Annotated in this window: 49 protein-coding genes (2 of these 49 cut by a window edge); 22 read left to right on the plus strand and 27 right to left on the minus strand. The window is 65.3% G+C overall.

The genetic code is table 11. The annotated features are described in order from the left end of the window. A protein-coding gene (locus ABY42_RS15740; protein ID WP_004972114.1) for an Lrp/AsnC family transcriptional regulator crosses the window boundary here: on the plus strand, positions 1-168 show its final stretch. The gene continues 327 nt to the left of window position 1, outside the view; the window shows 168 of its 495 coding nt (coding positions 328-495); its start codon lies beyond the left edge, outside the window; the stop codon is at positions 166-168. 28 nt (positions 169-196) lie between these two features. Here ABY42_RS15740 and ABY42_RS15745 read toward each other — a convergent pair whose 3' ends face one another. Both ABY42_RS15745 and ABY42_RS15750 read right to left on the minus strand, forming a co-directional pair. Next, positions 197-1609 carry an APC family permease gene (locus ABY42_RS15745; protein WP_004972113.1) on the minus strand — a complete coding sequence of 471 codons (1413 nt, stop codon included), beginning with the start codon at positions 1607-1609 and terminating at the stop codon, positions 197-199. 250 nt (positions 1610-1859) lie between these two features. Next, positions 1860-3239, minus strand: a complete 1380-nt coding sequence (locus ABY42_RS15750) for an NAD-dependent succinate-semialdehyde dehydrogenase (RefSeq protein WP_050460070.1) — start codon at positions 3237-3239, stop codon at positions 1860-1862. 259 nt (positions 3240-3498) lie between these two features. On the opposite strand from ABY42_RS15750, the gene ABY42_RS15755 reads away from it, so the two are divergent. Continuing rightward, on the plus strand, positions 3499-4809 hold the full coding sequence (locus ABY42_RS15755) for an aspartate aminotransferase family protein (RefSeq protein ID WP_050460071.1): 1311 nt from the start codon (positions 3499-3501) through the stop codon (positions 4807-4809). Between the two features lie 33 nt (positions 4810-4842). Here ABY42_RS15755 and ABY42_RS15760 read toward each other — a convergent pair whose 3' ends face one another. From ABY42_RS15760 to ABY42_RS15805, 10 genes are all read right to left on the minus strand, one after another. Continuing rightward, the gene (locus tag ABY42_RS15760; protein WP_004972105.1) at positions 4843-5373 is read right to left on the minus strand and encodes an Lrp/AsnC family transcriptional regulator; all 531 of its coding nucleotides are present in this window, start codon (positions 5371-5373) and stop codon (positions 4843-4845) included. 205 nt (positions 5374-5578) lie between these two features. Continuing rightward, the gene (locus tag ABY42_RS15765; protein ID WP_050460072.1) at positions 5579-6694 is read right to left on the minus strand and encodes a DUF917 domain-containing protein; all 1116 of its coding nucleotides are present in this window, start codon (positions 6692-6694) and stop codon (positions 5579-5581) included. Further along, the gene (locus tag ABY42_RS15770; RefSeq protein WP_050460073.1) at positions 6691-7779 is read right to left on the minus strand and encodes a DUF917 domain-containing protein; all 1089 of its coding nucleotides are present in this window, start codon (positions 7777-7779) and stop codon (positions 6691-6693) included. Before ABY42_RS15770 ends, ABY42_RS15765 begins: the two co-directional genes overlap by 4 nt. Then, positions 7779-9323 (minus strand): hydantoinase/oxoprolinase N-terminal domain-containing protein, encoded by a 1545-nt coding sequence (locus ABY42_RS15775; protein ID WP_050460074.1) that lies wholly within the window; start codon positions 9321-9323, stop codon positions 7779-7781. Before ABY42_RS15775 ends, ABY42_RS15770 begins: the two co-directional genes overlap by 1 nt. Next, positions 9316-10407 (minus strand): DUF917 domain-containing protein, encoded by a 1092-nt coding sequence (locus ABY42_RS15780; protein ID WP_004972097.1) that lies wholly within the window; start codon positions 10405-10407, stop codon positions 9316-9318. The genes ABY42_RS15775 and ABY42_RS15780 overlap by 8 nt, the downstream gene beginning before the upstream one ends. Further along, the gene (locus tag ABY42_RS15785) at positions 10404-11477 is read right to left on the minus strand and encodes an ABC transporter ATP-binding protein (RefSeq protein WP_004972095.1); all 1074 of its coding nucleotides are present in this window, start codon (positions 11475-11477) and stop codon (positions 10404-10406) included. Before ABY42_RS15785 ends, ABY42_RS15780 begins: the two co-directional genes overlap by 4 nt. Further along, positions 11470-12582 (minus strand): ABC transporter ATP-binding protein, encoded by a 1113-nt coding sequence (locus tag ABY42_RS15790; protein WP_050460075.1) that lies wholly within the window; start codon positions 12580-12582, stop codon positions 11470-11472. Before ABY42_RS15790 ends, ABY42_RS15785 begins: the two co-directional genes overlap by 8 nt. Continuing rightward, complete coding sequence (locus ABY42_RS15795; RefSeq protein ID WP_004972091.1) at positions 12579-13478, minus strand: ABC transporter permease; 900 nt, start codon at positions 13476-13478, stop codon at positions 12579-12581. Before ABY42_RS15795 ends, ABY42_RS15790 begins: the two co-directional genes overlap by 4 nt. After that, on the minus strand, positions 13475-14506 hold the full coding sequence (locus ABY42_RS15800; RefSeq protein WP_004972089.1) for an ABC transporter permease: 1032 nt from the start codon (positions 14504-14506) through the stop codon (positions 13475-13477). The genes ABY42_RS15795 and ABY42_RS15800 overlap by 4 nt, the downstream gene beginning before the upstream one ends. Next, entirely contained in the window at positions 14503-16248 is a 1746-nt protein-coding gene (locus tag ABY42_RS15805) for an ABC transporter substrate-binding protein (protein ID WP_004972087.1), read from the minus strand. Before ABY42_RS15805 ends, ABY42_RS15800 begins: the two co-directional genes overlap by 4 nt. Positions 16249-16995: 747 nt before the next feature. Between ABY42_RS15805 and ABY42_RS15810 the strand changes: the two genes are divergently transcribed. Further along, positions 16996-17859: an SMP-30/gluconolactonase/LRE family protein gene (locus ABY42_RS15810; RefSeq protein ID WP_050460076.1), complete on the plus strand. Its 864-nt coding sequence runs from the start codon at positions 16996-16998 to the stop codon at positions 17857-17859. 84 nt (positions 17860-17943) lie between these two features. On the opposite strand, the gene ABY42_RS15815 is transcribed toward ABY42_RS15810, so the two are convergent. Next, on the minus strand, positions 17944-18360 hold the full coding sequence (locus ABY42_RS15815) for a GlcG/HbpS family heme-binding protein (protein ID WP_004972082.1): 417 nt from the start codon (positions 18358-18360) through the stop codon (positions 17944-17946). 169 nt (positions 18361-18529) lie between these two features. Next, positions 18530-20146: a glycosyl hydrolase family 28 protein gene (locus ABY42_RS15820; RefSeq protein WP_331458232.1), complete on the minus strand. Its 1617-nt coding sequence runs from the start codon at positions 20144-20146 to the stop codon at positions 18530-18532. Between the two features lie 89 nt (positions 20147-20235). On the opposite strand from ABY42_RS15820, the gene ABY42_RS15825 reads away from it, so the two are divergent. After that, positions 20236-21630, plus strand: a complete 1395-nt coding sequence (locus ABY42_RS15825; RefSeq protein WP_050460077.1) for a sulfatase family protein — start codon at positions 20236-20238, stop codon at positions 21628-21630. A gap of 131 nt (positions 21631-21761) precedes the next feature. Beyond that, the gene (locus ABY42_RS15830) at positions 21762-22892 is read left to right on the plus strand and encodes an enolase C-terminal domain-like protein (RefSeq protein ID WP_004972077.1); all 1131 of its coding nucleotides are present in this window, start codon (positions 21762-21764) and stop codon (positions 22890-22892) included. A gap of 153 nt (positions 22893-23045) precedes the next feature. On the opposite strand, the gene ABY42_RS15835 is transcribed toward ABY42_RS15830, so the two are convergent. The 7 genes from ABY42_RS15835 to ABY42_RS15865 form a co-directional block, all read right to left on the minus strand. Continuing rightward, positions 23046-23264: a hypothetical protein gene (locus ABY42_RS15835; RefSeq protein ID WP_049904912.1), complete on the minus strand. Its 219-nt coding sequence runs from the start codon at positions 23262-23264 to the stop codon at positions 23046-23048. A gap of 138 nt (positions 23265-23402) precedes the next feature. Continuing rightward, positions 23403-24464, minus strand: coding sequence for an ABC transporter ATP-binding protein (locus ABY42_RS15840; RefSeq protein WP_004972073.1), 1062 nt, complete (start codon positions 24462-24464; stop codon positions 23403-23405). Next, the gene (locus ABY42_RS15845) at positions 24461-25531 is read right to left on the minus strand and encodes an ABC transporter ATP-binding protein (RefSeq protein ID WP_004972071.1); all 1071 of its coding nucleotides are present in this window, start codon (positions 25529-25531) and stop codon (positions 24461-24463) included. Before ABY42_RS15845 ends, ABY42_RS15840 begins: the two co-directional genes overlap by 4 nt. Before the next feature lie 45 nt (positions 25532-25576). Beyond that, positions 25577-26602, minus strand: a complete 1026-nt coding sequence (locus ABY42_RS15850) for an ABC transporter permease (protein ID WP_004972068.1) — start codon at positions 26600-26602, stop codon at positions 25577-25579. 2 nt (positions 26603-26604) lie between these two features. Next, the gene (locus ABY42_RS15855; RefSeq protein WP_004972065.1) at positions 26605-27549 is read right to left on the minus strand and encodes an ABC transporter permease; all 945 of its coding nucleotides are present in this window, start codon (positions 27547-27549) and stop codon (positions 26605-26607) included. 133 nt (positions 27550-27682) lie between these two features. After that, positions 27683-29539: an ABC transporter substrate-binding protein gene (locus ABY42_RS15860; protein WP_050460078.1), complete on the minus strand. Its 1857-nt coding sequence runs from the start codon at positions 29537-29539 to the stop codon at positions 27683-27685. A 123-nt stretch (positions 29540-29662) separates the two neighbouring features. Continuing rightward, the gene (locus tag ABY42_RS15865) at positions 29663-29884 is read right to left on the minus strand and encodes a hypothetical protein (protein ID WP_004041061.1); all 222 of its coding nucleotides are present in this window, start codon (positions 29882-29884) and stop codon (positions 29663-29665) included. A gap of 172 nt (positions 29885-30056) precedes the next feature. On the opposite strand from ABY42_RS15865, the gene ABY42_RS15870 reads away from it, so the two are divergent. Next, positions 30057-30518: a universal stress protein gene (locus tag ABY42_RS15870; RefSeq protein ID WP_004972061.1), complete on the plus strand. Its 462-nt coding sequence runs from the start codon at positions 30057-30059 to the stop codon at positions 30516-30518. Positions 30519-30656: 138 nt separating this feature from the next. Here the strand turns inward: ABY42_RS15870 and ABY42_RS15875 are convergent, their stop codons facing one another. After that, positions 30657-32309, minus strand: a complete 1653-nt coding sequence (locus tag ABY42_RS15875) for a right-handed parallel beta-helix repeat-containing protein (RefSeq protein WP_050460079.1) — start codon at positions 32307-32309, stop codon at positions 30657-30659. 141 nt (positions 32310-32450) lie between these two features. Continuing rightward, on the minus strand, positions 32451-33290 hold the full coding sequence (locus tag ABY42_RS15880; RefSeq protein ID WP_004972056.1) for an NAD-dependent epimerase/dehydratase family protein: 840 nt from the start codon (positions 33288-33290) through the stop codon (positions 32451-32453). Positions 33291-33516: 226 nt separating this feature from the next. On the opposite strand from ABY42_RS15880, the gene ABY42_RS15885 reads away from it, so the two are divergent. The 4 genes from ABY42_RS15885 (at position 33517) to xacF (ending at position 38723) form a co-directional block, all read left to right on the plus strand. Next, a complete protein-coding gene (locus tag ABY42_RS15885; protein WP_081605174.1) occupies positions 33517-34455 on the plus strand; it encodes a dihydrodipicolinate synthase family protein in 939 nt (312 codons plus the stop codon). A gap of 639 nt (positions 34456-35094) precedes the next feature. Beyond that, positions 35095-36129, plus strand: coding sequence for an SGNH/GDSL hydrolase family protein (locus ABY42_RS15890; protein WP_050460080.1), 1035 nt, complete (start codon positions 35095-35097; stop codon positions 36127-36129). A gap of 98 nt (positions 36130-36227) precedes the next feature. After that, positions 36228-37136 (plus strand): AEC family transporter, encoded by a 909-nt coding sequence (locus ABY42_RS15895; RefSeq protein WP_004972049.1) that lies wholly within the window; start codon positions 36228-36230, stop codon positions 37134-37136. A gap of 135 nt (positions 37137-37271) precedes the next feature. Continuing rightward, positions 37272-38723 (plus strand): 2,5-dioxovalerate dehydrogenase, encoded by a 1452-nt coding sequence (gene xacF, locus ABY42_RS15900; protein ID WP_004972046.1) that lies wholly within the window; start codon positions 37272-37274, stop codon positions 38721-38723. 19 nt (positions 38724-38742) lie between these two features. On the opposite strand, the gene ABY42_RS15905 is transcribed toward xacF, so the two are convergent. Then, positions 38743-39516: an IclR family transcriptional regulator gene (locus tag ABY42_RS15905; RefSeq protein WP_004972043.1), complete on the minus strand. Its 774-nt coding sequence runs from the start codon at positions 39514-39516 to the stop codon at positions 38743-38745. Between the two features lie 188 nt (positions 39517-39704). Between ABY42_RS15905 and ABY42_RS15910 the strand changes: the two genes are divergently transcribed. Continuing rightward, complete coding sequence (locus ABY42_RS15910; RefSeq protein WP_050460081.1) at positions 39705-40772, plus strand: glycoside hydrolase family 88/105 protein; 1068 nt, start codon at positions 39705-39707, stop codon at positions 40770-40772. Between the two features lie 102 nt (positions 40773-40874). Next, positions 40875-41972 carry a Gfo/Idh/MocA family protein gene (locus ABY42_RS15915; RefSeq protein ID WP_004972036.1) on the plus strand — a complete coding sequence of 366 codons (1098 nt, stop codon included), beginning with the start codon at positions 40875-40877 and terminating at the stop codon, positions 41970-41972. Positions 41973-42513: 541 nt separating this feature from the next. Here ABY42_RS15915 and ABY42_RS15920 read toward each other — a convergent pair. Beyond that, positions 42514-42816, minus strand: coding sequence for an L-rhamnose mutarotase (locus ABY42_RS15920; RefSeq protein WP_004972034.1), 303 nt, complete (start codon positions 42814-42816; stop codon positions 42514-42516). 79 nt (positions 42817-42895) lie between these two features. Between ABY42_RS15920 and rhcC the strand changes: the two genes are divergently transcribed. The 9 genes from rhcC to ABY42_RS15965 all read left to right on the plus strand — a co-directional run bounded on the left by rhcC (position 42896) and on the right by ABY42_RS15965 (position 53665). Further along, positions 42896-43765, plus strand: coding sequence for an L-rhamnono-1,4-lactonase (gene rhcC / locus ABY42_RS15925; RefSeq protein WP_050460082.1), 870 nt, complete (start codon positions 42896-42898; stop codon positions 43763-43765). Positions 43766-43948: 183 nt separating this feature from the next. Next, positions 43949-44983, plus strand: coding sequence for a 2-keto-3-deoxy-L-rhamnonate dehydrogenase (rhcE, locus tag ABY42_RS15930; RefSeq protein ID WP_050460083.1), 1035 nt, complete (start codon positions 43949-43951; stop codon positions 44981-44983). 185 nt (positions 44984-45168) lie between these two features. Then, entirely contained in the window at positions 45169-46374 is a 1206-nt protein-coding gene (gene rhcD, locus ABY42_RS15935; protein WP_004972028.1) for an L-rhamnonate dehydratase, read from the plus strand. A 2-nt stretch (positions 46375-46376) separates the two neighbouring features. Further along, complete coding sequence (locus ABY42_RS15940) at positions 46377-47405, plus strand: TIGR03560 family F420-dependent LLM class oxidoreductase (RefSeq protein WP_004972027.1); 1029 nt, start codon at positions 46377-46379, stop codon at positions 47403-47405. A gap of 218 nt (positions 47406-47623) precedes the next feature. Beyond that, the gene (locus ABY42_RS15945; RefSeq protein WP_050460084.1) at positions 47624-48382 is read left to right on the plus strand and encodes an IclR family transcriptional regulator; all 759 of its coding nucleotides are present in this window, start codon (positions 47624-47626) and stop codon (positions 48380-48382) included. 84 nt (positions 48383-48466) lie between these two features. Beyond that, positions 48467-49318, plus strand: coding sequence for a 2,4-diketo-3-deoxy-L-rhamnonate hydrolase (gene rhcF / locus ABY42_RS15950; protein ID WP_050460085.1), 852 nt, complete (start codon positions 48467-48469; stop codon positions 49316-49318). Between the two features lie 51 nt (positions 49319-49369). Next, the gene (gene rhcB / locus ABY42_RS15955; protein WP_004972021.1) at positions 49370-50167 is read left to right on the plus strand and encodes an L-rhamnose 1-dehydrogenase; all 798 of its coding nucleotides are present in this window, start codon (positions 49370-49372) and stop codon (positions 50165-50167) included. Between the two features lie 845 nt (positions 50168-51012). Beyond that, the gene (rdfA, locus tag ABY42_RS15960; RefSeq protein ID WP_050460086.1) at positions 51013-51636 is read left to right on the plus strand and encodes a rod-determining factor RdfA; all 624 of its coding nucleotides are present in this window, start codon (positions 51013-51015) and stop codon (positions 51634-51636) included. A gap of 79 nt (positions 51637-51715) precedes the next feature. Beyond that, positions 51716-53665, plus strand: a complete 1950-nt coding sequence (locus tag ABY42_RS15965) for an archaea-specific SMC-related protein (RefSeq protein WP_049904909.1) — start codon at positions 51716-51718, stop codon at positions 53663-53665. A 133-nt stretch (positions 53666-53798) separates the two neighbouring features. Here the strand turns inward: ABY42_RS15965 and ABY42_RS15970 are convergent, their stop codons facing one another. Then, the gene (locus ABY42_RS15970; RefSeq protein WP_050460087.1) at positions 53799-54563 is read right to left on the minus strand and encodes an IclR family transcriptional regulator; all 765 of its coding nucleotides are present in this window, start codon (positions 54561-54563) and stop codon (positions 53799-53801) included. Positions 54564-54925: 362 nt separating this feature from the next. Between ABY42_RS15970 and ABY42_RS15975 the strand changes: the two genes are divergently transcribed. Further along, the gene (locus tag ABY42_RS15975) at positions 54926-56338 is read left to right on the plus strand and encodes an amidohydrolase (protein WP_050460088.1); all 1413 of its coding nucleotides are present in this window, start codon (positions 54926-54928) and stop codon (positions 56336-56338) included. A gap of 78 nt (positions 56339-56416) precedes the next feature. Here ABY42_RS15975 and ABY42_RS15980 read toward each other — a convergent pair whose 3' ends face one another. Continuing rightward, positions 56417-56827 carry the 3' portion of a creatininase family protein gene (locus ABY42_RS15980; protein ID WP_049904908.1) on the minus strand. 294 nt of this gene lie beyond the right edge of the window, so 411 of the gene's 705 nt are visible here — the last part of the coding sequence; the start codon falls outside the window, past its right edge; the stop codon is at positions 56417-56419.

Raw genomic sequence — 56827 nt, forward strand, 5'->3', positions numbered from 1 at the left:
GCCTCGCGCGGGATGGTCGAGGACCTCATCTCGGAGTTCGAGGAGATAGACGAGATTTCGCGGACGAGTTCGACGTTCGTCATCACGACCATCAAAGACGAGCCGAACCCGCTGAACGACTACGAACTCGAAGAACTGAAAGACGCGCTGCTTCCCGACGTGTCGTAACGCGGTTCTCGTCGGCTCCGCGAACGGATTAGTCTTCGAGCTGCTGGGCGCTCAGGTGCGCTTTCGCCTCCGTCCGGGTCGGGAGCCCGCCGGCGACGGCCAGCAGGACGACGCCGAGCAGACACCAGCCGCCGACCATCGCCCACTCGTAGGGCCACGCCAGCGCCGAGGGCGAACCGGGGAGGTAGAGCCCGACGAAGAACACCGTCAGCAGCAGGCCGAGCGCGCCGACCGCGTAGCCCGCCGGGAGCTTGAACGGCCGGTCGAAGTCGGGGTCGCGGTACCGGAGCACGAGGAACGAGACGACGACGAGGAGCCACGCCGTCACCATGCCGAGGCCGCCGGCGTTGACGACCCACACGAGCATCTGCTCGCCGAACAGGGGCGCGAGCGCCGCGAGGCCGCCGACGAGCACGATTGCGGTCGACGGCGTGTCGTGGTCGTCGTGAATCGTCGCGAGCGTCTCGGGGAGCATGTTCGAGTCGGCCATCGCGTAGATGGCGCGACTGGCTCCGAGGACGAAGCCGTTCCAGCTCGTGAGGATGCCCGCGAGGCCGGCCAGCGCCATGATGCGGCCGATGGTCACGCTGTCGAACGCGATTTCCATCGCCGTCGCCGCGGGGAGCGAGCTCTCGACGAGCGTCGCGCCCGTGGCGACCTGTCCGGCCGCCCAGATGACGGCGATGTAGAACGCGGCGGCACAGGCGACCGAGAGCCCGATGAGTCCGCCGAGGACCTTCGGCGACACGTCGGCCTCGCCCGCGGCCTGCGGAATCACGTCGAAGCCCACGAACATGAACGGCGTCATGATGGCGACCGTGAACACGCCGCCGATGCCGGCTCCCGCCAGCGGCGGCGACGACGGCGAGGTGCCGTTGAACAGCGCGCCGAGGAGGAGTGTCAGGCCGGACAGCGTGATGACGAGCGCGAGAATCGCCTGGAACTGCGCGGCCGGGCGGACCCCCCGGTAATTGAGGTACGTGATGACCACGGAGCCGATGACGCCCGTCGCCACCCACGTGCCGTAGACCGGCTGGCCGGCGACCGTCCAGAGTTCGAACACGTTGAAGCCGGGAACGATGTACGCGAGGGCGCTCGGGAGCGCAACCGCCTCGAACGCGACGACGCTGATGTAGCCGAAGATTATCGCCCACGTGCAGACGAACGAGCCGGCCGGCCCCAACGCCCGCATGCTGTAGACGTGTTCGCCGCCGACGAAGGGCATCGCCGAGGCGAGTTCGCCGTAGATGAGCGAGACGACGGACACCATGAACCCGCCGAGGATGAACGCCGAAATCGCGCCGGTGACCCCGCTCTGGTCGATGAAGTACCCCGTCTGTACGATCCAACCCCATCCGATCATCGCCCCGAGTGCGAGCACGAACACGTCGCGCTTCGAGAGGACGCGTGAGAGTTCTCCTGTCATGGTTATGATTGACATCACCACATTCTAACTTACCCACTATATATCTTACTGTGTTCAATTTTTAGAGGAAATAAGGAACACAGTTCAATAGAGAATCATGGTCTGGAACGACAAACTGGCCGACGATTCACCGGAAAATCGCCAAACGGCCGGCGGTTCGAACGGTAGTCAACTCGCAGAACCGAAAAAAAGCGTCCGCGCTCGATTCGCCTTCCGTGCGTCGCCGCGGGTGCCGTCGCGGCCGTCGCGCCGGGTTCCGGTTCGGTTACTCGTCGGCGGGCGCGTCCTCGACCCAGACCGTCTTCGTGTTGACGAACTCTCGAATCCCGTGTCGGGAGAGTTCCGTCCCGTAGCCCGAATCTTTCGTCCCGCTGAAGGGGACTCGCGGGTCCGACGCGACGATGTGGTTGACGGCGACGTTACCCGCGGTGAGCTTCGTCGTGAGCGCCTCGCCGCGTTCGGCGTCGGCCGTCCAGACGCTCGCGCCGAGGCCGTAGGGCGTGTCGTTCGCCACGCGAATCGCCTCCGTCTCGTCTTCGACTTCGATGACGGTGGCGACGGGGCCGAACAGTTCCTCGGTCCTCGCGGGCGCGTCGTCGGGCACGTCGGTCAGCACCGTCGGCGGGTAGTAGTGGCCGGGTCGGTCGAGCGGTTCGCCGCCGAGTCGGAGCGTCGCGCCGGCCTCGACGGACGCCGTGACCTGCTCGTGGAGCGTCTCCATGAGGTCCGCCCGCGCCTGTGGCCCCACGTCAGTTCCGGGGTCCGTCGGGTCGCCGACGGTCAGCGCGCGCATCTCCTCGGTGAAGCGTTCGACGAACTCGTCGTAGACTCCCTCGTGGACGAGAAAGCGCTTCGCGGCGATACACGACTGGCCGTTGTTCTGCGTTCGCGCCCGCGCGGCCTGCTTCGCGGTCGCTTCGAGCGGCGCGTCGTCGAGGACGATGAACGGGTCGCTCCCGCCGAGTTCGAGCACCGTCGGCTTGAGTTCGCGGCCGCTCGTCTCCGCGACGGCCCGTCCAGCGCGGGTGCTTCCGGTCAGACTCACGCCCCGAACCCGGTCGTCTTCGATGACGCCGGCGACGCGCTCGGCGGGAATCTGCAGCGAGGTGAACACGTCGTCGGGATAGCCCGCCCGCTCGAAGACGGTGGCGATGGCGTCGGCACAGCCGAAGACGTTCGGCGCGTGCTTGAGCACGGCGACGTTGCCGGCGGTGATGTGCGGGGCCGCGAACCGGAACACCTGCCAGAACGGGAAGTTCCACGGCATCACCGCGAGCACCGGGCCGATGGGCTCGTAGGAGACGTACGTCTTCGACCCCGGCACGGTGCCGATGTGCTCGTCCTGCAGGAACTCCGAGGCGTGTTCGGCGTAGTAGTCGCAGACCCACGCGCACTTTTCGACCTCGGAGACCGCCTGCTCTATGGGCTTGCCCATCTCTTCTGTCATCAGGCTCGCGTACTCCTCGCTGTGCTCGCGCAGCACGTCGGCCGCGGACGCGAGCAACTTCTCGCGCCGCGAAATCGGGGTCTCGCGCCACGATTCGAACCGGTCCCACGCGGCGTCCAAGCGCGCGTCGACCGTCGCCTCGTCGTGTTCCTCGTGCGTCTCGATGACTTCCTCGGTTGCGGGGTTGATGGATTTCATGGTCGGCTCTCGGGAGCGCGGCGGTCGCTCGCGACTCCCGCTTGCCCCGACTGTCGTCCCAGATGTTGATAAATGTTCCAGTAGAGTGAGATTATTTGGACTGTGTTCAACGCGCCATCGGTGGCGAACGGAGTCGAGTACGAGGTATCCAGCCACGTTCGAGTTCCGTGTGACCGTTTTGCGACCGAAGATGATGGCTAAATTTGGACTTTGTCCTACACAGTATAATTTATTAGGATTCAGTTTAGAGCTTGTGTTCATGAGAGAACGGACGACGAACTCGTCGGTCGAGGCGGCGTACGACGACTACCTCATGCCGATTTGGAAATCGCTGAACGTCCCGGTCGAACGGGCGTCCGGTTGCACCCTCGAGGACTTCGACGGCAACGAGTACCTCGACGTGTTCTCCGGCATCTCGGTGACGAACGTCGGACACAACAACGAGGCCGTCGTCGAGGCCGCGACCGAGCAGTTGGAGGAGTTCGTCCACGGCTGTTCGTACGTCCACCCCAACCGGCCGGTAGCCGACCTCGCCGAGACCATCGCCGAGGTGACGCCGGGCGACCTCCAGAAGTCCTTCTTCTGTAACTCCGGCACCGAGGCGGTCGAGGGGGCCATCAAGCTCGCCCGGAAGTACACCGGCTCCAAGGAGGTCATCTCGCTGGAGATGGGCTTCCACGGCCGCACCCTCGGAAGCCTCGCGCTCACCGGCAACAGGGCCTACAAGCAGGACATGGCCCCGACGATTAACGACGTGGCTCACACCGCGCCGCCGTACGCTTACCGCTGTCCCCGCTGCGACGGCGACACCTGCGGCGCGGACTGCGCTGACGCGCTCGAACGGGTCATCGGCTCGCACACCAGCGGCGACCTCGCGGCGGTCGTCGTCGAACCCGTCATGGGCGAGGCCGGCATCGTCGTCCCCTCGGAGGCGTGGCTCAAGCGCGTCCGGGACATCGCCCACGACCACGGCGCGCTCCTCATCGCCGACGAGGTCCAGACCGGCTACGGCCGCACCGGCGAACTGTTCGCCAGCGAGCACTTCGGCGTCGAACCGGACATCCTGACGCAGGCGAAGGGCATCGCCAACGGCCTGCCCCTCGGCGCGTTCACGGCCCCCGCGGAAATCGCCGACGCGTTCGGCTCCGGCGACCACCTCTCGACGTTCGGCGGCAACCCCGTCGCCTGCGCGGCCGCACTGGCGACTATTGAGGAACTGCAGAACGGTATCATCGACAACGCCCGCGAGAACGGCGAGTGGCTCTCGGCCGAACTCGCCACGCTCGAATCAGACTACGACGTGGTCGGTGAGGCCCGCGGCCTCGGACTGATGCAGGGAATCGAACTCGTCGACCCGGGGACGACCGGCCCGCAGCACGTCGCCCCCACGCCCGACAAGGAACTCGCGGCCGCGGTCGGCGAGCACCTCCGCGAGGAGTCCAACGTCGTCATGGGCGTCGGCGGCTACTACAAGAACGTCATGCGCTTCCAGCCGCCGCTGACGATTTCGCAGGCGCAACTCGGCGAGGCCGTCGACGCGCTCCGAGTCGCGCTGGACGACCTGGCCTGAACAGGAGTCCTCCTTACCGCGAACTCGACCGATTCAGGGGCGGTCCAGCTCTTTGTCCCACGCCTTCCACGTCTTCAGAAGCGGGATGATGGTGTAGTCGTCGACGATTTCCTCGCCGTCAAAGAGGTCCCAGATGTACTCCTTCAGCGCGTTCAGGTCGGTGTGCCACGCGCTGAAGACGAGGTCGTACTCGCCGAGACAGGAACTCGTGTTGTAGACGAGTCCCTCGTCGATGAGCATCGTGATGAACTCGGTCCGCACGTCGGAAGAGACGTGCTGATTGAACGAGACGAGCACCTGCGCGTCGGCGAGGTCGGCCTCCTGGAGGACGATGACCGCGAGGATTTCGAGCACGTCGCTCTCCTGAAGCTTCTCGCGGCGGCGACGAACCGCGGTCCGGGAGAGACCGACGCGCTCGGCGAGCTCCGTGTCTGAGATGCGGCCGTTCTCGTTGAGCGCGCGGAATATCTCGTAGTCGTGCTCGTCGAGGTAGTTTTCGAGGACCGCCTCCGGCGTGTTCGGGTCGGACGGGGCGTCGGCGGACGTGAGGTCGGGGTTTTCCATGGTCGGATGTATTCGGGGGTTCGATTTGAAACTGCTGGTGGCGTAAACGAATCAAAACGACACGTGAGTTGTGCCGAATTGGCTAGTCAACGCGTCGGGGCGGGGTGGTGGTACGAGTTGGTTCGGTCGCGGGACGCCGCGCGAAACGCGGCGTCGAGGGCGATTCAGCGGTTAGGACGGCGGTGGGACCGCGGCGACCGCGGCGTCACCATCCCGTCTCGTCCCGCGAAAGCGGGTCGTAGGGGATGTCGTAGCCGAACGCTTCGGGGCCGATGACGTCGAGCGCCTCGGGCGTCGTGAGCAGTTCGGGCGCGGGCACGCCGAGGACGCGGACGCGCTGGCCGTACCGTAGCGCGTCGGTCATGACCGGCGCGCCGGTGTCGGTGTCGACGAGGCAGATGAGGTCGGGGACGGTCGTGAGAAGCTCGCCGTCGTCGTCCCGCGCGACGAGGAACTCGTTTTGGAACTCGATTTCGAGGGTCGCGTCCTCGTCCAACCCGGTGAGGGTGACGCTCCCGAGGGCGAAACCGTCGCGGTTGCGACGGTGTACGTCCACGATTTTGCCGGCGAACAGCTCCTCGCCGCCGAGGAGTTCGCGGCCGGCGTCGACGGGGTCGGTGCCGGCGTCGCGGGCGCGTTCGACCGCCCGCCCGAGTTCGGTGGCGAGCGAGACGGTGTGGGGGACCGCGTACTCCGAGACGAACTCGCCGGTCATGAGCGGGAAGGCGTAGCCCGAGCGGCCGCCCATCTGGACGGTGATGGCCCGCGCGAGGTCTTCGAGGCGCTTGGCCGAGTCGATGTCCCGGTAGACGACCTGATTGCCGCGCTCGTCGGTCGTCGCCGCGTAGTTCACGGGCGTGCCGTAGATGAAGAACGTGTCCATCTGCAGCTCGGGGAACGCCCGACCCATGCCGTCGGCGTCGACCACGGGGAGGTCGGTCATCGCCGCCACGCACAGCGGGGCCATGCTGTTCGCGCCGCCGATTTCGCCGGGGATGAGCGCGTCGACCGTCTCGCCGGAGAGCTCCTCGATGGCCCGAAGCGACTGCACCTCCTCGTCGCCGCCGGCGAACTTCTCGACGCTGATGGTGGGCGCGCCCATCCCGCCGACGCTCGCCACGGTGGCGTCGGCCGGCAGGTCCCGCGGGTCGACCAGTTCGACCGAGTCGGGGTAGGCGTCGTCTTCGAGGAGCGTCTGGAGTCGCAGGCGGCCGAGGCGGGGGTTGCCGCCCCCGCCGGTGCCGAGGATGCCCGCGCCGGTGCCGAGCGCCTCGAGGTCGTCGAGCGTTATCTCCGTCAGGTGTGGGATGTCGAAACTCATGGGTGGTCCGCGAGTGGTTCGTAGGTCGCTTCGAGGCCGAACGACGCCGGCCCCCACACGTCGAGCGCGGCGGGCGTCCGCATTATCTCGGGCGTCCGGATGCCGAGCACGCGGACCCGCGCCCCGTACCGGAGGCTCTCGGTCGGAATCGGACCGCCCGTCTCGCGGTCGAGGACGGTGATGAGGTCGGGGACGGTCGCCACGTAGCTCCCGTCGACCGCCGCGCCGAGGTTCTCGTTTTGGAACTCGATGCGCATCGTCGAGCCCTCGTCGCCGTCGAGGCCGTCGATATCGACGTGGCCGAAGACGAACCCGCGTTCGGTGCGGCGCTGGACGTCCACGATTTTCCCCTCGAACAGCGACCGCGCCTCGCCGTAAATCGACTCGCGGGTCACCTCGCGGATGGCGCTCATCGCGTCGTCCTCGGCGAGTCGGAGCGCGCGGCCGAGGTTCTTCGCGAGCGACATCGTGCCGGGGATGGCGGTCTCCTTGATCTGCGTCCCGGTCATCGGGTAGTCCGAGACGTAGGCGACGCCGCCCATCCTGACGGTGACGCCGCGGGCCAGCCACTCCAACTGGTCGTTGTCCTCGGTCTCGATGAGGCAGGTGCTCCCCTGCTCGTCGCTGACGGCCGCGGGCGTCCCGCTGACGCCGTAGATGTTGAACGTCTCGTGTTGGAGTTCGGGGAAGGCGCGTCCCATGCCGTCGGCGTCCACCACGGGAAGCCCGCGGCGGGCCGCGACGGCGAAGGGGAACGTCGAGTTGATGCCGCCGCACTCGATCGGCATCGTCGCGTCGGCGGTCTTCCCGAGTTCGCGCTCGATTCGCTCCATCGAAGTGACGGCTTCCCGCCCGCTGGGGAGCTTCTCGACCGAGACGGTCGGTGCGCCCATCTGGGCGGTCGGGATGACGAAGTCGTCCGCGTCCAGTTTGTCCGGGGGAAGAAGTTCGACGGGGCCGAACTCCTCGATGGCCTGCTTCGCCACGAGCTTGCCGACGTGGGGGTCGCCCCCGCCGCCGGTCCCGAGGACGGTCGCGCCGAGCGCGATGTCCTCTATCTCCTCGACGCCGATTTCGACCGTCATCAGTGGTCGAGCGCCCCGGCGGCCTTCACCTTGATTCGCACCGCGTTGCCGGGCAGGTACGAAAGCGGGACCTCCTCCACGTCGACGATGTCAACGCTTTCGGGGTCCGCACCGGCCGCAAGCGCGTTGTCGGTGGCTTCGTCTTTCGCGTGCTGGATGGCCTCCTCGCGGTCCATCTCGTCGAGGCTGTAGATGCGGTCGACCTCGCCGGAGACCTGCGCGATGGCGACGCCGACGGCGTTCGCGACCTCGTAGTGGTCGGGCTTGTGGACCTCGCTCGCGCCCGCGATGTCGTCGGGGACGAGGATGCTCCCGCCGCCGACGATGACCACGGGGACCGGCTCGGCGCTCGTCTTCATTCGGTCGACCTCGCGCTCGACGCGCTCTCTGACGTACTCGCGGGCGGCCTCGACGATTTCACCGTCGACGTCCGGCGTCTCGGAGCCGATGTCGATGGTGCCCGCGGCGACTTCGAGGTCGGTCGCGGTCAGCGTCTCCCCGCCGAAACACTTCGCCTCCTCGGTCAGCTTGTAGCCGACGCTCTGGGGGCCGACGGTGACGCCGCCGTCGGTCGAGACGATGGAGCCGCCGCCGATACCGATGGCGATGATGTCGGGCATGCGGAAGTTGGTCTTCACCTCGCCGATTTCGACGGCGACGCTGCTCTCGCGGGGGAAGCCCTCGGTGACCGCGCCCACGTCGGTGGTCGTGCCGCCGACGTCGACGATGATGCCGTTTTCGACCGCCGAAAGGTACGCCGCGCCGCGAACCGAGTTCGAGGGGCCGCTGGCGACCGTGAAGATGGGGTAGCGGATGGCGTAGTCGACGCTCATCAGCGTCCCGTCGTTCTGGCCGAAGTAGAGGTTCGCGTCGATGCCGCGTTCGTCCATCGCGTCGACGAAGGCGTTCGCGGCCTCCGAGGCGACGCTGGTGAGCGCGGCGTTGAGCGCCGTCGCGTTCTCGCGTTCGAGCAGGCCGACGCTCCCGATTTCGTTCGAGACGGAGATGGGCACGTCGTCGCCGACCTCCTCGCGGATGAGTTCGGCGACCCGCGTCTCGTGGTCGTCGCGGACGGGCGAGAAGACGCTCGTCACGGCGAAGGCGTCCACGTCGGCGAACTCGCGAACCTGCGCTCTGACCTGCTCCTCGTCGAGGTCGTTGAGGAGTCGGCCGTCGAACTCGTGGCCGCCGTCGAGGATGGCGACGTTGTTGCCGATTGCCTCGGCGAGGTCGTCGGGCCACTCGAGGAGCGGGCGGATGCTCTGGGTCGCGGGCGCGCCGATGCGGATGACGCCGACCTCGTTGAGGCCGCGGCGCTCCGTGATGGCGTTCGTCGCGTGGGTGGTGCCGAGCATCACGTAGTCGAGTTCGTCCTCGGAGACGCCGCTGTCGTCGAGGACCACGTCGAGGGCGTTGAGGATGCCCGACGTGATGTCTTCCGTGGTGGGGGTCTTCGTCTTCGCGAGGAGGTTGTCGTCGCCGTCCATGACGACGGCGTCCGTGTTGGTGCCGCCGACGTCGATTCCGATTCGGTAGTCAGTCATGTTTGGGTTGCTGGAGAGTTTCGATTGGTTCGTAGTCGATGCTGTAGTCGAAGTACCCCGGCCCGACGAGGTCGAGTCCCTCGTCGGTTCGCCACTTCGGCGAACACGGCATCCCGATGACCCGCACCCGGTGGCCGTAGGCGAGTCGCTCGGTGGTGACGGGGTCGCCCGTCTCGGCGTCCAGGACGGTAATCAGGTCGGGGGTGCTCGCCACGACGCCGCGCTCCGAGTCGCGGGCGACGAGGTTCTCGTTCTGGAAGTCGAGGGTGAACGTCCGGCCCTCGCAGTCGTCGATGCCGTCGAGGGTCGCCTCGCCGACCGCGAAGCCGCCTTCGGTTCGGCGCTCCACGTCGGTTATCTTCCCCGCGAACAGCTCGTAGCCGTCGGTGAGGTCGAGAACCGCCTCGACGGGGTCCTGCGAGCGGTGCTTGGCGGTGCGAATCGACTCGCCGATGTCGTGGGCGAGGGACATCGAGTCGAGAATCGCGTGCTCGCGGACCTCCGAGCCGGAGAGCGCGTAGGTGCCTATCATGCACGCGCCGCCCATCTCGATGCTCGTCACGCGGGCGAACGCCTCGGCGTACTCGTTGCTGACGGTGTTCACGAGAAGCGAGTTGCCCTTCTCGTCGGCGATGCTCATCGGGGTGGCGCTGACGCCGCCCATCGTGAGCGTCACCATCTGCACCTCGGGAAACGCCCGGCCCATGCCGTCGGCGTCCACGAGGGGGAGTCCGAGCGCGGCGGCGACGGCGATGGGGACGGTGCTGTTCAGCCCGCCCGCCTCGATGCTCATCGTCGCGTAGGCCTCCTGTCCGAGGTGCGTTTCGAGCGCCTCGAAGGCGGAAAGCGCCTCGGTTCCCTTCGGCATCTTCTCGACCATCACGGTCGGCGCGCCGAGCATCGCGCTCGGGATGACGAGCGCGTCGTCGGGCACGTCGCGCGGGTCGATGAGGTCGACGGGACCGTGCTCTTCGATTGCCTGCTGTGCCATCAGCTTCCCGATGTAGGGGTCGCCCCCGCCGCCGGTCCCGAGGACGGTCGCGCCGGTGGCGAAGTCGTCGATGTTGTCTGTGGTTATCTTCATGGTTCGTGGGTGTTCGATGCGACTGTCTCGTCGGCGACCGCCGCGACGGCCACCTCGGGCACGTCGTCGAACGCGTCGGCGTACGCCTCGTCGTAGATGTGACACCGGACGCTGGGGCCGGCGTCGACCGCGACGAACTGCGGTTCGTCGGTCGAACACGCGTCCGTCGCGTAGGGACACCGCGTGTGGAACCGACAGCCCGCGGGCACGTCCCGCGGGCTCGGAATTTCGCCCCGGAGCGGTTCGTGCCGCGGCTTGTACGCCTCTTCCTCGTCGGTCGTGACGGGAATCGCGGAGAGAAGCGCCCGCGAGTAGGGGTGTCGCGGCCGCTGGAAGACCTCCTCCGTGGGGCCGCGTTCCTGAATCTCGCCGAGGTACATCACGGCCGTCTCGTCGGCGAAGTTGCGGACCAACGAGAGGTCGTGGGTGATAAAGAGGTAGGTGAGTCCGAACTCCTCTTGGAGGTCTTCGAGGAGCGCGATAATCTTCGCCTGCACGCTCACGTCGAGGGCGCTCGTCGGCTCGTCGAGCAAGAGCAGTTCCGGCTCGACCGCGAGCGCGCGGGCGATGTTCACCCGCTGTTTCTGGCCGCCGGAGAGTTCGTGGGGGTACTTGTTCCAGTACTCGTCGTTCAACTCGACGCGTTCGAGCAGGTCGACCACGCGCTCCCGGAGGTCGGACTTCGCCACGCCGCGGGCCTTCAGCGGGACCGCGAGCGACTTGCCGATGGTCCGCCGTGGGTTCAGACTCGACGTGGGGTCCTGAAACACCATCTGGACGCGCGACCGGAGGCGAGCCAGTTGCTCGTCGGTCGCGTTCGTGATGTCCTCGCCGTCGAACCTGACGGTCCCGCCGGTCGCGCCGGTCAGACCGATAATCGTCCGCGCGACGGTGCTCTTTCCGGACCCGGACTCGCCGATGAGCGCGAGGGTTTCGCCGCGCTCGATGTCGAACGAGACGCCGTCGACCGCCTTCACGTAGTCTGACGTGCGCTTGATGATGCCGCTTTTGACGGGGAAGTACTTCTCGAGGTCGTCGACTTCGAGCAGGGGTTCGGACACGTCAGTCACCCCCCGTCTGCTTGCCCGGTCGCCGGGTCATGTGACTCCGGGTCTCTTCGACGGTCGGCCGCTCGGACGCCGGGACGGCCTCGTCGTAGAGGACGCACTCGACGCCGGTCTGCGGGCCGCGCTCGTACATCTCCGGGCGGGCCTGCTCGCACTCGGCGGTGGCGTAGGGACACCGCGGCGCGAACCGACAGCCCGGCGGCGGGTCGAGGTACTCGGGAATCGAGCCGTCGATACCGGTCGCCATCTCGTCGCCCGTCAGGCGCGGAATGGACGCGATGAGCCCCTGCGTGTAGGGGTGTTTCGGATTTTCGAACAGCTCGTCTGTCGGCGCGGTTTCGACGATGCGGCCGCCGTACATGACGTACACGCGGTCGCTCACCTGTCGGGCGACGCCGAGGTTGTGGGTGATCATCAGGACGCTCAGGTCGTGGTTCTCGATGAGGTCCTTCAGCAGGTCGAGAATCTGGTCGTGAATCGTCACGTCCAGCGCGGTGCCGATCTCGTCGGCGATGAGCAGGTCCGGCTCGTTCAGCAGGGCCTGCGCGATGAGCGCGCGCTGGCGCATCCCGCCGGACAGCTGCGACGGGTACGAGTCCATGATGTTCTCGGGGTCCGGCATCTGGACCTCGCGGAGCATCTCCAAGACGCGCTCGCGCGCCTCATCGCGCTCGCTGCTGAAGCGGCGGCGGAAGAACTCCACGACGCCCGTGTCGCTGTCGCCGCCGAACTGCGCGGTGTCGGTGAGCTGTTCCCCGATGGTGAACGTCGGGTTCAGACTCGACATCGGGTCCTGGAAGACGAGGCTCATCCGCTGGCCCTTGACGCGCTCGAACTCGCGGTCCGAAAGCGACAGCAGCTCCGTCCCGTCGAACGTGATTTCGCCGTTCACGCGGGCGGGCGGCTGGTTGAGCAGGCGGAGGATGGACTTCATCGTCACCGACTTACCGCAGCCGGTCTCGCCGGCGATGGTCACGACCTCGCCCTTGCCGATAGAGAGGTTGACGCCGTCGATGACCTCCGCGAAGCCGTCGAACGACTCGAAGCCGACTTCGAGGTTCTCGACGGTCAAAAGCGGGTTCTCGGCGACCGGCTCGTCGAGTTTCATCGGTTCACCTCCACGTCGAAGAGGTCACGCAGCCCGTCGCCGAGCATGTTGAACCCCATCACGAGGACGAAGATGGCGAGCCCGGCGAAGACGCTCACCCACCACGAATCGGGCAGGTAGGACGTTCCTTGGCTGACCATCGTGCCGAGCCCGGGCTGGGGCGGCTGGACGCCGACGCCGATGAACGACAGGCCCGCGCCGATGAGGATGACGAAGCCCGCGTCGAGGGTCACCTTGACCAGAATCGGCGACAGCGTGTTCGGGAGAATCTCCCGGAAGAGGATGTGCGGCGTGCTCGCGCCGGCGAGCTTCGCGGCCTGCACGTACTCCTCGCCGCGCTCGCTGGCGACGATGCTCTGGACGAGGCGGGCGTGCCACGTCCACCACAGCGCCGCGATGGCTATCATCGCGTTCGTCAGCGTCGGCTCTAAGGCCGAGGTGATTGCCAACGCCATCACGAGCGGCGGTAAGGCGAGCGCCGTGTCGGTCGCCCGCATGATAATCGTCTCAGTCCAGCCGCCGTAGTAGCCGGCGACGAGGCCGAGCAGCACGCCCACGGGGACGCCGAAGCCGAGGACGACGCCCACGAGCATGAGCGACAGTCGGTAGCCGAAGAGGATGCGCGAGAGCACGTCGCGGCCGACGTGGTCGGTCCCCAGCGGGTGGTCGAGGCTCGGCGGCTGGAGCGTGTTCGAGAAGTCGGTGAACTTCCCGGCGTGTTCGGGGTACGGCGCGACGACGGGTGCGAAGACGGCGAGCAAGATGATGGCGATGATGATTCCGAGACCGATGACGCTCATCGGCCTGCTCGTAAAGCGCTTCCACGACCGCTGCCAGAGTTCGCGGCGCTCGGCCGAGACGAACCGGTCGAGGACGCCCGCGGACTCGGCGCTCATGTCGCCTCCTCCATCGCCAGTCTGATGCGGGGGTCAACGCGACCCAAGAGCACGTCGACGAGGAAGTTGATGCTCACGAACGCGACCCCGATGGTCATCGTGACGCCGACGACGGCGTTGAAGTCGTTGTTCAGCACCGCGGTGACGCCGTAGGACGCGAGGCCGGGCCACGAGTAGACGAGTTCGATGAGGAACGCGTTCCCCAGAAGCGAGGCGTACAGCAGCCCCAGAATCGTGAGCGTCGGAATGAACGCGTTCTTGAGCGTGTACTTGTACGTGACGAGCCACGAGGGGAGGCCGAAGCCGCGTTCGGCCTCGACGTAGTCCTGGTCTTTCACGTCAATCATGCTCGACCGGGTGATGCGCATCACCTGTCCGATGCCGGCGAGCGAGAGCGCGAGCGCCGGGAGGATGATGTGCGCCCACGCGTCGACGTGGGCCGCGAGGTTCCCGGACAGCAGGGTGTCCACGAGCAGGAAGCCCGTGAACCGCGAGACGCCCGAGCCGAACTCCGAGCCGAGCCGCCCCGTGATGGGGAGCCACTCGAGGAGGTAGCCGAACAGCAGCTGGAACATGATTGCGATGAAGAAGCCGGGCACGCTCACGCTGAAGAACGCGACGAGTCGCGTCGCGTTGTCGGTGAGTCCGTCTTTGTTCTGCGCGGCGACGACGCCGAGCGGAATTCCGATGACGACGGTGAGGAACATCGACACCGTGATGAGTTCGAGCGTCGCCGGCAGGTAGTAGACGATGTCGGTGCTGACCGCGCGCTTGGTCTCGAGACTCGTCCCGAGGTCGCCGACGAGCAGCCCCCGCATGTAGTCGAGGTACTGCAGGGGAATCGGCTTGTTCAGTCCCATCTCGGCGGCGAGCGCCTGCACCTGTTCTTCCGACGCGAGCGCGCCGAGGGCCATCCGCGCGGGGTTCCCGGGGAGCACTCGTGACGTGGTGAAGATGATTATCGACAGGCCGATGAGACTCACGAGGATGCCCGCGAGCCGGCGCACGAGGTACTGCCAGTACTTCATTCTTGGTAGAAGTCGGGGAACCAGTAGTCGAAACTCATCGACGGCCGGAACGTGTAGCCCTTCACGTCGTCCGCGAAGGCGTGTTTCTTCGACTGGACGAAGATGAACAGGGCGGGGAACTGGTTCGCGATGCGCTCTTGGACTTCGGCGTACAGTTCGGCGCGGGCGTCGGCGTCGACCGTCGAGCGCGCCTCGTCGATGAGGGAGTCGACCGCCTCGTCTTCGAGGTGTTCCATGCTCATCCACGTCGAGGCGGCTTCAGAGTGGTACTGGTTGTAGAACACCGTGTCCGGCGAGGGATACACCGGGCCGTAGAACACCTGGTTGATGTGCGGCGTCCCCTCGACGCTCGTCGCGAGCTCGGTCATCGTCCCCCACGTCTGGGGGTTCAACTCGACGTTGATGCCGATTTCGTCCATGTTCTGCTGGAAGAGCAGGCCCATCTTCTCTTCGAGGCCGTAGTCCTTTACGTAGGTGTTCTGGACGGTGATGTCGCCCTCCTCGTAGCCGGCGTCGGCGAGAATCTGCCGCGCCTTCTCGGGGTCGTAGGTCGGCTGGACGATGTCGTCGTTGTGGACGCCGAACGAGGTCGGGAGCGGCCCCTGCGCGGGGAGCGACCCCGGCGCGATTTCGTTGCGCGCCGTCTCGTAGTCGAAGCCGTAGGCCATCGCCTCGCGGACGGCGGGGTCGTCGGTCGGGGCCTTCTGGGTGTTGATTTTGAAGTAGAACGTCGTCACCGTCGGGACCGACTCGACGCGGATGTCGTCTTCGGCCGCGAGGGCCTCGTAGGTCTCCTCGCTTTGGTACTGGCTCGACATGTCGAGTTCGCCCGTCTTCATCAGCGAGCGAACCGTCGGGTCGTTGGTGATGATCTGGACGACGACGTTGTCGTACGCGCCGTCTTTGAACGAGCCCCAGTAGTCGGCGTAGCGGCTGAACGAAATCTGCGCCTGCCGCTCGAAGCCCGCGAGCTCGTACGGGCCGGAGCCGGCGTCGTTGTCGTTGAGGAACGACTGGGCGTAGTCGCCGCGGTCGCCGAAGTCGCCGTCCTCGGCGTTGTCGAGGACCTGCTGTTTGTCGACGACGAACAGTAACACGAGCGTCGCGAGGAACGGCGAGTGGACGCGGTCGAGCGTGAACGACACGGTCCGCTCGTCCTCGACGGTCACGTTCTCCTTCGAGAGCACGTTCCCGAGCAGCGACGAGTAACCCTGGTTGATATCGAGGAACCGCTCGGCAGAGAACTGCACGTCCTCCGCCGTGACGGGGTTGCCGCTGTGGAACGTCGCGCCCTCGCGGAGCGTGAACGTGTAGGTCTGGTTGTCGTCCGAGACGGTCCAGTCCTCGGCGAGGTGTCCCTGTAGGTTCCCCTCCGTGTCGGGGAACACGAGCGGGTCGTAGAGGTTGACCAGCGCGAGCACCTGCGTGTAGTCCGTCCCCTTCGCGGGGTCGACCGTCCCGAAGCGCTGGGTCGCGCTCATGCGGAGCGTCGAACTTCCGGAGTCGCCGCCGGACGACGTCTCCGTCTCCGTCCCCTCGCCGTCGCCGCCCGAGGCCGTCGTCTGCTCTTCACCGTTGTAGCTCTCACCGCCGCCGGAACAGCCGGCGAGACCGGCGATGCCGGCCGTCCCGAGGACCTTGAGGAAGTTCCGACGACTCGCCGCGTCTCCGAACCGAGCGCGGATTGACTCCGATTTCGACCCCACCTGCGACCGCGTCTGTGTGATGTCTTTTCTCGACATACGTTACTCATTCTCACAGAGTTGCAATGGCACATAAAGATACCGTATAGTAACCTAAAACAATATTCTCGGTTCAAAGTGGAATGCTGTATGAACAATATGGAACAACGTGGTTGTGTGTCTTCTAGCACACCACTCGGTTTGCAGTGGTAATCGACCGACGCCGCCCTCCTCTACGGAACCACGTCCTGTCGCGGGTAACGACCGGGGTCGGTTTCTCCGCCGTCGACTGCTCTCTCACGCGCGCATCCGCGACTCATCCTTTGTCTCCGCGACGAGTCGCGATTCCCGGGGATACCGTTATCGGTTGGTTCTCCACGAAGATTTATCAAAATAGTATATAAAAATTCTAGTTGATATTTCTAAACGAGATATACCTAAACTAGAACAATTCCTCGAAAAACAGTACATTTAGAATCTATATCCGACTAAATATGGACAAAATTGTTCAATTAGGGTATATATTCGAGCAAAGTATTATAAAATATATTCTTCTCGGAAACTCAATATGACATCTCGAACGTTGCTTACTCAACCTATCAAAATAATTTATACTTCTTCTCGGATTCTGTTCTGTGCCAAGTCCGTAATTCGGACAGTGCTGTGTCGCTTCCGTTGGACAACGTCCCTCTCTATCTTGTTTCTAAAATTGGAATTGCAATTGACAAAACGGGGCCTCACGATCGGGCGACCGACTCCGAGCCCGTCGGACGACGTTTAAGTCCCCGTGGAAAGAACGACCACTCGATGGCATGGGAGTTCGAGCGAGTCGCGGGTCCGTTCCGGGCGACTGAGGGCCCGATTTGGACCGGCGACGCGGTTCGATTCACGGAGATAACGGAGCATCGGGTCCTCGAATACGACCCCGAGACGGGGGAGACCGGCGTCTACATCGACTCGACCGCCGGCGCGGTCGGGCTTCACGAGGGCCTCGACGGCGAGCTGTACGCCTGTGAGGCCGAGGGCCACCGCATCGCCGCGCTCACCCCGGACGAGCCCGCGTCGGTCGTCGTCGACGAGTTCGAGGGGACGCCGCTCAGCGGGCCGAACGACCTCGAAATCGACCGAGACGGCGACGTCTGGTTCACCGACCCCGACGACAAGGACCGGGGGTTGCTCGGCCACACCTCCGTCTTCCGGGCCGAGCGAGCGGACCCGAGAGACGACTGGCGACTCGTCCAGCTCACCGACGAGATGGACCGGCCGAACGGCATCCTCCTCTCGCCGGACGAGACGCGACTGTACGTCGCGGAATGCACCTACGGCCCGGACCAAGAGACGGACCTGCGAGCCTACCCGATTCGGGACGACGGGTCGCTCGGCCCCCGCGAGATACTGCACGACTTCGGCGACCACCGCGGCATCGACGGCATGACGCTCACGGAGTCGGGCGAAATCGTCGCCTGCGCCGGGTGGGAAAAGGGCGGACCGGGTCCGTCGATTTACGTCTTCTCCCCGTCGGGCGAGGTGCTGGAACGCCACCCGTTCCCCGAGAACCGCCCGACGAACTGCACGCTCGGCGGGCCGGACGGCTCGACGCTCTACGTCGCGGACATGACGGGGTGCCTCTACGCGGCCGAGACCGACCGCTCGGCGTACGTCCGCTTCTGACCGAAAAGGGACCGTGAGGACAGATACGCTGGATTGGGTGTCGTCGGAACCGAACCCGAACTCGGCGACTCCGACGCGGGCGTCTCAGCGGAGCGGTTCGAACGCCTCGAGCCCCGCCTGGGACGCTTCCATGTCCTCGGACACCGCGCCGCCGCTCGCGCCGACCGCGCCGACGACGACGCCGTCGTGTTCGACCGGGAACCCGCCGCCGAAGACGACGACGCGACCGTTGTCGGTGGTGTGGAGGCCGTACACGTCGCCGCCGGGTTCGGCTCCTTCCTTCAGTTCGTGGGTCGGCTTCTTGACCGCGGCCGCGGTGTAGGCCTTGTTCTGTGCGATGTTGCTCGCGACGAGCTTCGCGCCGTCCATCCGGCGGAACCCGAGGAGGTTCCCCTCGCTGTTCGTCACCGCGAGGTTCAGCGGGACGCCGAGTTCTTCGGCTTTCTCCTCCGCCGCGTCGAGAATCGTCTTGGCTTCGGCTAGCGTTAGCTCTTGAACCATCGACTCGACCGTCGACCGCTCGGGAGAAAAAACCACCGTTCACGGGGAGAACGGCCGTCTTAGCGGACATAGCCGGCGATACGGCTATCCGAACCGAATCGAACGCCGCGCGCTCGACTGCGCGTTTTCGCGTTCGTCTGTCGTTGTCGCGTCGGCTTGAACGTACGGGTTACCGCGGGAGGGCGTTCCCCGACCGCTCGAACGACTCCACGTCGCCGGCGTCGGCGGCGTCGATGAGGTCGTTGTTCACGAACAGGCGTTCGCCGTCCGTGTTCGAAAGCGAGAGGAACGTCCCCGTCCCCGCTGCCGCCCGGGAGTTCCGAACCGTGATGTCCGTCGTATCGACGAGCGAAATCGCCGCCGCGTCGTCGTCGCGGTGGGCCTGTCGGCCGACGAAGCCGTCGACGAGCAGGCCGTCCACGTCCTCGCAGGCCAGCCCGCTCCGGTAGTAGTCTGGCAGGTCGTCGCTGTCGTCCCACTCGACGGTCACGTCGCGCATCGTCACGTCGCGGGCGTTCTCGACGTGGACGCCGGCGATGTCGTTGGCGAAGATGGGCGTGACGACCGAACTCGGCTGGAGGTCGAAGTTGCCGCCCACCTCGTCGGCGTGCTCGCTCCCGGTGAGTTCGATGCGGACGTTGTCGAACTCCACGGTCTCGATGTCGGAGTCCTCGGAGCCGTAGACGAGCGCCCCGTTCTCGCTGCGCGCGACGATGTTCGAAAAGCGCACGTTCCGAATCCCGCCGAGGTCGGTGTCGTCGTCCCGCGGGACCGACGTGACGTAGATGGGTTCGCCCTTGCCCCACCACGGGCCGGGGAGCATGTTGGAGTTGACGACGATGTCGGTGAAAAGCACGTTCTCGACGACGCCCGAGTCGCGGTGCTGGATGCCGAGGCCGCGGTTCGACTCCTGGACGACGATGTTCTGGAACAGGCAGTCGCGAATCGTGTCGTCGGTGCCCGAGCCGAACTTGATTGCGCAGGCGCTCGACCGGAGCGTGCAGTTCGTCACGACGATGCCCTCGCAGGTCACCGGCTCGTCGGGTCGCGCGCCGAAGGTGATGCTGTCGTCGCACGACTGGATGGTGCAGTCGGAGATGTGGACGTTCTTCGTGTCGCCGAGCGCGATGCCGTCGCAGTTCGGGATGAGCAGGTGGTTGAGGATGTCGACCCCGCGGATGTCGACCTCCTCGGTCCCGTGGAACGACAGCGTCCACGCGGGCATGTCGCGGATGGTCACGTCGCGGATGCGGACGTTCGTACAGTTGTTGAACCGGAACATCGGACCGGGGCGGAAGTCGGGCTTCGCGACGGGCCAGCCCTCGGTCCCCTTCGTCCGCGAGAGGTAGGCGTCGCCCTGTCGCGCCTCGTGGGGGCCGTTCGAGATGAGCGGGTGCGACGCGCTCTCGTTGGAGTGGCCCTGAATGGGCGTGTCCATCCGCATGAACTCGGTTCCGAGGCCGTCGAACTCGCCCTCGCCGGCGATGGTGACGTTCTCGACGTCCTCGGCGAGGAAGAAGATGCGCTCGTTGTCGGGGCCGATGAACTTGTCCGTGTACTCGGCTTCGTCCTTCGCGGGGCTGACGACCGCGCCGGCCTCCAGATAGAGCGTCACGTTACTTCGGAGATGGACGGTTCCGACGGTGTACGTCCCGCTGGGGACGGTGACGGTTCCGCCGCCGGACTCCGAGCAGTCGTCGATGGCCGTCTGGAACGCCTCGGTCTGGAGGTCGTCGGTCGAGTCGGCGTAGGCTGTCACGTCGAAGGCACTCGCTGCGGGTGGCATGTACCCGTACCGTCGCGGTGGCCTATCTTTATACTACTGGTGGTCGGAGTTCGGCCGTGAGTGATGCTCGCCCAAACGTCCTGTTCGTGATGACTGACCAGCAACGGTCGGACACGATTCAGGCGCTCGGAAACAGTCGAATCCACACCCCGAACATCGACCGACTCGTCGACCGCGGCGTCTCCTTCACCAACGCCTACTCGCCCGACCCGATCTGCATCCCGGCGCGACACACCATCCGAACCGGCTGCGAGGCCGTCTCGACGGGCTACCTCGGGAACGAAAAGCGCGACGCGCGACATCTCGAAGACCGGTGCGGCCCCTTCCTCGCTCGGAGCATGCGCGAGCGTGGCTACCGGACGTTCCTCGTCGGGAAGTATCACGCCCACCCCCGCGATATCGACCTCGGCTACGACCACCACCTGAGCTTCGAGGCGTTCCGCGAGGAGACCGGCCACGAGGTCAAGACGACCGCCCGGCAGGGCGCGATGGTCCACCTCCCCCAACAGAACCGACTCCCGCCGGACGACAACTACGAGGCGTGGATGACCGACCGCGCGGTCGACCTCGTCGGCCGCGACACCGACGAGCCGTTTTTCGGCCTCGTCTCGTACGAACCGCCGCACCCGCCGTTCGCGCCGTCGCCGCCCTTCGACCGGATGTACGACCCCGAGCGGCTCGGAAACCCGGTGAAAGGCGACATCGAAACCGACCACATGGACGAGAAGATACCCGCCCAGAACCACCACTTCTGGACGACCCGCGAGGGCGGTATCGACGACACCACCGTCCGGGTCATCAAGGCGTACTACTACGGGATGATTTCGGAGGTCGACCGGCGCATCGGTCGCCTGCTCGACGCGGTCGAGGCCCGCGACGACGCCGACAACACCCTCATCTGTTTCTTTTCGGACCACGGCGAACTCCTCGGCGACCACCGCGGCTGGGAGAAGTCGTCGTTCTTCGAGTCGTCGTGTCGCGTCCCGTTCCTCGTGAGCTGGCCCGCGGAGCTTCCGGAGGGCGACCGCCGCGACGACCTCGTGGCGCTGACCGACCTGTTCGGCATCGCGACGACCGCCGCGGGCGACCAGGAGCTCCGCGACGGCGTCGACGTGCTCGGGACGATTCGGGGCGACGCGGAGCCCCGCGAGCGGCTGTTCGGCTACCACCGGACGCCGCGGCTCCCGCCGAACTTCACCGGGATGGTCCGCGAGGGCCGCTGGAAGTACGTGTTCATGCGCAACGGCGGCCGCGAACAGCTGTTCGACCTCGCGGCCGACCCGAACGAACTCGACGAGTGCGCCGCCGACAACCCCGAGGTCGTCGCCGAACTCCGCGACGCGCTGGCGGAGAAGCTGACCGACGCGGGAGCGGACGAGTTCGTCGAGAACGGGACGCTCCGGCGCGCGCCGTACCAGGAAATCGACATGGGTCGGCTCGTCCGCGAGCCGTACCCCGAGGAGCCGGCCGACGTGCTGGACTGACCGACCGGCGTCACCGGGTTCTTTCCCCCGCTCTCCCCGGGTTCTCTCCCCCGCACTCCTCGCCGTCCGGTCCCCGAAATCGCCGGTCCCGCCGTACTTTTATGAGCGTTCCGCGTAACCGACTACCACGAATGGAGATCAGCGACATCCGTACCATCCGGTTCAGCTGTGAGTCCCACATCGACCCCGACGAGAAGGGCCACGGCCACCCCGGCGAGCCGAGGGAGTCGACGCGGACCATCACGCACGTCGTCGTCGACGGCGGCCCCGACGGCTACTGCCGCGGCGGTCACGAGGCGGCCAACGAGTTCGCGAAAAAGCACCTCGTCGGCGAGAACCCGCTGTACCGCGAGAAGCTCTGGCAACTGCTCTGTCGGGCCGAGCGACTGAACAAGGGAACGCTCACAGACAAGCGCGTCGCCCCCATCGACTGCGCGCTCTGGGACGTCGCCGGCAAGGACGCCGGCCTCCCGGTCTACCAACTCATCGGCGCGGCCCGGGACTCGGTCCCGGCCTACGGCAGCACGATGGTCGGCGACGACGACCCCGACGGACTCGGCTCGCCCGAGGCGTACGCCGATTTCGCCGAGGAACTCGTCGAGGAGGGCTATCAGGCCGTCAAGCTCCACACGTGGATGCCGCCGTTCGGCGACGACCCCGAACAGGACATCGCCGCCTGCCGGGCGGTCCGCGAGCGCGTCGGCGACGACATCGACCTCATGCTCGACGCCCACCACTTCTACAGCCGAAGCGAGGCCAAGAAAATCGGGAAGGCGCTCGAAGACCTCGACTTCCGCTGGATTGAGGAGCCGATGGACGAACACTCGATGTCCTCCTACGAGTGGCTCTCGAACGAACTCGACATCGCCGTCGTCGGCCCCGAGACCGCCGAGGGTCGGATGCACACCCGAGCCGAGTGGATAAAGCGGGACATCGCCGACATCATCCGCGTCGGCGTCTACGACGTGGGCGGCATCACGCCGGCGCTGAAGGCGGTCGGCCTCTGCGAGTCGTTCAACATCGAGTGCGAGATTCACGGCCGCGACGCGCCCAACCTCCAACTGCTCGGGACGATGGCGTTCCCCGGCCGGTACTACGAGCGCGGCCTCCTGCACCCGAAACACGACTACGAGACGTACTTCCCCGGCCTCGAACACCCGCCGGACGAAATCGACGAGAACGGCGTGGTCGAACTCCCGCAGACGCCCGGCCTCGGCTACGCGTTCGACTGGGACTACATCGACGCCAACCGCGTCGAGTAACCGCGCGAGAACGCGCGGCGAAACGGAGTACGGAACAACTGACGAGGGCCGCTACGAAACAGAATCGACTGCGGTCGCTGGCGCGGCGTTGCGCGCTGCTTTTCGGTTCGGTGTGTTAGTTCGACGTTCGGTGCCGGTGACTGAGCTCCGCGGTCAATTGTACGAGCCCCAGAGTCGGAGCAGCAGGTAGCCGCCGATGCCGACGCCGACGAGCGAGATGCCCCAGACGCCGAACATGCCCGCGAGCGTCCCGCCGAGGACGAAGCGCGCGAGCAGAATCATGAAGACGCCGGAGAGCACGGTCATGATGAAGTTCCGGTTCGACGACGCGGCCTTCCGGAGCGAAGGCACGCGCGATGCGTTGACTGACATACGTACTCACACGGTAGCTCTCCGCACACAAATAGATACTGTTCGCGGGCACGTCGTTCGACCGGCTCGAACGGCTCTGCGGGTCGAAAACCGATAGTTGAAAACTGGGTCTGGGTCGCGGCGTCCCGAGCGGCTGGCTCAGTCGTCGACGATGCTCGGACTGTCCCAGTACTCGTGGGTGTCGTCGGCGCGGAAGCACCGCGCGGCGTGGCCGTCCTCGTCTTCGAACGCGCCCGGGTCGTCGGTCTCACAGACCTCACGCGCCTTCGGACAGCGGGGGTGGAAGTGACAGCCGCTCGGCCGGTTCGTCGGGTCGGGGATGTCGATTTTCCGAATCGGGAGGTCGTCGTCTCCCTCTCCCTCGTAGAGGTTCGGCGTCGCCCACTTCAGCGCCTGCGTGTAGGGGTGCTGGGGGTTGCCGATGACCTGCTCTATCGGCCCGACTTCGACGATGCGGCCGAGGTACATGACGGCGATGCGGCCGCCGGACTTCTCGGCGATGTACCGGGCGTTCGAGAGGTCGTGGCTGATGAAGACGTAGGAGGTGTTGAACAGGTCCTGCAGTTCGAGCATCAGGTCCATCATCTCCACCCGGAGGCTCACGTCGAGGGCGCTGATGGCCTCGTCGGCGAGGATGACGTCCGGGTTCAAGAGCAGCGACCGAACGAGTACGACGCGCTGTTTCTCGCCGCCCGAGAGCTGGTGGGGGAACCGCTCGACGAAGTCCTCGGCGGGCGTGAGCCCGACGCGTTCGAGGAGCGCGTAGACGCGCTTTCTGCGCTCTTCCTCGCCGAGGTTCGGGTTCCACTTCTTCAGCGGGAGCATCAGCGAGGTGAGGATGCGCTGGTTCGGGTTCAGCGCGCTGCCGGGGTCCTGGTGAATAATCTGGAGGGACCGCCGAATCTCCGAGAACGGGATGTCCGGGTCGCGGCTGTTTTTCGCCTCCCAGATGTCCTGTCCTCGGAAGGTAATCGACCCGTGAGTCGGCTCTTGTGCGCCGATGATGGTCTTGCCGAGCGTCGACTTGCCGCAGCCGGACTCGCCGATGAGCGTGACCACGTCGTTCTCGCCGATGTCGAGCGAAATGCCGTCGACGGCGCGGACCGTCTGCCGCTCGCCGAACAGGCCGAGGAAGCCGCTGCTGTCGGTGAAGTGGACCGACACGTCGTCCACCGAGAGGATGGAGTTATCGACGCTCATTCGCCCTCACCGCCCTCTTCGGCCGCTTCCATCGCGGGAATCGGGATTTCGTCGGACACGTCGTCGTGGTAGAAACACGCGGTTCGGTGGCCGTTGCCGCGGTCCGCCATCGGCGGTTCCGCCTCCGCGCAGGACTCGTCGGCCATCGGGCACCGCGGCCGGTACGAACAGCCGGGGATGTTGGTCACCGGGTCGGGCTTCGAGCCCGAAATCGACTGCATCTCCTCGATGGGCGCGTTCAGGTCCGGGGTCGCGTTGAGGAGCGACCGCGTGTACGGGTGCGCCGCGTCGTAGAGAATCTCTTCGGTCGAGCCGACCTCGACGATGTCGAACGCGTACATCACGACGAGCCGGTCCGCGAGCTTAGTGAGAAGCGGCAGGTCGTGCGTGATGAAGATGATGGTCAGGTCGTACTCCTCTTTGAGGTCCTTGAGCAGCGACACGATAGAGCGCTGCATCAGGAGGTCGAGCGCGGCGGTCGGCTCGTCCATCACGAGCACCTCCGGTTCGAGGATGAGCGCGAGCGCGACGAGCGCGCGCTGTTTCATCCCGCCGGACAGCTCGTAGGGATACGAGTCGAGGACGCGGTCGGGGTCCAAGTAGAGGTCGCCCAGAATCTGGTGAGCCCGTTCGAGCCCCGCCTCGACGTCGCGGTTGTGGTCTTCGAGGGTCTCCTTGAAGTGGCCGCGGACCTTCTTGACGGGGTTGAACGAACTCATCGCGCCCTGGAACACCATGGCGACTTCGCCCCAGCGGAACTTCCGAAGCTCCTCTTCGTCGAGTTCGAGCACGGAAATCGGCTCGCCGCCGTCGGGCGGGTAGTAGGTGACCTCACCGGAGGTCTCGCCCGGGCTGACGACCGCGTTCATCAACGCGGACGAGGTCATCGACTTCCCGCTGCCGCTTTCGCCGACCATGCCGAGCGTCTCGTTGCGGTAGATGTCGAAGTCGACGTTGCGGACGACTCTCGATTCGCCTCGGTTGGTCCCGAAGGTGACCTCCAGGTCGCGGACTTCGAACACGACGTCTTGGTCCGGGTTCGAGTCGTTCTGATTCGACGTTCGCATTGTTTGGTTGGTAGTCATCGTCTGGTAATAGGTGTTGGCACGGGGTCAGTCCCCGCCGGTCGCCTGCGATTGGTTGTTCTTCGAGGTGCCTTTCTTCTTCGAGGTTTTCGCGTGGCGTGCCCGGAGACGGACGTTGAACAGGCTGTCGAGCCCCTGCGATAGCAGGACGAGTCCGAACGACAGCAGGAAGATACAGACCATGGGCGCGACCATCCACGGGAGCATGTCCGGTCGGGTGAGTGCGTTGCCCTCGTACGCGAGGTTCATCATCACGCCCCAGTTGAACGTGGTGAAGGGCAGGATGCCGAGGAAGTACAGACCCACGGACTCGAAGATGATGCGTCGAGAGGTGAGCGCCCCGTTAATCATCACGTACGGCATGAGCTGCGAGAGGATGTCCCGCCGGAGAATCGACGACAGCGGGATGCCCATGATTTCGGACGCCTCGACGTAGGACTCCTCGCGGATGCTCAGCACCTGCGAGCGGACGGTCCGCGCCAGTCCCGGCCAGTTGTCGATGCCGAGGAACACCCCGACGATGTAGGGGTTCTCGGGCTGGAAGATGGCCGTGATGACGATGATGAGCGGCAGCCCCGGAATCGTGATGACGACGTCGGTGATGGTCATCAGGAACGAGTCGATTCGCGTGCCGTGTTCGAAGCCGGCGACGACGCCCACGAGGGCGGCGAAGCCGACGCTCACGACCGCGCCCGCGAAGATCATCTTGAACATGCCCGGCGTCGCGTGGATGAGTTGGGCGTGAATCGGCTGGCCGAACACGTCGGTGCCGAGCGGGTACGCGAGCGATTCGAACGGCGCGGCGAGGACGGGGGCGTCACCGCTTGTCGGCCGCTCGACGAGCCAGACGCCGACGGTTCCCATGAGGAGGAAGAACGCGAGAATCGCGCCGCCGACGAGCGCGCGCCAGTCGTCGACCGCGATGCGCGCGGGGGCGACGATATTCATTTCGAGGAATCGCTTTGCGCGGTCGGCCCGCGATTCCGGGTCCGGGTCGATGTCTTCGTCGTAGAGGTCCTTCAGGTCGAACGAGTCGGAATGTGCTTCGCTCATAGTTACTCCTCACCCACCGAGATGCGCGGGTCGATGAGCGTGTACGTGAGGTCGGCGATGAAGATGGCGGTCAGCGAAATCGCCGTGAACACGATGAGCGTGCCCATCAACAGCGGGTAGTCTTGCGTCTTGACCGCCTCGAACATCAGGAGACCCATGCCCGGGTACGCGAAGACCTCCTCGACGATGACGGCGCTGCTGAAGACGCCGGCGATGCCGATCATGAACTGCGTGTACATCGGGAGGATGGAGTTGTGCCCGAGGTACTGCGTGGCGATGCGGGTCTCGCGGAGCCCGCGGAGCTGCGCCACGCGGATGTAGTCCTCGCCGAGGACGCGAATCGCGTTGCCGCGCATGGCGAGCGCCCCGGAGGTCGCGAGCGCGCCCATCGAAATCGCCGGGAGCGCCGCGTGCTTCACGAGGCTGAGCATGAACTCGGGGTTGTACCCCGCCACGATTCCCGAGCCGATGCGGCCGCCCGTCGGGAAGTAGTTGTTCTGGATGGCGAGGAAGTAGATGAGCACGACGCCGACGATGTAGTACGGAATCGAGTTGAGTCCGATGATGAGAGATGACACCGTGGAGTCGAACCGCGACTTCTCGCGGTAGGCCGTCATCACGCCGAGGAAGATACTCAGCGAGTAGCCCAGCGCGAGCGCGTAGACGCTGATGAACATCGACCACGGGATGCGCTGCATGATGAGCGTCGTGACCTTCTCGTTCTTGAAGAACGAAGTGCCCAGGTCCTGCCGGAGAATCACGTCAGACGCGTAGTTGAAGTACTGTACGTGCATCGGCTGGTCCGGATTCACGTTCGTGTAGAGCTGTATCATCCTGTTCAGTCGGTCGATGTCGACGCTCCCGCCGCTCTGCGAGAGAATCACGCTCCGCATCGCCTCCGTCGGACCACCCGGCATGGCTTGGTACAGCAGAAACGAGACCGTCATCGTGACGAGAAACGTCAGTATCGCTTGCCCGAGACGTTTCAACAAATACTTTGGTGTCATTATTAATAGTTTGGCTTCTAGCGTGAGAGGGCTTAATTGTGGTGGTTAAGCCCGTTGGGGGTGCCGTCTGACCTTACTCCGAGTTCGAGCTAATCCATCCGTTCTTGAACGAGAACTCGCCCGGCCGGTTCGTGTTGAGTTCGTAGTCGTCGCCCGTCGGCATGGAGAAGTCCTGCGTGTCGCCCCAGTAGCCGGAGTCTTCCTCGACGAAGACGAAGTCCGGAAGCGCGTAGTTGAACCACTGGACGAGGTCGCGGGTCCGCTCTTTGACCTGTTCTGCCGACTCGGAGTTCGGCAGGTCGTTCATGAGCTGTGCGGGCTGGATCTCCTTGCCGCTGCCCGAAACCTCGGTCGCGCCGACCTCGCTCGGGACGGTCGTCGTGAAGGGCTTGCCCGTCGGGCCGGTCTCGTTCCCGCTGGACGGGTCGCCGACCTCGATGCCGTAGAAGTTGTTCGAGAAGTACGCCGTCGGGTGCCAAAGCGCCTTCGCGACGTGCCATATCCAGAAGATGTCCGCCTCGTACGTTTGGAGGCGCTGGTAGTAGTCGGTCGAGCTGACCGTGCTAATCTTCGTCTGGATGCCGAACGCGTTGAGCTGGTCGTTGAAGACCTTCGTCGCCTGCACCTGGGTGTTGTTGTTCTGCGTGAGGACGGTGAACGTGAAGGACTCGCCGTCGGGGTCGACCCACGTCCCGTTCTCCTTGGTGTAGCCGGCGTCTTCGAGCAGCTGCGTCGCGGTTTCGAGGTCCTTGCCGACCGGGTAGTCGATGAGCTGGTCGACGAAGTCCGAACCGAGGTACTCCTCGTGAATCGTCGAGCGCAGCGCCGTCTGGTTCTCGGCGGGCGCGCCGACGGTTCCGGCCTGCCGCATCGCGGCGACCATCGATTCGAAGTCCACCGCGTTGACGATGGCGCGTCGGACGGGGAGCCTCGCGATGTGCTCGTTCTTGAAGTTGAACGTGAACTTCTGGGTGCGGAACCAGTTGAGCCGGTAGACGTTCTCGATGTTGTCCGGGTACCGGGACTGCTGGGACTCCGACATGAGCACGTCGGGGTTCATGTCGAGTTGGTCGTTCACCGACAGCGACTCCACGTCGGAGGTCGTCTCGGGGATGATGCGGACGTTCGGGATGTCCGTGCGGCTCGCGTACGGGTGGTCTTCGAACTTCTCGAGGATGGTCTCCGAGGAGTTGAAGCCGGTGACGCGGTACAGCGCGTTGCCGAGTCCCTCGTCGATGAGCTGTTGGGTCGTGATGCTCATGTCGAGGAGGTCGCTCGTCACGCTCTCGCGCTCGCTGTCACTCGATGCTTCCTCGTAGCGCGTGAGGTATTCGCGGTAGACCGACCGCGGGGTGTTGACGAACGTCTCGGCGACGTTCGCCTTCATGAGGTTGGGCGAGACGGCCGTCTTGAACGTCCGCTCGATGGTGTAGTCGTCCACGAGCGTGTTGCTCTCGATGGGCGACTGCTCGGGCGACTGCAGGCGGTCGATTTCGAGGCCGATGTAGTAGTCCTCGGCCGTCAGGTCGTCGCCGTTCCACCACTTGAACCCCTCGGGGAACGTCAGCGTGAGGGTCCGCCCGTCGACGGTCATGTCTTCGAGCAGGTCGGGTCGGACCGTCCCGTCGGCGTAGCCGCGCGCGACTTCCTCGAACAGTTGGTCCTGCAGGGTGTGCGCGTAGTTGCCGAGACTGTAACGGTTGAACTGCACGTCCGTCGCGGGTCGGCCCGCGGGGTAGTCGAGGGTGTCGTCGGCGATGGTCGCGCCGCCCTCGGTGCTCGTACCGCCGTCCGTGCCGCCTTCGGTGCCCTCTTCCGTCGTCGTCTGCCCCGAGCTATCGAAACAGCCTGCCAGACCCGCTGTGCCAGCGACTGCCCCGTATTTGATAAGGTCTCGTCTACTCCAGTTGGTTGAACGCTTTCCAGCCATGCGGTATCATCTATCATGATACTCCCGGTTAATATAGATACTGGATTTGTCCATACTGGCCGTGCCAGAGAAAATAACTATCATAGTTGTGATTCCTGACTGTCAGGGTTCGATGAACGTCTCTCACGCGCTTCTGGCCGTCCACAGGAGGAGTCCGAGCATCAGGACCGCCAACCCGCCGAACGTCGTCAGCTGGAGGTAGACGAGCGCGTGGGTCGTCGTTCCCGGCTCGATAGACGGGAGCGAGATGAGCAGCAGGACGATAGAGGCCAGCGAGATGACGAGGACGAACTTCATCCGGGTCTCGTAGTCGCGGAGCACGTCGGCGAGACTCGTTTCGGGCATGCCTACGTAGAGTACCGCGGTGTATTTCAGTATACTGCCCCGCCGGGCGACGAGTCGCGCGTCGCACGCGAGTGAGAAGATGCGCGGTCCGGTGGGTCGCACTCCCGCCGACCCCGCCCGCGCCGTCCGTTCCTGCGGTAGACTTAGATAAGACGAGACGAAATGCAGGTGCATGGACAGAGGATTAGTACTCATCGAGAACACCGACTTACACGCGGACCTCCTCCGGGAGGCCAGAGAACACGCGCTCGGCGCGGACGCCGACCTCGTCCTCCTCGTCACGCTCACCGAAGACGAGTTCGAGGAGACTCAGGAGGTCCTCGACACCATCGGCGACGTCGAGCACACGTCGTACACGGAACAGGACGCGTTCAAGGGCGCGATGAACGACGCCGAGGAAGTCGCCCGAGAGGTCTTCGGGACCGACGACGAGGTGTCCTACGAAATCGTCCCGCGAATCGCCAGTGAGAAAGAGCGCGCCGAGACGGTCATCGAAGTCGCAGAAGAGGAGGGCGCAGACCACGTGTTCATCCTCGGTCGGAACCGCTCGCCGACCGGGAAGGCGCTGTTCGGCGACCTCGCGCAGTTCGTGATTCTCAACTTCGACGGCTACGTGACGCTTCACACCGAGTGAGCGTCGTCGCGGCGGTCTGAACCGTCACCTGTTTTTCGGACTCATCGACCCGCGCAGTCGTTCGTCATCAGCCGTCGGCAATCGTCCACGTCGGCAGTCGTCCACGTCGGCCGTCAGCCGCCGGGTGCGACGGCCGCTTCAGCGCGTCTTGTCCACGACGTAGTCGATCGGCACGTCGACGCCGGGGTCGGTGCGCCACTCGAAGACGAGGTCCCAACTCCCGGCGGAGCCGTTCCATTCCACGTAGCTCTCCCACGCGTACGTCTCCGACGACCCCGTGGTCGCGGGCTTCGCGCGGACCGAGAGCGCCGACGCCTCGAAGTCCTCCGGTTCGTCGACGCTCCCCGGGATGGTCACGTCGGGGAACTCGCTGATTCCCTCGACGCGGGCCGCGGGCGACTCGCCGGCCGAGAGCGTCACCTCGCCGTCGGCGAAGCCGCCGCCGACGTTGTCCCGAACGACCGTGGTGTTCGAGAAAATCCCGATGTTCCGGGTCGTTCCGCCGCCCCGCACGTCGTTGTTGACGATGCGGTTGTGGTTGCACGCCGGGCCGGTTTCGAGGATTCCCCACGTCTGTTTCGGCTCGTCGCGGTCGTCGTAGACCCGGAGGTTGCTGATGGAGATGCCCTCCGCGGGAAGCTGTTCACCGTCGTTCCGCGAGTCGATGCGGACGCCGTCGCCGTTCGTGTTCTTGACGACGCCGCCCTGCACGGTGAAGTCCCGGCAGTTCTGGATGAGAATACCCTGGTCCTCCGCGCCCTCGATGTTGACGTGGCCGATGGTGATGTCGTAACACTCGGAGACGCCGAAGACGCCTCGATTGCCGCCGCGGCTGACGACCTCGCCGACCGTCACGTCGTGCGCGCCGTTGGCGACGCGGAACGTCGCGTAGCCCGCGGGGCCGCCGGGTTCGAGGCCGACGACGCTGTTCACCGTCGCGTCGACGGTGTCGTTGAGGAGGACGACGCAGCTCGCGGGGTCGTTGCCGACGACCTGCTCGATTTGGATGCGGTCGACGCCGTAGGTCTCGACGCCGTGGTGGCCGTTCCCCTCGATGTATATCTGCCCCATCTGGATGTCGGTCGACCGGGGCGCGTCGCCCCGCCCGTCGATGCGGATGCCGTCGCTCGTCACGCCCGTGATGCGGATGTCGCCGAGACGGACGTTCGAACAACTGGTGAGCCGGACACCCATCGCCGCGGGCCCGTCGACGACGAGGGATTCTACCTCGACGTGTTCCGCGCCGACGGCCCGGACGACCGGCGGCACCGACTCCCCGTCCGGAATCGAGAGCGTCACCGGCGCGTCGAGGGTCGTGTAACTCGGGAGTTCGAGGTTGCCGTCCGCGCCGGTAATCTCGCCGGGCGAGGCGATGAGCACCTTCTCGTTCCACGTCCGCCCCTCGGTGAGGCTGTCGACGGCCGCCTGCGCGACCGGTACGACGCCGTCGCCCGACGCGACTTCGCCGTCCGCGCCGTCCGCGTGGAACGTCCCGTCGTCGTCCTTCCAGACGATGACGTCGGCGTCGCGCGCCGAGGTGTAGAGGTGGTCCACGTCGAGCGACGCGAGGTTATACAGGCTGTTCCCGTTCGCGTCGACGTCTCGATTCCACGGCTTTCCGTCGGTTCCGCGACCGTTCCCGCGACTCTCGTCGCCCTCGCGTTCGTCGTCGGACTGGGCGGCCGCGGTGCCGGACAGCGCCGCGACACCCGTGCCCCCGAGGAGCGCGAGCGCGGTTCGTCTGGTGAGCGAGGCTCGGTTCGAATCGCTGGCTGTGGGTGTGTCTTTCATACCCACGAATCCGTTTTTAACAAATGTACATAAAGTTAATTGCAGAATCAGGTCGGCTTGCGTCAGCGACGACGTGTCGGCAGAAGAATCGAAAATGGGACAGACGGGACAGACAGCGGGACGTGGCTCGGACGTTCGGGACTACTCCGGCGGGCTATCCCACTCCTCGCCGTCGTCCTGCGGGTGGTACCCGATCTGCGAGCGGGCGTGTTCGAGGTCGTACCACCGGCGCTGGTTGTCGCTCACGCCGCTGAAGATACCGAACTCGACGTTGTCGTCCTGCAGACAGCAGTCGATTTCGTGGGCGAAGTCGCGGCGGGACTGCCACATCGCCTTCATGCGCCCGACGGTCTCTTCGTACTCGGCGCTCCCGCGCTCGAACTCGCCGTTCTCGACGGCCTGCTCGGCGTCGCCGTAGGGGTGGTCGTACTCCGGCATCCGGACGCTGCACACCCGGAGGGCGTAGAACTGCTTGGGGTATTCGTAGTTCTCGACGTAGTATCGGCCCATGTCCTCGCCGTAGGCCTTCGACGCGCCGTAGAACGAGTCGGGGCGGACGGGGTCGTCGTGGCCGACGACGAGGCCGTGACCCGGCTCGTAAATCTCGGGGGAGAACTCGTCCTCGTAGCCGCCCATGACGTGGTTGGTCGAGAGGAAGACGAACGACTCGATTTCGTTCTCGCGGGCGACTTCGAGCGCGTTGTACATCCCGATGATGTTGGGCTCGAAGATGTCCTCCCACGTGCCGTCGGTGTAGGGGTACGCCGCCATGTGGATCATGGCGTCCTGTCCCTCCGCGGCGTCGTTGAGGGCGTCGTAGTCGGACACGTCGCCGACGACGGTGTCGTAGCCACCGTAGGGGTGGTCGTCGGGACGGTCGGAGCGGTTGAAGTACGTGAAGTCGTAGTCGTCGTCGTCGTGCAGGTGGTCTATGACTGCGGTGCCGCACCGGCCATAGACGCCGGTCATCAAGACGTCCATACGAATCCACTCTGACCAAATCGTAATAAATTGATGGGTGACCGCGAAATCCGACTTCGCGCCGGCGTCGCTCCGTCGGCCGGGAATCGACCCCCGACCGTTTCGATAGTTCACAAAGCCTGACTGTTGATCCGCGGATGGGCCACTCGCGGGCGCTCTCGCGCGCGAACACCGGATTCAGGGGTTGACGATGCCTTTATCACGGTTGACTCAGATTGACTGTACCATGCCACTCGCAGACGACCGTGTACGTAGTCGTCTCCGTGGCGTCGCCGTCGGCTTGCTCACGCCGTTCGACGACGACCTGGAGATCGAACACGACAAACTCGAAGCTAACGCGAAGTCGCTTTCCGGCGACGGTATCTCGTCGTTCCTCGCGGCCGCGAACATCAGCGAATATCACTCGCTGACCCAACAGGAGCGCGTCGACGTGACGGAGACGAGCGTCGAAGCGCTCCCCGACAGCGCCTGCGTCCTCGCCGGCGTCGGCGGGTCGACGAAGGCCGCGACCGACCTGATGGAAGCCTACGACCGCATCGGCGTGGACGCGATGATGGTCATGCCGCCGGACCACACCTACGTCCACGAGCGCGGACTGCTCCGCTACTACGAGAAGCTCGACGCCGCGACCGACACGCCGCTCGTTCCCTACGTCCGCGGCTTCGACCCCTCGGTCTCTTTCCTCCGCGACCTCTCGCGCATCGAGGGCGTCGTCGGCGTCAAGTACGCCATCGAGGACCCGGTCAAACTCGGCTCCGCCGTCGCCGCCGCGGACGACGACGTGGTCTGGGTGGACGGCCTCGCCGAACCCTTCGCCGTCTCGTTCTGGAACGAGGGTATCGAGGGATTCTCCGCGGGCGTCAGTAACTTCCGCCCGGAAATCGGCCTCGCGCTGTTCGAGGCGCTCACCGAGGAGAACTGGGAGCACGCCCGCGAGATTCGCGACCTGACGCTTCCCTTCCAGGACTTCCGCGGCGAGACGGGCGAGGACAACGACCTGCCCGGCGCGATCAGCGTCTCCGCGGTGAAGAAAGGCCTCGAACTGGCCGGCCTGCACGGCGGGAACGTCCGCGAGCCGATTCGGTCGCTGTCGGCCGCCGACGAGCGCCGCGCCGAGGAACTGTACGAGGAACTCGACGACGGCATCGCCCGCGTCATCGACTGAACCGACGACTGCGACCGGAGCGCGAACCGACGGCTCCGACCGCAGCGACACCGACTGACCACGCTCACCACACCTGTCTGACGCCACCCGGCCGCATCGGTCGGACGCGCCCCACCACCGCTTTTCGTCGTCTCGCCGTCCTCACTCCGTTGCCGAGCCGTTGTCTCATCGGTCCGTTTGTAACCCATCGGCTCTCGACCCGTGACAACTGCGTTACTCCTCACTTCGGGCAGCCGAGCGGACAGCCCTCCGGAGACTGAGCGCTGCGCGGTCCGCGTACCACCCGATTTTGTTCGCCACTAGCGAACGAACAATCGCCGAATTGTGCCTCATTGTTCACTCTCGATGGGTTCCCCGTTCCCTGCTTGCGAACGGGTCGTTTCGAGCCTCTAACTGCGTTGAATCGGGGGTTTAGCTGGTTTGAGGTTCTTTTTGGCTCGCCGCTCCGAACGGCGAACGCGCGAATTCGGCGCTATAGCCACCGATAAATTACAAACATATGTCTGTAATTTTCCCGCCTCGGGAACCCGACTGCCGGACGAGGGCTCGTCTCGCGCCGAATCTCGCCGCGCTCGCCGCCGCGCGTCGGTCGCTGGAGGTAGCGATAAGTAGGTGCGGCGTGTGCGAGACTCACACGGTATGCAGCACGACGATATCCAGCACGACGACATTCAGTTCCACAACGTCAGGGCGCTCCAACGGGTTCGGCCCCGCGAGGGACTTCGATTGCTCCGCGTTCCGGAGGCGGTCAGGAGCGGCCTGAACACCGGCGCGCAGACGCGGATGTCTCACCCGGCGGGGACCGAGATACGGTTCGTCCCGGAGGAGACGGTTCGTATCACGCTCTCCTCCGAGGAGCGAAACAGCCTCGTTCGTCCGTTCTGGGGGGACTTTCAGGCGACAGGCGAGGAGTTCACGCTCGGGCCGGAACCGAAGACGGTCGAACTATCTCCCCCGGAGTCGCTTTCCGACCTCGACCCCGAAGCGACCGGCGAGATGCGCTACGCGCCCGACGTGTGTCGACTCGTCTTCCCCGGCGACCACCGCGGCGGCCACATCTACTACCACGACGTCGAGGGCGCGCGGCGGCCGCCGAGTGCCGACGAGGTGCCGAGCCTCCGATACCTCGCGTACGGCACGTCGATTACCGAGGGCGAGGCCCCGTCGGCGGAGATGCTCACGTACGTCAACCAGACGGCGCGGCGACTCGGCGCGGACCCGATAAACCTCGGCTCCTGCGGGACCGCCTACTGCGACCCCGCGATGGCCGAGCACATCGCCGCCCGCGACGACTGGGACGTGGCGACGCTCTCGCTTTCGGTGAACATGGTCGGTCGGTTCTCGCCCGACGAGTTCCGCGACCGGGCCGCGGACATGGTCGAGACCGTCGCCGCGGCGAACCCGACGAAACCCGTCGCCTGCATCACGCTGTTCCCGCACGTGCGCGAATACAAACGAGACCACGAGGAAGCGACGCTCTCCGAGACGTTCCGCCAGCACCTCCGCGACGTGGTCGCCGAGTGCGGCTACGACAACGTCCACCTCGTGGAGGGTCCCGACCTCCTGCCGACCGCCAGCGGGATGACGACCGACCTCGTTCACCCCGGCGACGACGCGATGGTTCGCATCGGCGAGCGCCTCGCGCGCGAGCTCGAATCTCTCATGGACGATTGACCGGGATGTGCGCGACTCAGACGCTCTCGTAGTCGAATTTTCCGAACGAAATCTCCGCGAGCGTAACACGGAAGGACCCCCCTGTTCGATGGGAGGGTATGACCGTCGCCGCAAATCTGGGCTACATGCTCGGGGTGCTCTGCCTCGGGGCGCTAGCGAAGCGTCTCGGCCTCCTCGACAGTAGCCGCCGCGACAAGCTCACGTTCTTCGCGTTCGCCTTCGCGCTCCCCGCGCTCGTGTTCACCTCGACGTACGACCAACCGATTCGCGAGGTCATCGAGCCGACGCTCCTTCTGGGCTTCTGGCTCGTCCTCTTCACCATGCTCGCCGTCGGCTGGGTCGTCCACCGCCGGGTGTCGCCGGACTCGGTTCGGAGCGTCGCCATCGTCCAGTCGTACTACTCCAACCTCGGTTTCCTCGGCCTCCCGCTCGTCGCTTCGACGTTCGGTTCGCTGACGACGGCGAAGGCGAGCGTCATCCTCGGCGTCGGCGCGCTCACCCACGTCCCGCTCACCATCACCGTTCTCGTCCTCGTCAACGGCGCTGACGTGTCGTTCAAAGAGGAGTTCATCGGCGTGCTCAAGACGCCGGTCATCCCGGCGCTCGTGTTGGGGCTCTCCTTTTCCGGGCTCGGCCTCGGCGTCCCCGGGGTTCTCGTGACGGGCCTCGACGCGCTCGCCTCGCTCGCGCTCCCCGTGGCGCTGCTCTCCATCGGCGCGTCGCTCACCGTCTCCGCCGAGTCGCTCGACCTCCGCACCGTCGGGGCCGTCGTCGGTAGCAAGGTCATCTTGATGCCGCTCGTCGCCTTCGCGGTGTTCTCGACGCTCGCGTCGAGTTGGACGACGGTCCAAGCCGGCGTGACGATGCTCGCGACGCCGACCGCCGTCTCGTCGTTCATCTACGCGAACGAACTCGGCGGCGACGCCGACCTCGCGTCGATAAACGTGTTCGCCACCACCGCCGTCTCGGTCGTGACGCTCTTCGTCGTCCTCCAGTTCCTTCTCTGAGGCGGCGGCTCGTCGGCAGTTCTCCCAACGCCCGAATTCGATTCTCTCGCGCCTTGTGACGGTCACGAACGCGTGGCGGCCACCGCCGCCGGCATGAGAAGCTTACTTAGTGATGGGTGTGCATGGCTAGGTCGAATGTCGAGAACTTACGGTAACTTCATCGACGGCGAATGGACAGACTCCCAGTCGGGAGAGACGTTCGAAGTCACGAACCCCGCGGCGGCCGGCGAAGTCGTCAGCGTCCACCCGGCGTCCTCCGAAGCGGACGTCGAGGCGGCGCTCGACGCGGCCGTCGCCGCACAGGACGAGTGGGCGTCGACGCCCGGCCCGTCCCGCGGCGCGATTCTCCGCGAGGCCGGCAACAACCTCGAAGCGCGCAAGGAAGAGGCGACCGAGGTGCTCGTCCGCGAGGAGGGCAAGACGCGCTCCGAGGCGGGCGGCGAGGTACAGCGCGCCATCGACATCTTCCACTACTACGGCGCGAAGGCGCGGGACTTCGGCGGCACCGTCAAGTCCGCAAGCGCCCCCGGAAAGGACCTCTACACGAAGCACGAACCCCTCGGGACGGTCGCGCTCATCACGCCGTGGAACTACCCCATCGCCATCCCGGTCTGGAAGCTCGCCCCGGCGCTCGCCGCCGGTAACACCGTCGTCCTCAAGCCGGCGTCCGAAGCTCCGGCCGTCGTCTCCATCGTCCTCGAATGCCTCGACGACGCGGGACTCCCGGCCGGCGTGGCGAACACCATCACCGGCTCCGGCAGCGAGGTCGGCGGTCCGCTCATCGAGAGCGAACGCATCGACGGCGTCTCCTTCACCGGCAGCACCGCCGTGGGGACGATGGTCGCCGAGACGGCCGCGGTCGACCTCAAGCGCGTCCAGTGTGAGATGGGCGGCAAGAACCCGACCGTCGTGATGCCCAGCGCGGACATCGAGGCGGCCGCCGAGACCGTCGGCGTCGGCGCGTTCGGCACGACCGGTCAGTCGTGTACGGCCACCTCGCGCGCCATCGTTCACGAGGACGTGTACGACGAGTTCGTCGCGGCCATCGCCGACTACGCCGAGTCGCTCGTCGTCGGCGACGGGCTCGACGACCCCGACATGGGCCCGCACGTCTCCGAGAACGAACTGTCCTCGACGCTCGAATACATCGACATCGGCTCCTCGGAGGGCGCGACGCTCGAAGCCGGCGGAAGCCGGCTCTCCGGCGACGACTACGACGACGGCTACTTCGTCGAGCCGACCGTGTTCTCCGGCGTCGGAAACGACGCCCGCATCGCCCAAGAGGAGATTTTCGGCCCCGTGCTGGCGGTCGTCGAGGCCGACTCGTTCGAGAACGCGCTCGACCTCGCCAACGACGTTGACTACGGCCTGTCGGCCAGCATCGTCACGCAGGACCTCAGCGAGGGCAAGCGCTTCGTCAACGAGGTCGAAGCGGGCGTCGCGAAAATCAACGAGAAGACGACCGGTCTCGAACTCCACGTCCCCTTCGGCGGCTACAAGGACTCCTCGACCAACACGTACCGCGAGCAGGGCGACGCCGGCCTCGACTTCTTCTCGTCGGTGAAGACCATCTACGAGAACTACTGAGCCGCGGGCCCCCGCGCGCTCAGGAGAACTTCGTGTTCAGTTCGATGACGTTCGCGGCGCTCCGGACGTAGTCCGCGAGTTCGCCGTGCAGGCGGTCCTCGGTGAACCGGCTCGACGGGCCGGTGATGCTAATCGCGCCGAGGATTGTCTCGTCGTTCTTGACCGGCGCGGAGACACAACGCAGGCCGTTGATGTTCTCCTCGTCGTCGATGCCGTACCCCTGCTCGCGGATGGTTTCGAGTTCCTCGAACAGCTCCTCGGGCCCGGTGATGGTGTTCGCCGTCTTGGGCTCGTACTCCATCGCCGCCGCGATCTCCTCGATGCGCTCGGGGGGAAGGTACGCGAGAATCGTCTTGCCGAGCGACGTGGAGTACATCGGCTGTTGGGTTCCCACCCGCGACAGCGTCTCGACGGCGTGTTCGCCCTGCGCCTTGTGGAGGTACGAGACCATTCCGTACTCCTCGACGCCGAACTGGACGATTTCACCCGTCTCCTCGGCCAGCGAGTCGACCTCCTTCTGGACGATGTCGAAGTTGCCTATCTGGTCGCGGACGTGCGAGGCGACGTCGAGGAAGCGCAGGCCGAGGCGGTAACCGTCGCCCTCGCGCACGATGATGCGCCGCTCTTCGAGCGTTCGGAGGTGGCTGTGGACCGTGCTCTTCGAGTGGCCGAGTTCGTCGGCGATTCGCGTCACCCCGATTCCCGCCTCCTCCTGCAGGAGGTCGATGATATTGAACGCTATCTGGACCGAGCGGATCGTTCGGCCGGGGCGTTTGTTCGGTTGGGGGCTCATGGTGTGACAGTCGAACCCGAGCCGTATATATCTGTTCCCGCCTGGGGAACGTGTCCGTTGTGACGAACGAGCGCTCCTCGGTTTCGGACTGGCTGACCGACCGGCGCGCACGGCCGCCGTCCGGTGGTGGCGCGACGCCATGGGATACATTTTTCATCCTCGCACGTATTCGTGTGGGTACTGTACCCATGCCAGCAGACGAGCTTACACCAGTCCAGCGCGCCGCGTCGTATCTCCGGTCGTTGGACATCGACGGTCAATCGTGGATCACCGGCGTCGCCATCAACGGCCTGCTCGCCGAGGGCGGAGACGAGTCGGTCGAGCGCGCGAAGCACTTCGTCGACACCGCGGTGGCGACCCAGAACGACGCCGGGCAGTTGAGCTACGGCCCGAGCTACCCGATCGAGGTCTTCAGCCACGGCCGCGAGTACGAGGCGAGCTGGGAGCTGACCGTCAAGAAGTGCATGAACACGAACAACAGCACCGCCATCGGCCACGGCGTCCTCGACTTCTACGACCGCACGGGCGAGGACCGCTACCTCGACGCGGCCGAGCGCGCCTACGAATCGCTGCTCTCCTTCGAGCGGACCGAAGACGGCGGCATCCCCCACCACGACCCCGAACTCGCGGGCATCAAGTCGCTGTGGATCGACTCCGTCTACATGATGTGCCCGTTCCTCGCGCGCTACGGCGCGGCCGCGGGCGACGACGACGCCTTCGACGAGGCGGTCGAGCAGATTCTGATTCACGCGGCGCACCTCCGCGACAGTCACACGGGCCTGTTCCGACACATCTGGGTCGAACAGCCGAACCACTACCCGCAGGGCGCGTTCTGGGCGCGCGGCAACGGCTGGGCCGCCGCCGCGTCGGCTGACGTACTCGAACGGCTCCCCGAGGACCACCCGAAGCGCGACGACCTCCTCGACCTGTTCCGGTCGCACTGCGAGGCGCTCCTCCCGCTGCAGGACGGCAGCGGCTTCTGGCACAACCTCGTCGACGACCCCCACACGCCGCTGGAGTCGTCGGGGACGCTCATGTTCGCCTACGCCTTCGCCCGCGGCATCGACCTCGGCATCCTCGACGAGGAGACCTACCGCCAACCCGCCGAAGACGGGCTCGCGGCCGTCTCCCGCGTCGTCGGCGAAGCGGGCGCGGTCAACCGCGTCGCAGGGCCGCCGGGCGGTCCCGAAGCACCCCTGACGGACACGCCTTACGGGCAGGGCTGGTTCCTCATGGCCGCGGCCGCGCTCGACTGAACCTCTCGACCCCCGGTATCCTTCTCGGCGCTTTCGGAGCCGGCACCACAGTTATGCGCTCCGGCGAACATTGACGAACGAACGCGAGCGACAGAAGACACCATGACCTACCACGCAGGCATCATCGGCACGGGCGGCATCGCAGGGATGGGCATCCTCGGCATGCACGACGAGGAGGCCATCGGCAGAGAGAAAATCGACGCAAGCCACGCGGGCGGGTACGCCGCGACCGACGACATCGAACTCGTCGCCGTCGCCGACGTGGACGAGGCGAAACTGGACACCTTCGGCGAGGCGTGGGACATCCCCGCGGACCGCCGGTACGTCGGCCACGAGGCGATGCTCGAGGCCGAGGACCTCGACGCCGTGTCGGTCTGCACGCCGTCGTTCCTCCACCGCGACCACGTCGTCGACGCCGCGCGCTCCGCGGCCGACCCCTCGGTCATCTGGTGCGAGAAGCCCATCGCGTCGTCCGTCAGCGACGCCGAGGAGATGGTCGCCGTCTGCGAGGAGGCCGACACGGAACTCGTCATCAACCACTCCTTCCGGTTCACGGACAAGCTTCGCCGACTCCGCGACCTCGTCCGCGAGGAGGGCATCCTCGGCGAGGTGAAGTCCGTGAGCGCGCAGTACCGGATGGAACTCATGCGCAACTCCACGCACGTCCTCGACACGCTCGTCTACCTCCTCGACGCGCGGGCGTCGCGGGTGAGCGGCCACATCACCGGCGAGAACGAGGCGCTCGACGCGCTGGACGCCACGGAGTCGGTCGTCGACGCCGGCGGCGGCGGACACGTCGTCATGGACGACGGCACGTTCGTCACGGTAGACTGCACGATTCCGCGCGATATCTCGTCGATGACGCTGAGCTTCATCGGCACCGAGGGCAAGCTCTACATGAACAACGACGACGGCGAGTGGCGCTACTGGTCGCTCGAAGACGGCGAACACGTCGAGCGACCGCTCCCCGGCATCGAGGGCGCGTGGACGTGGGAATCGGACTACAAGGGGTCGTTCGCCAACGCGGCGGCCCACGTGCAGGACCTCCTCGACGGGACGGCGGAGAACTACTCGCCCGGCGTCGCGGCGACCCGCTCGCTCGAAATCATCGTCGGGTTCTACCTCTCGCACTACACCGATTCGACGGTCGATATCCCGCTTCCAGGGCCGCTCCGGGAGGTCCCAATCACGTCGTGGTGAGGCGCGGTCGGTCGGTCAGTCGCTCACGCCGGAAAGACTTCCGGTATGGCCGGATGGTCTCTTGACGCCGGTTCTCGAACTGAATCGGGCGTATATTGCGGATAGAGGCCCACATAGTGCTGTATCGCGTTTTCCATTGCTCTCTCCCGCGTTGATCTTCTCGTCCGGCCGGTCGAATCTGCGCTCCGGGATATATCCGCGTCACTCCGCGTAGAAACAATTCCAAATTACAATTCTATGGTAGTAATGATTAGGGGCGTACAACCCGTTTGGACGGCAATCGCGTACATCGAGCCGTCGTACCACTCGGTTAGCGGATGACGCTCCACGGTCGATTCGAGCCGCGCCGATTTTCCGCCAGTGGCGGATACGTATCCGGAAGGACCGGAGCGAACGGTTATCCCGGGAAACGGCTATTTGTGCGCCGCTACTCCGCGGTAAATGCGACTTTGGGGTAATTCGTCCAGTACTGTTCCCGGTGAGAAATTCATCGCTGATGGCGGACGCTCCGCCATGGCCGGACAACTGTCTCCTTCGAGCGTCAGATCATCCGATAGACTTCGTCCATCCAACTGTCGTCGGTCTCGACGGTGATGCCGCTCATGAGCTCCGCCCAGTCGGCTTGCGCCTCGCTGTTGTCCATCACCTCTTGGATGGCCTCCGGGTCGTCGACCTCCATGAAGCCGAAGACGTGGCCGTCCTTCTCGAAGACGCTGTAGGTCTGTAGCCCGGCGTCGGAGTCCAGGTAGGCGGATTCGAGCGCCTCGGGGACGTTCTCGTGTTTCGTTCGGTACTCCTCTCGCTTGCCGTCCTTTATCTCAAGGTGGAACGCGATTCGCGCCATACGACCCCCGATTCGACGGCACCCGTCTTAGCTCTTCGGCGGGTAAGATTTAGTACGGGGTCGCCCGTCATCGACTGTAATGATAGATACCCACACCCACGCGTGGGGAGCCGCGAGCCCGGAGCATCCGTGGACCAACGGCCCCATCTTGGACCTCGTGGACAGCTTCGACGTGCACACCGTCTACACCGCCGAGCGCCTGCTCGCCGACATGGACCGAAACGGCGTGGACGAGGCGGTCGTCGTGGGCTACCCTATCTGCGACTGGACGGACAACTGGTACACCCGACGGGTCGCCGCCGAGTACGACCGACTCCACGGCATCGTGATGCTCGACCCCTTCGCCGACGACGCCGTCGAGCGCCTCGACCGCTGCATGGAGACCGACGGCGTCCTCGGCTTCCGACTCGGCGCTGCCTGCCCGTACGACCGGATGTGGGAGACGTTCGATCCGAGCGTGACGTGGCTCCGAGAGAGCATCGAGGAGACCGCCTTCTGGGAGGCCGCGGTCGAACACGACGCCGCCGTCCAGATTCTCTGCGACCACGGCCAACTCGACCAGGCGCTCGACCTCGTCGAGGCGTATCCCGAACTCACCTACCTGTTCGACCACTTCGCTCACGCCGGTCCCGAGACGCCCACCGACGAGGGCACGTTCAGCCGGTTCGCCGACCTCGCGGAACACGACTCGGTCGCGGTGAAGGTCTCGGAAATCGTCCACATGTCGGACTCGGCGTTCCCCTACGTCGACATGCACGACCACGTCCGGTGGCTCCTCGACACCTTCGGGCGCGAGCGGGTCGTCTGGGGTTCGGACTACCCCAACGTCAGCGACGTCGCCAGCTACGCCGAGGCGTGCAACTGGCTCAAGCAGGTCGACTCGCTGTCGGAGGCCGACCGGTCGTGGCTGACCGGGAAGTCGTTCCGGCGGCACGTCGACCTCGGGTGAGCCGCCGTCTTATGGTTCGTGCTGGCGGACGCGGGGCGTGTCGCCGGATATAGCCGACAGCTCGCCCCGTGTAGCCGCGGCTTCAGCCGCGCTATCACCGAAATTCTCCGCCCGCACCCAAACATATTAATCGGTGTGTTCACATGGTGTAAACGAGACGAACCCACACGGTTATTCGCAACTATGAAAGCCATTATTCAGACCGGGCCGCGCTCGGTAGAGACACAGGAGCGAGAGGTCCCCACCCCCAGTGCAGACGAACTGCTCATCAAGGTCCACACCGCGGGACTCTGCGGCAGCGACGCCCACGCCTACAAGTACGACGGCGGCTACGAGTGGATTCCCATCCCGCGTATCATGGGCCACGAGTACTCCGGGACGGTCGCCGAGGTCGGCGAGAACGTCGAGACGTTCGAGGTCGGCGACAAGGTCGTCGAGGAGCCGATTCACGACTGCGGTCACTGTTTCCAGTGTCAGAACGGCCAGCCCAACGTCTGCCAGAACTTCTCCATCACGGGCATGCACCGCGACGGCGCGTACACGGAGTACGTCACCGTCGCGCCCGAGCACGTCCACGCGGTGCCCGAGGGCGTTCCCCTCCGGCACGCCGCCATCACCGAGCCGACGAGCATCGCCACGCGCGCGGTCCTCGACCAGTCGGTGACGACCCCCGGCGACAACGTCCTCGTCGAGGGGCCGGGCCCCATCGGCATGCTCGTCGCCGCCGTCGCCGACTCCCTCGGCGCGAACGTCGTCGTCTCCGGGCTCGGACAGGACGCGGCGTATCGCCTCCCGCTGCTCGAAGACCTCGGCATCGACACGGTGAACCTCCAGGAGGAAGACGGCCTCGACGAGCGGGTCGAGAGCCAGACCGACGGCATCGGTTTCGACGTAGTCTTCGACGCGACGGGCCACCACAGCGGCGTCGTCTCCGGGAACGACGTGGTCCGCAAGGGCGGCCAAATCGTCGTCGTCGGCATCCCGAACTCCCCGAGCGAGCTCAGCCTCACGTCGACCGTCCGCGGCGAAGTCGACATCAACACCTCCTACGGCTCGACGTGGACCAACTTCGAGCAGGCGCTTCGCCTGATGGAGCGCGGCGAAATCGCGGTCGACAAGATTCTCGACACCTCCTACAGCGTCGACGACCCGGCCGAGGCGTTCGAGGCGTTCCTCGACTCGGAGACCTGCAAGCCGGTCTTCCAGTTCGACGGCTGAAGCGACACGACAACAGGCACCCCACCGAGGCGGCGCCGCCGCGTCACCGACTGATCCGAGTCTCCGACCGACTGACGGCGGGCCGACCGACCGACGAACCAGCGACCTCTCCGGGCCACAGGTCGCCCAACGACAGAAACTATTTTACCCGTGCCGATTGGATGTGAGGTCGTACCAAACAAATCATGGAGATTACAGACATCTCAGCGACGAAAATCAGTAACGAGTCGTGGGGCGAGTTCATCGAATTCCCGCTCGTCACCATCATGTCGAAGTACGACGAGTACCGCAACGTCGACGGCGAGAACCCGCAGGCCCGCCGCAAGTGGATGGGCCCCGTGGGCGACGTGGTCGTCGAGGTCGAGACGGACGCGGGCATCACCGGCGTCGGCGTCGGCAACTGGGGAACCGGTGCCATCGCCACCGTCGTCGAGGAGACGCTCTCGAAAATCGTCGTCGGCGAGGACCCGATGCAGCGCGAACTGCTCTGGGAACAGATGTACCGCGCCACGCTCCCGTTCGGTCGGAAGGGCGTCGCCGTCATGGCCATCAGCGCGGTCGACCAGGCGCTGTGGGACATCGCCGGGAAGGACGCCGGCAAGCCGGTGTACGAACTGCTCGGCGGCCCCACTAAAGACGAGATTCCCGCCTACGCGTCGAACCTCCACCCCGTCGACATGGAGAAACTCGAGCGCGAGGCCATCCAGTACGTCGAGGAGGGCTTCGACGCGATGAAGCTCCGCTTCCTCCACGGCCCCGAGGACGGCCGCGCGGGCATGAAGAAGAACGAGGAAATCGTCGCGACGGTCCGCGACGCCGTCGGCGACGAAATCGAAATCGCGGGCGACGCCTACATGGGCTGGTCGGTCAAGTACGCCAAGGAGATGACCCAGCGCCTCGGCAAGTACGACATGGCGTGGGTCGAGGAGCCGGTCATCGCCGACGACATCTCCGGCTACGCCGAGGTCCGCGAGGCCGCGCCGATGCCGATTTCGGGCGGCGAACACGAGTTCACCCGCTGGGGCCACGAGGACCTCCTCGAGGAGGGCGCGGTCGACATCCTCCAGCCCGACGTGGGTCGCGTCGGCGGTATCACGGAGCTGCAGAAAGTCGCCGACATGGCCGAAGTCCACGACGTGCCAGTCATCCCGCACGCCGGCACGAACCCGACGCTTCACGCCATCGCCGGGCACACGAACATGCCGATGGCGGAGTACTTCCCGACCCCCGAGTGGTTCGAGGAGCGCCAGGAGAAACGCGAGTCGACCTACGCCGACGCCATCTTCCAGAACCCGCCGTCGCCCGAAAACGGGTCGATTCCGCTCCCTGACGAACCCGGTGTCAGCACCCAACTGAACCGCGAGGCGCTCGAACACTTCGCCATCGAGTAACGATGTCTGACATCAGCTTCGAGTACAACGTCCCCGTCTTCGCCGGCGCGCCCGACGAGGGGACCGAGCCGACGCACCGCGACACCCCGGAGTACGAGGCGCTCGACTGGGAGACGACCAAGATGGGCGTCCAGAAGGCGGAGGAACTCGGCTTCGACGCGGTGTGGGCACCCGACCACCTGCTGTTGGGCCGCGACCACGCCGAGTACGAGTGCTGGACGCTGCTGTCGGCCATCGCCGGTTTCACCGAGGACATCAACCTCGGCTCGCTCGTCCTCTGTAACGACTACCGCAACCCGGCGCTCGTCGCCAAGATGGCGGCCACGCTCGACGTGATTTCCGACGGGCGGCTGGAACTCGGCCTCGGCGCGGGCTGGCACGAGCCGGAGTACGACGCCTACGGCTGGGAGTACCGCGACGGCTTCGAGCGCCTGATGCGCCTCGACGAGTCCATCCGCCTCATGAAGCGCATGTGGGCCGCCGGGACCGACGGTGCGAGCTTCGACGGGAAGCACTACCAGATAGAGGACGCTTACTGCGTCCCCGGGCCCGTACAGGACCCCCACCCGCCCATCCTCGTCGGCGGGCAGGGCGAGGAGGTCACGCTCAAACTCGTCGCCAAGCACGCCGACGTGTGGAACACCGACGTGTTCAACGGCGACGTGGAGACGCTCGAACACAAAATCGGCGTCATCGAAGACCACTGCGAGACCGTCGGCCGCGACCCCGACGAAATCGAGTACTCGTGGGACGGCCACGTCATCTGCACGCGCGACGAGGAGAAGTTCGACCGCCTGCTCGACCTGATGACGCCCATCCAGTTCGAAGAGGAGTATCAGGACCAAGCGCCCATCGTGACCGAAGAAGACGCCCGGGAGTACTTCATCATGGGGACGCCCGAGGAGTGCGCGGAGGCCATCGAGCGCCGCATCGACGCGGGCGTGACGAAGTTCCAAGGCTGGTTCATCGACTTCCCCGACACCGACGGGATGGAACTGTTCGCGGACGAAGTCATCCCGCAGTTCAGCTGAGACGCCCCCGCGGGTCGAGCGCGTCGCGCTCGCGTCTCCCCCGGGCACTCGTTTTCTTTTTTGTCACCCTCGCGTCATACGTCTACTTGAATACCCCAAACTATCTGGATTATTTGAATTATTTAGGTACTCTCAAACCCGGCTCGTCGCTCGTGACACCTCCATCATTTCCGGCCATAGCGGAAAGACATTTGAGGGATGAGGATTCATAACCAACTATGGCGAAGGACGTTCCGGTCAACGCGGTCAAAATCTCGCTCGAACTCGTCGACCTCCTGCGGGAACTCGACGGGGCGGGCGTCTCGGAGGTAGCCAAGCGGCTCGATAAGCCGACCAGCACGATTCACGACCACCTGCGGACGCTGGAGCAACAGGAGTACCTCGTCAAGGAGGGCGACACGTACTACGTCAGCACGCGGTTCCTCCAGTTGGGCGCTCACGCGCGGTCCCGCCAGAAGGTGTTCAAAATCGCCCGTCCCGAGATAAACGAGCTCGCGCAGGTGACCGGCGAGCACGCGAACCTGATGATAGAGGAACACGGCGTCGGCGTCTTCCTGTACCGGTCGCGGGGGCCCGACGCCGTCCGGCTGGACACCCATTCGGGGATGCGTGTTCCTCTGCAGACGACGGCCCTCGGAAAGTCTATCATGGCGAACCGGCCGCGGGAGGAAGTCGAGCGAATCCTCGACTGCCACGGGTTAGAGGCGGTGACGGACCGCTCTATCACGGACCGCGAGGAGCTGTTCGACGTATTGGAGGAGGTCCGCGAGCGCGGCTACTCGTACGACGACGAAGAGCGCGTCAAGGGCATGCGCTGTGTGGCCGCGCCGATACTCAACGAGGACGACTACGCCATCGCCGCCGTGAGCGTCTCGGGGCCGAAAAGCCGGATGCGCGAGGAGCGGTTCACCGAGGAACTGCCGAACCAGATTCTCAAGAGCGCGAACGTCATCGAGGTGAACCTGACGTACTCGTAGTCGGCGGGCCGCGGACCTATCCCCGCCGTCGCAATGCTGCGTAGAGCGCAACAGTTACGTATCACGGTGTGGCATCGTGTAACGATGCAACTCGTTCGATACACCGCAGGCGGCGCCCCGGAGTGGGGTGCCCATCGCGACGGCGAGGTCGTCCCGCTTTCCGGCCTCCGCGAAGACGTCACCGTCCAGAACCTGAACAGCCCCGGCTTCCTCACCGTCGTCGAGGACGCCGCGGACGCCGCCGAGGACCAGTCGGTCCCCGTCGAGGACGTGAAGCTCCTCGCGCCCGTCCCGCGCCCCGGCAAAATCGTCTGCGTCGGGCTCAACTATCACGACCACGCCGAAGAACAGGACGAAGAGGTTCCCGAACGTCCGCTCCTGTTCGGTAAGGCCGGCACGTCCGTCACGAACCCCGGCGACCCCATCGTTCACCCGGCGGCCATCGACGAGGTCGACTACGAGGTCGAACTCGGCGTCGTCATCGGCCAGACGGCCAAGAACGTGGACGCCGAGGACGCCTTCGACTACGTCGCGGGCTACACCGCCATCAACGACGTGAGCGGCCGCGACGCCCAGTTCGACGACGGCCAGTTCTTCCGCGGCAAGAGCTACGACACGTTCGCCCCGATGGGACCGACGTTCGTCCCCGAAGCCGACCTCGACCCGCACAACCTCGACGTCGCCTGCCGCGTCAACGGCGAGACGAAACAGGAGTCCAACACCTCCGAGTTCATCTTCGGCGTCGACGAGGTCGTCGAGTATATCAGCAACATCACCACGCTCCGACCCGGCGACGTCATCTCCACCGGCACGCCCGGCGGCGTCGGCATCTTCCGCGACCCGCCGGAACTGCTCGAACCGGGTGACAGCGTCGACGTGGAAATCGAGGGCATCGGCACGCTCACCAACCCGGTCGTCGCCGAGCGCGACGAGTAACCGGCCGCCGTACAGCGCAATTATTTATACGATATCCCGGTACTACCGACTATGAGCACGCACACAGACACCCGATTGAGAGACAGGCATATCGTCGTCACCGGCGGCGCGCGCGGCATCGGCCGCGGCATCGCGGTCCGCTGCGCCCGCGCGGGAGCCGACGTATCGATTTTCGACACGAAGCCCGAGGTGGCCGCGGAGACGGCCGAACTCGTCCGCGAGGAGGGCGGCGAGGCCGAGGTGTACGAGGTCGACGTGACCGACGCCGAGGGCGTCGAAACCGCCGTCGACGCCGCGGTCGAGTCGCTCGGCGACATCCACGGCCTCGTGAACAACGCGGGCGTTCAGCAGGCCATCCCGCTTCTCGAAACGACCGAAGACGACTGGGACCTCCACTTCGAGGTGAACGCCAAGGGGACGTTCCTCGTCTCCAAGGCCGTCGCCGCTCGGATGGTCGACCGCGAAATCGAGGGGAGCATCGTCAACATCTCGTCGGTCGGCGCGGAGCGGCCGTTCGCCGGACAGGGGGCGTACGGCGCGTCCAAGGCGGCCGTCCTCGCCTTCACGACCGTGCTGGCGAAGGAACTGAGCGACCACGGCATCACCGTCAACGCGCTCAAGCCCGGCACCGTCGAGACGCCGATGGTCGAGGCGTGGCTCGACGAACACGCCGAACAGTCGGGTAAGTCGCCGGACGAAATCCTCGCGGAGACGCTCGACGCGCACATCCTCGACCGAATCGGCCAACCCGAGGAAGTCGGTCACGTCGCGGTCCTCCTGCTCTCCGAGGAGGGTGACTGGATAACCGGCGAGTCAATCGCCGTCGACGGCGGCTACCTCAAGCAATAGCCCGCATTTCGACGGGCTTCCAGACGTTTTACCGCCACCACCATCGCCCGCGTCCCGTTTTCCTCGCGTCGGTACGTCCCCCTCGTCGACTGCTGTCCGACACTGATACGGCCGAAATCGGTGCTTTAGCTTTCAATACGTCGGTTTCGCATCGACGCTCACTGCGGACGATTCTCATCCGGCATCGTCGGACATATTTTTGCGTAGTACCCCGGGAGTCAGTCGGTCCGGAGGCTCGACGCGAACTGACGCGACGGCGCGGAGCCGGAGTGCTCGGAGATATCGGTGCCGAGCAGTATCGACCCGCCCGCGGAACGTCGCCGACGCCGCGGTGTCTCCCGGTCGCCTTCGGGTATCGGCGTCGAACCGGCGGATCCGGGAGGGGATTCGCACCCGACTCACAACGGTTGCCAAGTACATAATTATTATATAGGTGTGATTCATAGTAGCACATGGTCGGAGCAATCTGACCCATGTGTGATCAGCATCCCGTGCGACCAGCACGATAGCCATCAGTACGTCAGTCATACTGTACGCGTGGTAGCCCCCACCGAGTACGCCTGCCCAACTGGTACTCATGAACGCGTGGGGTGACTACCTCATCGAGCACAACGTCCCATTGATGCTCCATTTTTCAGCTGTTTCCCGTCCGCTACGTAGCATCTGCGTTCTCGACTCACGTTTCGCGCTACTGCTCGGTCTCGCGTGAGCCGCCCAATCCGATTCCATCTCATCCGATATTACCGGACATGGCCGGCTCAATTCTGACGAACGCGCCTCGCCGGGTGTGACGAATCGCTCTCCAAACCTGAAGATATTTTACGTTACCGTGTGAATCACGGGTAATGGGTACCGACCAAAGCACGAACCGTCGCCTAAGCAAGGTAGAACGGGTCATCGAGACGTACGACTTGGACGGATTCGGCGAGCAGCTCGCCGACCGCTGGACGGCTCCCGAGGACAGCGACAGCCTCCGTGACCTCGCGGACCTGATGAACGAGAAGGTGCTCGACGCCGCGCTCCGCGAGGCGGGCGAGGACGTTCTCGAAGGCGAAGTAGAGAACCTCTACACGCTCCTCACCGGAGACGAGACCACCGAGGGGATGCGCGTTCAGGCGAAGAACACACTCCAATCTCGCGGCGTCGACGTCGACCAACTGCTCTCCGATTTCGTCTCTCACCAGGCGGTCTACACCTATCTGACGGAGATTCGCGGCGTCTCGAAAGAGACCTCCTCCGGGAACAGAATCGACAACGTCGTCGAGTCCATCCAGCGACTCCGCGGTCGACTGGTCGCGGTCATCGAACAGAGTCTGAGTTCGCTCCGCAACACGAGCAAACTCCGGCTCGGCGACTTCGACGTCCTCGTGGACACGCAGGTGTACTGCCGCGACTGCGGGACGCAGTACGAGGTCATCGAACTGCTCCGGCGGGGCGGATGCGACTGCGACGAGGACGTGTCGAACTAGCGGCTTACATAATTAGTTCTGTCACATTCTGTTCGATTCAACGGATGATTTTATATTGGAGTACCTATTGGGTCATGGTATGAGTTCAGAACAAGTGTCGAAATCCAAAGTCCACCTTTCGGTCGAGAACATTGGTGGCATCGACAACCTGTCAACGTCGTTCGAGCCGGGCGTGACGGTTTTGGCGGGACGGAACGCCACGAACCGAACGTCGCTTTTGCGGTCCATCATGGCCGCCCACGGGAGCGACGACGTGGCGCTCAAGGGCGACGCCGACGAGGGTTCGGTCGAGCTCACTATCGGCGACGAGACGTACACCCGGACGTTCGAGCGACAGGGCGATACGGTCATCTCCGGCGGAAACCCCGTCCTCGACGACCCGGACCTCGCGGACCTCTTCGCGTTCCTGCTCGAGACGAACGACGCCCGACAGGCGGTCGCACGCGGTGACGACCTCCGCGACCTCATCATGCGTCCGGTGGACGTCGAGTCCATCAACGAGCAGATCGAGTCGCTCCAGCAGGAGAAACGCGACATCGCCGACGAGCTCTCGACGCTCAGCAACCTCTCGGACCGCCTGCCGCAGCTCGAACGCCGGCGGACGAAACTCGAAGACCAAATCGAGGAGAAGGAAGACGAACTCGCCGAGAAAGAACAGGAAGTCGAAGAGTACGACGCCAGCGTGAGCGAGCGGCAGGAAGTCGAAAGCGAGCTCGAATCCAAGCTCGGCGACCTCCGGAGCAAGCGCCGCGACATCAACGACGTGGACCGCCGCATCGAGACGGAGAAACAGAGCCTCGACGCCCTCGAATCCGAGGAGGACGAACTCGAGGACGACGCCGAGGACCTCCCCGAAGTCGCGGGCGGCAGAATCGACGAAATCGAGTCCGAAATCAGCCGGCTCCGGACGCGACGCCAGCAGATTCAGTCGACCGTCAACGAGCTCCAGTCCGTGATTCAGTTCAACGAGGAGATGCTCTCTGGCACCTCCTCTGACGTCGTGGACGCGCTCCGGGACGCCGACGACTCCGGCGGCAGCGTCACCGACCAACTGCTCGGCGACGACCAGGTCGTCTGCTGGACGTGCGGTTCCGAGGTCGATAAGTCCGAAATCGAGGGCACGCTCGAACGCCTCCGGACGCTCCGCGAGGACAAGCTCGAGGACAACCGCGCACACCGGGAACAGCTCTCCGAACTCGAAGACGAGAAGTCCACCTACGAGCGCCGCCAGCGCGAGCGCGACCGCATCGAGCGCCGCCTGTCCGAAATCGAAAGCGAGCGCGAGACGCGCCAAGAGCGCATCGAGGAGCTCAAATCCGACCGCTCGGACCTCGAAGACGAAATCGACTCGCTCGAACAGACCGTCGACGAACTCGAAAGCGAGGAACACGGCGACCTGCTCGACCTCCACCGCGAGGCGAACCAGCTCGAATACGACCTCGGCCGCCTCCGCAGCGACCTCGAGGACGTCGAAGACGAAATCGCCGACATCGAGCGCAAACTCGACGAGCGCGACGAACTCGAAGCGGCCCGCGAGGACATCGAAGACGAACTCGCGGAGCTTCGGACGCGCATCAAGCGCCTCGAATCCGAGGCCGTCGAGGAGTTCAACACCCACATGGACGACGTGCTCGACGTGCTCGAATACGACAACCTCGACCGCATCTGGATCGAGCGCACCGAAAAGCGGGTTCGGGAGGGCCGAAAGAAGGTCACGAAGTCGGTGTTCGACCTCCACGTCATCCGGACGAACGAAGACGGCGTGAGCTACGAGGACTCCGTCGCCCACCTTTCGGAGTCCGAGCGCGAGGTGACCGGCCTCGTGTTCGCGCTCGCGGGCTACCTCATCCACGATGTCTACGAGACGGTTCCGTTCATGGTCCTCGACTCGCTGGAGGCCATCGACTCGAACCGCATCTCGCGGCTCGTCGACTACTTCGCGGACTACGCCGACTACCTCGCCGTCGCCCTTCTCGAAGAGGACGCGCAGGCCGTCGACAGCGACTACCCGCGCTACTCGCCGGCGTAACGCCGCCGCCGACGGGTTCATCTCTCGTTTTTTCGCACCCGCGTCGAGACGCACTCCGGGCTGAGCGCCCCGTTTCGAGTTACACTATTAGGTGTGTCACGAGTCGAGTGAATCCGGCGGCCGCGAACCGCGCTCAAGAGAGCGCGATGCTCAGTTCGAGTTCCTCGGCGATGCCGAGGAGGACCTCGGTGAGTCGGTCGAACTGCTCGCCTTTCATCCGATTGGACGGGCCGGCGACGCTCAGCGCGCCGAACACGTCGCCGTCCGGTCCCATGACGGGAGCCCCGACCGCGCGGACGCCGCTGATCTGTTCTTCGACGTTCAGCGCGTAGCCGCGCTCTCTGATTTCGGCGAGTTCGTCGAACAGCGCCTCCTCGTCGTGAATCGTCTGCTCCGTCTCCTGCGGGAGACCGACCCGGTCGATGATTTCGTGGACCCGCTCTGTCGGCATGTGGGCGAGGATGGCCTTCCCGCTCGCCGTCGAGTGGAGGTAGACGCGCTTTCCCACGGTCGACTGCGTCCAGACGCCGTGTTTTCCGGGCGAGGTGTGGACGTACACTCCTCGGCCGTGCTCTTCGACGGTGAAGATGGAGCGCCGCTCGGACTCCTCGGCGAGCACGTTGGTGTAGTGTTCGGCTTTCCCGAAACGGCGTTTCCGCGTCCGGACGAAGTTCCCGAGGCCGAGGAAGCGAAGCCCGAGATGGTAGGTATCGCCCTCTTTGACCACGTATTCCTGCGCTTCGAGGGTCGTCACGTGGGTGTGCGCGGTACTCGGAGCGATGTCGAGTTCGCGGGCGATTTCGGTCACGCCGGCACCGTTGCGTTCCCGGAGTAATTCGACGATTCTGAGGGTTGTGACCGTCGTTTTGAGCGAGCGGTCGTTCGCGTTTGTGGTCATTACCTGCGGGTCGTCACCACGACACATAGTATTTTCGGCTCTCCCGAATGATGATTGCTAGATGATGAATCTAGGGCGTACCGACGCCGAAACGAGTCGTTTGTGAACGATACGCACGATACGTGCCCGATTCGGAGGATACTACCCCGTCCCTGATTCGGCGAGCGAGACAATCGAAACCGGGAGATAGCGGCTCGAACGCCCCGGGTATCCGGTGCTACGCCGCTTTCTCGGTTTCGGCGTCTCCCACCGCTCACATTCGCTCCTCGTGAATCACAATCTCTAACCCGAATATGGCGCCTGAACGTCCACCGCTCCGGAAGTGTTATTATGGTTTCTCCAGTCGAAGCACACGAGACGCAATGAATCACAACGAGACGTTCGAGATGGTCGAGTCGCTGGAGGCGGAACTCGTCTCGCTCACCGAGTCGCTCTGGGAGACGCCCGAGCTCGGGCTTCACGAGACCGAGTCAGCCGAGTTGCTCTCGTCGGTTCTCCGCGACGCCGGGTTCGACGTCACCGAGGGTCTCGGCGGGATGCCGACGGCGTTCAGCGCGACCTACGGCGAGGGCGAACCGCACGTCGGCATCCTCGGCGAGTACGACGCTCTTCCCGGACTGTCGCAGACGGTGTCGTCGAGCAGAGAGCCGGTCGAGGCCGGCGCGCCGGGCCACGGCTGCGGGCACAACCTCTTCGGAGTCGCCGGTGTCGGGGCCGCGCTCGCCGCGAAGCGCGCCATCGACGACGGGCGGGCCGAGGGGACGGTCACGTTCTTCGGCTGTCCCGCCGAGGAGATACTCGTCGGCAAGGTGTTCATGGCCCGCGACGGGGCGTTCGACGACCTCGACGCCGCGCTCACGTGGCATCCGAGCCACCTCAGCGCGCCGTTCATGGCCCAGACGCTCGCGATGAACTCCGTCGAGTACACGTTCTACGGCGAGTCGGCCCACGCCGCCGACAGCCCCCAGTCCGGCCGGAGCGCGCTCGACGCGGTCGAACTGCTGAACACCGGGTCGGAGTTCATGCGCGAGCACGTCTCCGACGACGCCCGCATCCACTACACCATCCCCGACGGCGGCGGCGCGCCGAACGTCGTCCCCGCGGAGGCGACGGCGTGGTTCTACGTCCGCGCACCGACTCGCGACGAGGTCGACCGCATCACCGACTGGCTCGACGACGTGGCCGAGGGCGCGGCGCTCATGACCCAGACGACGGTGTCGCGGCAGTTCCACACCGGCTGTTACGACTACGTGGCGAATCACGCGCTGTCCGACCAACTGTTGGAGAACATGCGACTCGCCGGTCCCATCCCGTACACCGACGAGGACCGCGAGTTCGCGGCGGAGCTTCAGGAGACGCTCTCGGCCGAGACCATCGAGGCGCGGACGGCGCAACTCTCCGAAGAGCGACGCGAGGCGGCGCGCTCGTCGGTGCTGTATCCCGACGCCCAACCCTCCTACGACGTGGGGACAGTGCTCAACGGCTCCACGGACGTCGGCGACGTGAGCTGGATTACGCCGACCGCGCAGTTCTGGGCGGCGTCGTGGCCGGTTGGGACGCCGTCGCACACGTGGCAGGCGGTCGCCGCAAACGGGAGCTTCGGGTCGAAGGCGGCCGTGTACGCCGCGAAGGTCCTCGCGGCGACGACGCTCGACCTCCTCTCGGACGAGGCGCTGGTGGCGGCGGCCCGCGAGGAGTTCGAGGCGTCGGTGCCCGGCGAGTACGAGTCGGCGCTGCCGGAGGGGACGGAACCGCCGTTCCACCTCACGCTGTAGGCGGTGGACATCGGTAAAATCTCGTTTCGTTCGGGGTTTCGCTCGCTACAGTTCGTCTCTCGGTCGTCGAGCGTCGCGTTACTCCAGTTCCGACCGGAGGTGCGTCAGGATGCGCTCGGTCGTCGCCTCGATGACCTCTTCGAGGAACTCGGGGTCGGACTGCGTCGGGTCGCCGAGGCCGCCTTCGACGGTCAGGTCGTCGAAGTGGGCGTACTGGCGGACTTCGTAGCGGTTCTTCTTCGTCTGCGGCGTCTTGCGGTCGCCGTGGACGAGTTCGGGGCGGTAGTGCTCGATGACGCTCGTCTCGTACTCGCCGGCGTGACCCCACTCGGTGCCGAACCGCTCTTCTAACTGGTCGCGGGCGAAGTCGGTCCAGTGGGCGTAGTACGAGTCGAGTCCGTGGTCGCGCTGGAGCCGGTCGAGCGCGAGCTTGTGCGGTTCGATGTTGCCACCGTGGAAGTTGGCGACGAGAAACCGGGTCGCGCCGTG

The sequence above is a fragment of the Haloferax gibbonsii genome, from assembly GCF_001190965.1.
Lineage (GTDB): Archaea > Halobacteriota > Halobacteria > Halobacteriales > Haloferacaceae > Haloferax > Haloferax gibbonsii.

Bases quoted from the DNA above. Each gene is read 5' to 3' on its own strand.
- ABY42_RS15825 (WP_050460077.1), top strand. From the start codon at position 20,236: ATGACTGACCAGCAACGGTCGGACACGATTCAGGCGCTCGGAAACAGT.
- ABY42_RS15865 (WP_004041061.1), bottom strand. From the start codon at position 29,884: ATGCCCGAAACGAGTCTCGCCGACGTGCTCCGCGACTACGAGACCCGG.
- ABY42_RS15860 (WP_050460078.1), bottom strand. From the start codon at position 29,539: ATGGCTGGAAAGCGTTCAACCAACTGGAGTAGACGAGACCTTATCAAA.
- ABY42_RS15915 (WP_004972036.1), top strand. From the start codon at position 40,875: ATGACCTACCACGCAGGCATCATCGGCACGGGCGGCATCGCAGGGATG.
- ABY42_RS15805 (WP_004972087.1), bottom strand. From the start codon at position 16,248: ATGTCGAGAAAAGACATCACACAGACGCGGTCGCAGGTGGGGTCGAAA.
- ABY42_RS15750 (WP_050460070.1), bottom strand. From the start codon at position 3,239: ATGAAATCCATCAACCCCGCAACCGAGGAAGTCATCGAGACGCACGAG.
- ABY42_RS15775 (WP_050460074.1), bottom strand. From the start codon at position 9,323: ATGACTGACTACCGAATCGGAATCGACGTCGGCGGCACCAACACGGAC.
- ABY42_RS15945 (WP_050460084.1), top strand. From the start codon at position 47,624: ATGGCGAAGGACGTTCCGGTCAACGCGGTCAAAATCTCGCTCGAACTC.
- ABY42_RS15875 (WP_050460079.1), bottom strand. From the start codon at position 32,309: ATGAAAGACACACCCACAGCCAGCGATTCGAACCGAGCCTCGCTCACC.
- ABY42_RS15745 (WP_004972113.1), bottom strand. From the start codon at position 1,609: ATGTCAATCATAACCATGACAGGAGAACTCTCACGCGTCCTCTCGAAG.
- ABY42_RS15770 (WP_050460073.1), bottom strand. From the start codon at position 7,779: ATGACGGTCGAAATCGGCGTCGAGGAGATAGAGGACATCGCGCTCGGC.
- ABY42_RS15765 (WP_050460072.1), bottom strand. From the start codon at position 6,694: ATGAGTTTCGACATCCCACACCTGACGGAGATAACGCTCGACGACCTC.
- ABY42_RS15880 (WP_004972056.1), bottom strand. From the start codon at position 33,290: ATGGACGTCTTGATGACCGGCGTCTATGGCCGGTGCGGCACCGCAGTC.
- ABY42_RS15815 (WP_004972082.1), bottom strand. From the start codon at position 18,360: ATGGTTCAAGAGCTAACGCTAGCCGAAGCCAAGACGATTCTCGACGCG.
- rhcE (WP_050460083.1), top strand. From the start codon at position 43,949: ATGAAAGCCATTATTCAGACCGGGCCGCGCTCGGTAGAGACACAGGAG.
- xacF (WP_004972046.1), top strand. From the start codon at position 37,272: ATGTCGAGAACTTACGGTAACTTCATCGACGGCGAATGGACAGACTCC.
- ABY42_RS15790 (WP_050460075.1), bottom strand. From the start codon at position 12,582: ATGAAACTCGACGAGCCGGTCGCCGAGAACCCGCTTTTGACCGTCGAG.
- ABY42_RS15755 (WP_050460071.1), top strand. From the start codon at position 3,499: ATGAGAGAACGGACGACGAACTCGTCGGTCGAGGCGGCGTACGACGAC.
- rhcB (WP_004972021.1), top strand. From the start codon at position 49,370: ATGAGCACGCACACAGACACCCGATTGAGAGACAGGCATATCGTCGTC.
- ABY42_RS15975 (WP_050460088.1), top strand. From the start codon at position 54,926: ATGAATCACAACGAGACGTTCGAGATGGTCGAGTCGCTGGAGGCGGAA.
- rdfA (WP_050460086.1), top strand. From the start codon at position 51,013: ATGGGTACCGACCAAAGCACGAACCGTCGCCTAAGCAAGGTAGAACGG.
- ABY42_RS15850 (WP_004972068.1), bottom strand. From the start codon at position 26,602: ATGAGCGAAGCACATTCCGACTCGTTCGACCTGAAGGACCTCTACGAC.
- ABY42_RS15890 (WP_050460080.1), top strand. From the start codon at position 35,095: ATGCAGCACGACGATATCCAGCACGACGACATTCAGTTCCACAACGTC.
- ABY42_RS15910 (WP_050460081.1), top strand. From the start codon at position 39,705: ATGCCAGCAGACGAGCTTACACCAGTCCAGCGCGCCGCGTCGTATCTC.
- ABY42_RS15845 (WP_004972071.1), bottom strand. From the start codon at position 25,531: ATGCGAACGTCGAATCAGAACGACTCGAACCCGGACCAAGACGTCGTG.
- rhcC (WP_050460082.1), top strand. From the start codon at position 42,896: ATGATAGATACCCACACCCACGCGTGGGGAGCCGCGAGCCCGGAGCAT.
- ABY42_RS15780 (WP_004972097.1), bottom strand. From the start codon at position 10,407: ATGAAGATAACCACAGACAACATCGACGACTTCGCCACCGGCGCGACC.
- rhcD (WP_004972028.1), top strand. From the start codon at position 45,169: ATGGAGATTACAGACATCTCAGCGACGAAAATCAGTAACGAGTCGTGG.
- ABY42_RS15920 (WP_004972034.1), bottom strand. From the start codon at position 42,816: ATGGCGCGAATCGCGTTCCACCTTGAGATAAAGGACGGCAAGCGAGAG.
- rhcF (WP_050460085.1), top strand. From the start codon at position 48,467: ATGCAACTCGTTCGATACACCGCAGGCGGCGCCCCGGAGTGGGGTGCC.
- ABY42_RS15885 (WP_081605174.1), top strand. From the start codon at position 33,517: ATGCCACTCGCAGACGACCGTGTACGTAGTCGTCTCCGTGGCGTCGCC.
- ABY42_RS15870 (WP_004972061.1), top strand. From the start codon at position 30,057: ATGGACAGAGGATTAGTACTCATCGAGAACACCGACTTACACGCGGAC.
- ABY42_RS15840 (WP_004972073.1), bottom strand. From the start codon at position 24,464: ATGAGCGTCGATAACTCCATCCTCTCGGTGGACGACGTGTCGGTCCAC.
- ABY42_RS15820 (WP_331458232.1), bottom strand. From the start codon at position 20,146: ATGCCACCCGCAGCGAGTGCCTTCGACGTGACAGCCTACGCCGACTCG.
- ABY42_RS15965 (WP_049904909.1), top strand. From the start codon at position 51,716: ATGAGTTCAGAACAAGTGTCGAAATCCAAAGTCCACCTTTCGGTCGAG.
- ABY42_RS15970 (WP_050460087.1), bottom strand. From the start codon at position 54,563: ATGACCACAAACGCGAACGACCGCTCGCTCAAAACGACGGTCACAACC.
- ABY42_RS15795 (WP_004972091.1), bottom strand. From the start codon at position 13,478: ATGAGCGCCGAGTCCGCGGGCGTCCTCGACCGGTTCGTCTCGGCCGAG.
- ABY42_RS15855 (WP_004972065.1), bottom strand. From the start codon at position 27,549: ATGACGGTCTCGTTTCTGCTGTACCAAGCCATGCCGGGTGGTCCGACG.
- ABY42_RS15760 (WP_004972105.1), bottom strand. From the start codon at position 5,373: ATGGAAAACCCCGACCTCACGTCCGCCGACGCCCCGTCCGACCCGAAC.
- ABY42_RS15940 (WP_004972027.1), top strand. From the start codon at position 46,377: ATGTCTGACATCAGCTTCGAGTACAACGTCCCCGTCTTCGCCGGCGCG.
- ABY42_RS15905 (WP_004972043.1), bottom strand. From the start codon at position 39,516: ATGAGCCCCCAACCGAACAAACGCCCCGGCCGAACGATCCGCTCGGTC.
- ABY42_RS15810 (WP_050460076.1), top strand. From the start codon at position 16,996: ATGGCATGGGAGTTCGAGCGAGTCGCGGGTCCGTTCCGGGCGACTGAG.
- ABY42_RS15800 (WP_004972089.1), bottom strand. From the start codon at position 14,506: ATGAAGTACTGGCAGTACCTCGTGCGCCGGCTCGCGGGCATCCTCGTG.
- ABY42_RS15830 (WP_004972077.1), top strand. From the start codon at position 21,762: ATGGAGATCAGCGACATCCGTACCATCCGGTTCAGCTGTGAGTCCCAC.
- ABY42_RS15835 (WP_049904912.1), bottom strand. From the start codon at position 23,264: ATGTCAGTCAACGCATCGCGCGTGCCTTCGCTCCGGAAGGCCGCGTCG.
- ABY42_RS15895 (WP_004972049.1), top strand. From the start codon at position 36,228: ATGACCGTCGCCGCAAATCTGGGCTACATGCTCGGGGTGCTCTGCCTC.